At 47.7% G+C, this 57671-nt stretch carries 50 protein-coding genes, 1 pseudogene and 1 other annotated feature (2 of these 52 running past the window's edge); of the genes and pseudogenes, 2 read left to right on the top strand and 49 right to left on the bottom strand.

Translation table 11 applies throughout. The features are described from left to right. The 5 genes from carB to pyrR all read right to left on the bottom strand — a co-directional run. Positions 1-1757, bottom strand: partial view of a carbamoyl-phosphate synthase large subunit gene (gene carB, locus ABGV42_RS24475; RefSeq protein ID WP_347384073.1) — the 5' portion only. It extends 1462 nt beyond the left edge of the window; the window shows 1757 of its 3219 coding nt (coding positions 1-1757); it begins with the start codon at positions 1755-1757; the stop codon falls past the left edge of the window. 1 nt (position 1758) lies between these two features. After that, positions 1759-2901 (bottom strand): glutamine-hydrolyzing carbamoyl-phosphate synthase small subunit, encoded by a 1143-nt coding sequence (carA, locus tag ABGV42_RS24470; protein WP_347384072.1) that lies wholly within the window; start codon positions 2899-2901, stop codon positions 1759-1761. Between the two features lie 341 nt (positions 2902-3242). Further along, positions 3243-4547: a dihydroorotase gene (locus ABGV42_RS24465; protein WP_347384071.1), complete on the bottom strand. Its 1305-nt coding sequence runs from the start codon at positions 4545-4547 to the stop codon at positions 3243-3245. Positions 4548-4670: 123 nt separating this feature from the next. Then, on the bottom strand, positions 4671-5582 hold the full coding sequence (locus ABGV42_RS24460) for an aspartate carbamoyltransferase catalytic subunit (protein WP_431523691.1): 912 nt from the start codon (positions 5580-5582) through the stop codon (positions 4671-4673). Continuing rightward, on the bottom strand, positions 5582-6145 hold the full coding sequence (gene pyrR / locus ABGV42_RS24455; RefSeq protein ID WP_095290017.1) for a bifunctional pyr operon transcriptional regulator/uracil phosphoribosyltransferase PyrR: 564 nt from the start codon (positions 6143-6145) through the stop codon (positions 5582-5584). Before pyrR ends, ABGV42_RS24460 begins: the two co-directional genes overlap by 1 nt. A 654-nt stretch (positions 6146-6799) precedes the next feature. Between pyrR and ABGV42_RS24450 the strand changes: the two genes are divergently transcribed. Continuing rightward, positions 6800-9475: a YhgE/Pip domain-containing protein gene (locus tag ABGV42_RS24450; RefSeq protein ID WP_347384069.1), complete on the top strand. Its 2676-nt coding sequence runs from the start codon at positions 6800-6802 to the stop codon at positions 9473-9475. 140 nt (positions 9476-9615) lie between these two features. Here ABGV42_RS24450 and ABGV42_RS24445 read toward each other — a convergent pair whose 3' ends face one another. The 8 genes from ABGV42_RS24445 to lspA form a co-directional block, all read right to left on the bottom strand. Next, positions 9616-10917, bottom strand: a complete 1302-nt coding sequence (locus ABGV42_RS24445; protein WP_347384068.1) for a DUF6080 domain-containing protein — start codon at positions 10915-10917, stop codon at positions 9616-9618. Between the two features lie 54 nt (positions 10918-10971). After that, positions 10972-11292: an EamA family transporter gene (locus ABGV42_RS24440; protein WP_347384067.1), complete on the bottom strand. Its 321-nt coding sequence runs from the start codon at positions 11290-11292 to the stop codon at positions 10972-10974. Then, complete coding sequence (locus ABGV42_RS24435) at positions 11279-11569, bottom strand: EamA family transporter (RefSeq protein WP_347384487.1); 291 nt, start codon at positions 11567-11569, stop codon at positions 11279-11281. Before ABGV42_RS24435 ends, ABGV42_RS24440 begins: the two co-directional genes overlap by 14 nt. Before the next feature lie 26 nt (positions 11570-11595). Further along, positions 11596-12228, bottom strand: coding sequence for an HAD family hydrolase (locus ABGV42_RS24430; RefSeq protein WP_347384066.1), 633 nt, complete (start codon positions 12226-12228; stop codon positions 11596-11598). Between the two features lie 35 nt (positions 12229-12263). Next, positions 12264-13178 (bottom strand): decaprenyl-phosphate phosphoribosyltransferase, encoded by a 915-nt coding sequence (locus ABGV42_RS24425; RefSeq protein ID WP_431523676.1) that lies wholly within the window; start codon positions 13176-13178, stop codon positions 12264-12266. A gap of 181 nt (positions 13179-13359) precedes the next feature. After that, positions 13360-14613 (bottom strand): LL-diaminopimelate aminotransferase, encoded by a 1254-nt coding sequence (locus ABGV42_RS24420; protein ID WP_286456600.1) that lies wholly within the window; start codon positions 14611-14613, stop codon positions 13360-13362. 109 nt (positions 14614-14722) lie between these two features. Continuing rightward, positions 14723-15667: an RluA family pseudouridine synthase gene (locus ABGV42_RS24415; RefSeq protein ID WP_431523690.1), complete on the bottom strand. Its 945-nt coding sequence runs from the start codon at positions 15665-15667 to the stop codon at positions 14723-14725. 31 nt (positions 15668-15698) lie between these two features. Beyond that, entirely contained in the window at positions 15699-16193 is a 495-nt protein-coding gene (lspA, locus tag ABGV42_RS24410) for a signal peptidase II (protein WP_347384064.1), read from the bottom strand. 219 nt (positions 16194-16412) lie between these two features. On the opposite strand from lspA, the gene ABGV42_RS24405 reads away from it, so the two are divergent. Further along, positions 16413-17156: a TraR/DksA C4-type zinc finger protein gene (locus tag ABGV42_RS24405; RefSeq protein WP_347384063.1), complete on the top strand. Its 744-nt coding sequence runs from the start codon at positions 16413-16415 to the stop codon at positions 17154-17156. Positions 17157-17176: 20 nt separating this feature from the next. Here the strand turns inward: ABGV42_RS24405 and ABGV42_RS24400 are convergent, their stop codons facing one another. From ABGV42_RS24400 to ABGV42_RS24230, 36 genes and pseudogenes are all read right to left on the bottom strand, one after another. Next, positions 17177-17527 carry a DUF5665 domain-containing protein gene (locus tag ABGV42_RS24400; RefSeq protein ID WP_347384062.1) on the bottom strand — a complete coding sequence of 117 codons (351 nt, stop codon included), beginning with the start codon at positions 17525-17527 and terminating at the stop codon, positions 17177-17179. Between the two features lie 228 nt (positions 17528-17755). Beyond that, positions 17756-20854 (bottom strand): isoleucine--tRNA ligase, encoded by a 3099-nt coding sequence (ileS, locus tag ABGV42_RS24395; RefSeq protein WP_347384485.1) that lies wholly within the window; start codon positions 20852-20854, stop codon positions 17756-17758. An 86-nt stretch (positions 20855-20940) separates the two neighbouring features. Then, positions 20941-21230, bottom strand: a binding site (T-box leader). A 58-nt stretch (positions 21231-21288) separates the two neighbouring features. Beyond that, positions 21289-21798: a DivIVA domain-containing protein gene (locus tag ABGV42_RS24390; RefSeq protein ID WP_056696170.1), complete on the bottom strand. Its 510-nt coding sequence runs from the start codon at positions 21796-21798 to the stop codon at positions 21289-21291. A 245-nt stretch (positions 21799-22043) separates the two neighbouring features. Then, positions 22044-22826 (bottom strand): RNA-binding protein, encoded by a 783-nt coding sequence (locus tag ABGV42_RS24385; RefSeq protein ID WP_347384061.1) that lies wholly within the window; start codon positions 22824-22826, stop codon positions 22044-22046. Between the two features lie 19 nt (positions 22827-22845). After that, positions 22846-23109, bottom strand: coding sequence for a YggT family protein (locus tag ABGV42_RS24380; RefSeq protein ID WP_227779725.1), 264 nt, complete (start codon positions 23107-23109; stop codon positions 22846-22848). A 7-nt stretch (positions 23110-23116) separates the two neighbouring features. Further along, a complete protein-coding gene (locus ABGV42_RS24375) occupies positions 23117-23581 on the bottom strand; it encodes a cell division protein SepF (RefSeq protein WP_347384060.1) in 465 nt (154 codons plus the stop codon). Further along, complete coding sequence (locus tag ABGV42_RS24370) at positions 23572-24273, bottom strand: YggS family pyridoxal phosphate-dependent enzyme (RefSeq protein ID WP_347384059.1); 702 nt, start codon at positions 24271-24273, stop codon at positions 23572-23574. Before ABGV42_RS24370 ends, ABGV42_RS24375 begins: the two co-directional genes overlap by 10 nt. A 6-nt stretch (positions 24274-24279) precedes the next feature. After that, positions 24280-25179, bottom strand: coding sequence for a peptidoglycan editing factor PgeF (pgeF, locus tag ABGV42_RS24365; protein ID WP_347384058.1), 900 nt, complete (start codon positions 25177-25179; stop codon positions 24280-24282). 51 nt (positions 25180-25230) lie between these two features. Then, positions 25231-25623 (bottom strand): YlmC/YmxH family sporulation protein, encoded by a 393-nt coding sequence (locus ABGV42_RS24360; protein ID WP_347384057.1) that lies wholly within the window; start codon positions 25621-25623, stop codon positions 25231-25233. 263 nt (positions 25624-25886) lie between these two features. Next, a complete protein-coding gene (sigG, locus tag ABGV42_RS24355) occupies positions 25887-26669 on the bottom strand; it encodes an RNA polymerase sporulation sigma factor SigG (protein WP_095289985.1) in 783 nt (260 codons plus the stop codon). A 111-nt stretch (positions 26670-26780) separates the two neighbouring features. Then, positions 26781-27503, bottom strand: coding sequence for an RNA polymerase sporulation sigma factor SigE (sigE, locus tag ABGV42_RS24350; RefSeq protein WP_095289983.1), 723 nt, complete (start codon positions 27501-27503; stop codon positions 26781-26783). Positions 27504-27514: 11 nt separating this feature from the next. Beyond that, positions 27515-28495, bottom strand: coding sequence for a sigma-E processing peptidase SpoIIGA (gene spoIIGA / locus ABGV42_RS24345; RefSeq protein WP_347384484.1), 981 nt, complete (start codon positions 28493-28495; stop codon positions 27515-27517). Positions 28496-28750: 255 nt separating this feature from the next. Then, the gene (ftsZ, locus tag ABGV42_RS24340; protein WP_347384056.1) at positions 28751-29863 is read right to left on the bottom strand and encodes a cell division protein FtsZ; all 1113 of its coding nucleotides are present in this window, start codon (positions 29861-29863) and stop codon (positions 28751-28753) included. Positions 29864-30011: 148 nt separating this feature from the next. Beyond that, positions 30012-31292, bottom strand: coding sequence for a cell division protein FtsA (ftsA, locus tag ABGV42_RS24335; protein ID WP_127537786.1), 1281 nt, complete (start codon positions 31290-31292; stop codon positions 30012-30014). Positions 31293-31588: 296 nt separating this feature from the next. Continuing rightward, positions 31589-32356, bottom strand: coding sequence for a cell division protein FtsQ/DivIB (locus tag ABGV42_RS24330; RefSeq protein ID WP_347384055.1), 768 nt, complete (start codon positions 32354-32356; stop codon positions 31589-31591). 67 nt (positions 32357-32423) lie between these two features. Beyond that, on the bottom strand, positions 32424-33707 hold the full coding sequence (gene murA / locus ABGV42_RS24325; protein WP_347384054.1) for a UDP-N-acetylglucosamine 1-carboxyvinyltransferase: 1284 nt from the start codon (positions 33705-33707) through the stop codon (positions 32424-32426). Between the two features lie 17 nt (positions 33708-33724). Beyond that, positions 33725-33877: pseudogene (locus ABGV42_RS31920) on the bottom strand (UDP-N-acetylmuramate dehydrogenase); the annotation flags it as partial. A gap of 18 nt (positions 33878-33895) precedes the next feature. Beyond that, positions 33896-34192: a hypothetical protein gene (locus tag ABGV42_RS24320; protein ID WP_347384053.1), complete on the bottom strand. Its 297-nt coding sequence runs from the start codon at positions 34190-34192 to the stop codon at positions 33896-33898. A 292-nt stretch (positions 34193-34484) separates the two neighbouring features. Continuing rightward, complete coding sequence (gene murG, locus ABGV42_RS24315) at positions 34485-35594, bottom strand: undecaprenyldiphospho-muramoylpentapeptide beta-N-acetylglucosaminyltransferase (RefSeq protein WP_347384052.1); 1110 nt, start codon at positions 35592-35594, stop codon at positions 34485-34487. 7 nt (positions 35595-35601) lie between these two features. After that, positions 35602-36699: a stage V sporulation protein E gene (spoVE, locus tag ABGV42_RS24310; protein ID WP_347384051.1), complete on the bottom strand. Its 1098-nt coding sequence runs from the start codon at positions 36697-36699 to the stop codon at positions 35602-35604. Positions 36700-36747: 48 nt separating this feature from the next. Next, positions 36748-38169: a UDP-N-acetylmuramoyl-L-alanine--D-glutamate ligase gene (gene murD, locus ABGV42_RS24305; protein WP_347384050.1), complete on the bottom strand. Its 1422-nt coding sequence runs from the start codon at positions 38167-38169 to the stop codon at positions 36748-36750. 3 nt (positions 38170-38172) lie between these two features. Then, complete coding sequence (gene mraY, locus ABGV42_RS24300) at positions 38173-39141, bottom strand: phospho-N-acetylmuramoyl-pentapeptide-transferase (RefSeq protein ID WP_095289967.1); 969 nt, start codon at positions 39139-39141, stop codon at positions 38173-38175. Between the two features lie 21 nt (positions 39142-39162). Next, positions 39163-40569, bottom strand: a complete 1407-nt coding sequence (locus ABGV42_RS24295; protein WP_347384483.1) for a UDP-N-acetylmuramoyl-tripeptide--D-alanyl-D-alanine ligase — start codon at positions 40567-40569, stop codon at positions 39163-39165. Next, a complete protein-coding gene (locus tag ABGV42_RS24290; protein WP_347384049.1) occupies positions 40569-42056 on the bottom strand; it encodes a UDP-N-acetylmuramoyl-L-alanyl-D-glutamate--2,6-diaminopimelate ligase in 1488 nt (495 codons plus the stop codon). The genes ABGV42_RS24295 and ABGV42_RS24290 overlap by 1 nt, the downstream gene beginning before the upstream one ends. A 126-nt stretch (positions 42057-42182) precedes the next feature. Then, positions 42183-44147: a stage V sporulation protein D gene (locus ABGV42_RS24285; protein ID WP_347384048.1), complete on the bottom strand. Its 1965-nt coding sequence runs from the start codon at positions 44145-44147 to the stop codon at positions 42183-42185. Positions 44148-44239: 92 nt separating this feature from the next. Beyond that, positions 44240-46558 (bottom strand): penicillin-binding transpeptidase domain-containing protein, encoded by a 2319-nt coding sequence (locus ABGV42_RS24280; protein ID WP_347384047.1) that lies wholly within the window; start codon positions 46556-46558, stop codon positions 44240-44242. A 12-nt stretch (positions 46559-46570) separates the two neighbouring features. Next, positions 46571-46999 (bottom strand): hypothetical protein, encoded by a 429-nt coding sequence (locus ABGV42_RS24275; protein ID WP_347384046.1) that lies wholly within the window; start codon positions 46997-46999, stop codon positions 46571-46573. Positions 47000-47026: 27 nt separating this feature from the next. Further along, complete coding sequence (gene rsmH, locus ABGV42_RS24270) at positions 47027-47977, bottom strand: 16S rRNA (cytosine(1402)-N(4))-methyltransferase RsmH (RefSeq protein ID WP_347384045.1); 951 nt, start codon at positions 47975-47977, stop codon at positions 47027-47029. Positions 47978-47995: 18 nt separating this feature from the next. Next, positions 47996-48433 (bottom strand): division/cell wall cluster transcriptional repressor MraZ, encoded by a 438-nt coding sequence (gene mraZ / locus ABGV42_RS24265; RefSeq protein WP_347384482.1) that lies wholly within the window; start codon positions 48431-48433, stop codon positions 47996-47998. Positions 48434-48706: 273 nt separating this feature from the next. Continuing rightward, positions 48707-49972, bottom strand: a complete 1266-nt coding sequence (locus tag ABGV42_RS24260) for an adenosylhomocysteinase (protein WP_347384044.1) — start codon at positions 49970-49972, stop codon at positions 48707-48709. 59 nt (positions 49973-50031) lie between these two features. Then, positions 50032-51663, bottom strand: coding sequence for a bacillithiol biosynthesis cysteine-adding enzyme BshC (bshC, locus tag ABGV42_RS24255; RefSeq protein WP_347384043.1), 1632 nt, complete (start codon positions 51661-51663; stop codon positions 50032-50034). A 152-nt stretch (positions 51664-51815) separates the two neighbouring features. Then, positions 51816-53585, bottom strand: coding sequence for an ABC transporter ATP-binding protein (locus tag ABGV42_RS24250; protein WP_175397528.1), 1770 nt, complete (start codon positions 53583-53585; stop codon positions 51816-51818). Positions 53586-53602: 17 nt separating this feature from the next. Further along, the gene (locus ABGV42_RS24245) at positions 53603-54484 is read right to left on the bottom strand and encodes an ABC transporter permease (protein WP_371859956.1); all 882 of its coding nucleotides are present in this window, start codon (positions 54482-54484) and stop codon (positions 53603-53605) included. A gap of 47 nt (positions 54485-54531) precedes the next feature. Then, entirely contained in the window at positions 54532-55464 is a 933-nt protein-coding gene (locus ABGV42_RS24240) for an ABC transporter permease (RefSeq protein ID WP_095289949.1), read from the bottom strand. Between the two features lie 189 nt (positions 55465-55653). Beyond that, positions 55654-57354: a peptide ABC transporter substrate-binding protein gene (locus tag ABGV42_RS24235; RefSeq protein WP_347384042.1), complete on the bottom strand. Its 1701-nt coding sequence runs from the start codon at positions 57352-57354 to the stop codon at positions 55654-55656. 151 nt (positions 57355-57505) lie between these two features. Beyond that, on the bottom strand, positions 57506-57671 hold the final stretch of the coding sequence (locus ABGV42_RS24230) for a DUF3397 domain-containing protein (RefSeq protein WP_347384041.1). The gene runs 209 nt beyond the window's last position; the window shows 166 of its 375 coding nt (coding positions 210-375); its start codon lies beyond the right edge, outside the window — the gene reads right to left on this strand; it ends in the stop codon at positions 57506-57508.

Below are 57671 nucleotides of genomic sequence, written 5' to 3'. Positions count from 1 at the left end.
GCGTGTACGGTTGAGTAGTCGAACTCGATCCCTTGACCGATCCGGATCGGTCCCGAACCCAGCACTACGACCTTTTTCTTATCCGAAGGAATAACTTCATTCTCCGTTTCGTACGTCGAGTAGTAGTATGGCGTTGTTGCTTCGAACTCGGCTGCACATGTATCAACCATTTTGTATACCGGGCGAAGGTTTTCCTGTTCGCGGCGAGCTCTAACCTCTGCTTCCGTTGTCAAAGTGCTTCCAGGTTGACCTTGAGCGCGCAGCTCAGCAATGGCACGGTCCGTGAATCCAAGGCGTTTCGCTTGATACAGCGTTTCGGATGACAGCTCGGATTCCTCGCGGATGCGGTCTTCGAAGCCAATCAGACCTTCAATTTTGTCCAGGAACCACCAGTCAATCTTCGTCAGATCCTGAAGCTGCTGCAATGTATATCCTCTGCGGAATGCCTCGGCAATCAGGAACATCCGCTCATCATCCGCTTTCACCAGACGTTCGTTCAGCGTAGCTTCATCCAGCGTTTCGGCATCCTTCAAGTAGAGACGATGCACACCGATCTCCAGGGAGCGAACTGCTTTATGAATCGACTCCTCAAATGTACGGCCGATGGCCATAACCTCGCCTGTTGCTTTCATCTGTGTACCCAGCTTGCGGTTCGCCGAAGTGAACTTGTCGAACGGCCAGCGAGGAATTTTGCTCACGATATAATCCAGTGTCGGCTCAAAGCAGGCATAGGTTTGGCCAGTTACCGGGTTAACGATCTCATCCAGCGTGTAACCCATGGCGATTTTGGCAGCCATCTTCGCAATCGGATAACCGGTTGCTTTGGAAGCCAGTGCCGATGAACGGCTTACCCGCGGATTCACTTCGATAACATAATACTGGAAGCTGTGTGGATCTAGGGCGAACTGTACGTTACATCCACCTTCAATGTTAAGGGCACGAATGATTTTAAGGGATGCTGAACGCAGCATTTGATATTCACGATCAGACAGCGTCTGGCTTGGTGCCACAACGATACTATCACCTGTGTGAACGCCTACCGGGTCAAAGTTTTCCATGTTGCAGACTACGATACAGTTATCGTTCTTGTCACGCATGACTTCGTACTCGACTTCTTTCATGCCTGCAATGCTCTTCTCGACCAAACATTGCCCAATCGGGCTGTAACGAATTCCTGCGGCCACAGTCTCGCGCAGCTCCTCTTCATTCGCACAGATCCCGCCACCTGTTCCGCCAAGCGTATAAGCTGGACGGACGATAATCGGATAGCCAATCTCAGCCGCAAAATCAAGGGATTCTTCAAGTGTCGTTACAATAACACTCTCAGGTACAGGCTGCTCCAGTTCACGCATCAGGTCACGGAACAGGTCACGGTCTTCCGCCTTTTCGATGGACGTCAGCTGTGTTCCGAGCAGTTTCACATTTTCACGTTCCAGGACACCGGCACGAGCCAGTTCCACGGCCATGTTCAATCCGGTTTGACCGCCAAGCGTAGGCAGCAATCCGTCTGGGCGTTCCTGACGAATGATCTGAGTGACGAAGTCGAGTGTAATCGGCTCGATGTACACTTTGTCAGCCATGTTGGTATCGGTCATGATGGTTGCCGGGTTGCTGTTAATGAGCACAACTTCCACGCCTTCTTCTTTCAGTGCCTGGCAAGCCTGTGTGCCGGCATAGTCGAACTCGGCCGCTTGACCGATGACGATTGGACCGGAACCAATCACCAGGATTTTTTTGAGATCTTTGTTAATCGGCATGTTATTGTGCTCCTTTCACTGCGGCTGCCAATACGGCTTGACGCGGCTTTTGCGGGTTAGTGATTTTATGCTCACGGATCATTTCGATGAAACGGTCGAACAGATAGCTGTTATCATAAGGACCTGGCGCTGCTTCCGGGTGATACTGTACCGAAAACGCCGGGAATGTTTTATGTTTCAGACCTTCAATGGTCTTGTCATTGTTATTAATGTGTGTAACTTCCAAATCAGTGTTCTTCACTGAGTCTTCGTTAACTGTATAACCGTGGTTCTGGGATGTGATGAAGCAGCGTCCGCTCTCGAGTTCTTTGACCGGGTGATTACCGCCGCGGTGTCCAAACTTCAGCTTCTCGGTATCCGCGCCTGCTGCGAGTGCAAAGAGTTGATGACCGAGGCAGATACCGAAGATTGGATACTCGCCAAGCAGCTCACTGATCATTTTTACGGCATGTGGCACGTCCTTTGGATCCCCAGGACCGTTGGACAGCTGGATGCCATCCGGGTTCAGACGGCGAATCTCGTCTGCTGTTACATCATGCGGGACCACGACAACGTCGCAGTTGCGCTTGCTCAGTTCACGCAGAATTCCTGTTTTTGCACCATAGTCTACGAGAACGATACGTTCAGCTGTTCCCGGGCTGTTGTACACATGCTGCGTGGACGTCAGAGGTACCTGGTTGCGCAGCTCAGCGATGCTGGTGTCTCCCATCATCTCCAGCAGCTCTTCCACAGGCTTCGATCCTGTTGTGAGAATTCCCTTCATTGTGCCGTGATGACGGATCCGGCGAGTCAACATGCGTGTATCAATTTCGCTGATGCCTACGATGCCGTACTCTTTCAGCAGATCATCCAGGCTGTATTCAGCGCGCCAGTTGCTTGGTACCGTTTCATGACGGCGCACTACGAAACCATGCACGAATGGACGAATGGACTCGAAATCGTCACGCGTAATGCCGTAGTTACCGATCAGCGGATACGTCATGGTTACGATTTGACCGCAATAAGAAGGATCCGAAAGCACCTCTTGATAGCCTGTAATTCCCGTATTAAAAACGACCTCACCCGTTGTTTCACCTTCAGCACCGAATGCTTTTCCGGTGAACAGTGTGCCGTCTTCCAACAATAATCTTGCCTGTGCCTGCATCCCATTTCACTCCTCTGTGTTTATCAACTTGAATGCATTTCGTTGAACATGGGATGCGTGTCACGGTAGCGGTGACTTCGTGGACAGAAAGCCCTTCGATCGCTGTTATCCCCAGATTACTCTTTATCCATTTTCTAAATGGATGTAATCCGGGGATAAAGGCGAACGCTTCGCTTCTTCGGGTCTTTTCTGTCCACTTCGTAAGCTACTGTAGCGCCCAAGTTCAAAAGCATGACATCAACGTTGCTTGTTTCGTATGTTTACACTCTCGGCATGATCGGCCTCGAGTTAGTTGTAAGATTTATTGAAGTAAAGAGTTAATGATTCATTTATATACCGATTTACTGTTGTACCGTATTATTCCACACGCTTTTGCCATCCACCCAAGTCTGTACCGGCCAGCCTTTCAGCTTCCAGCCCGTAAATGGTGTGTTTCTTCCTTTGGTAGCAAACGCTGCAGGGTCGACCGCCTGTTCCTGATTCAAATCAATCATGGTCAGATCCGCTGGTGCTCCCTCTTCCATCTTGCCTGTATCCAGTCGGAATACCCGTGCCGGATCAGCAGTCATGCGTTTAACCAGGAAGTCCAAGCTCCAAAGTCCTGTTTCTACAAATTTGGTGTACAGCAGTGGGAAGGCTGTCTCGAATCCAACGATTCCGAATGGAGCCAGTTCCATGCCTTTGGCTTTCTCCTCTTCACTGTGCGGTGCATGATCGGTAACGATCATGTCCAGCGTTCCGTCCAGCAAGCCTTCGATGCAAGCCTGCACATCACGCGGTGAGCGAAGTGGCGGATTCATTTTCCAGTTGGCATCCATGCCCGGAATGTCCTCATCGGACAGAACCAGATGATGCGGACACACCTCAGCCGTAACCTTAATGCCAATCGATTTTGCCAATCGAATCAGGCGAACCGATTGTTCCGTACTTACGTGGCAGACATGATAGTGGACTCCTGTTGCTTCGGCAAGCAGGATATCACGGCCAACGTGAATCGCTTCGGATTCATTTGGAATGCCTTTGATCCCATGGCGCTTGGAGAATTCTCCTTCAGTGACATATCCACCTACAACCAGTGAGTCGTCTTCACAGTGAGCGATGACTGGCATATCCATGCTTGCCGCGAGGCTCATGGCGTCTTTCATCATCTGTGCGTTCTGCACGCCTACGCCGTCATCCGTAAAACCGATGGCGCCTGCTTCTTTCAAAGCGGCAAAATCGGTAAGTTCACGACCAAGCTCATTTTTCGTAATGGCTGCATACGGCAGAACTTTTACCAAATCAGCTTCTCTCGCTTTATCCAGAACCAGCTTTACTACACCCGGACTATCTGTTACCGGTCTTGTGTTCGGCATGCAGGCGATTGTTGTAAAACCGCCTTGGGCCGCTGACCTGGCACCTGTCTCGATCGTCTCTTTATGTTCGAATCCAGGTTCACGCAGATGGACGTGCATGTCGATCAAGCCGGGAATCACCAATTTGCCTGAAGCATCCGTAACGCTATGCGCAGATGGTTCTGCTTTTAGGACGGCTTCATCTTCCACACTGACGATCTTCTGTATCTTGCCTTCATTTATAATGATCGTTTTCCGTTCGAGTTCCCCTTGTGCATTCAACACATTTGCGTTCTTAATCATCTGTAGCATAATTGCCCTCCGCTTCGGTTCTAACCCGGATTCCCAGAGAATCCGAATGATTTGGATTTATCGTGTACTTTACCGTTCTATAGAAGTCCGCCCTGTCAGCCTATGAACCATAGCCAGACCCTGTTACAGCTTTAAAGCGCGTTCCATAACCGCCATGCGAATCGGAACACCGTTCGCCATCTGCGGGAAAATCCGCGATGCTGTACTCTCTACAACCGCGTCGTCAATTTCAACGTTCCGGTTAACCGGAGCAGGATGCATGATAATGGTGTTTGGATTCAGCCGTGCCGCCCGTTCTTCCGTCAATCCGTAGTGTTCGCGATAATCCTCAGCCGAGGTAATGAGACCATGCTTGTGGCGTTCAAGTTGAACCCGCAGCATCATGACTACATCTGCATCCAGTGCTTCATCCAGACCTACATAAGGAGCGTGCTCTGCCAGTTCCGGTGCTTGCATCGTTTGCGGAGCACAGAAGCGTACATCTGCTCCGAACTTTTGCAGTGCCCACAAGTTCGAGCGTGCAACCCGGCTGTGCATGATGTCTCCAATGATCGATACACGCAAACCTTTCAGTTCACCGAAAGCTTTTCGCATGGTGTACAAATCCAACAGTGCCTGGGTTGGGTGTTCGTTATTCCCGTCTCCCGCATTTACCAGTGGAACATTCACCTTCTGAGCCAGCTGCTGCAGAACACCTGCCGGTTTCAGCCGGATGACTCCGGCATCAATTCCCATGGATTCAAGTGTTCGTACCGTATCATAGATGGACTCGCCCTTCTCTACACTTGAAGCAGCTGCCGTGAAGTTCAGCACTTGTGCACCCAGTCGTTTTTCAGCCATTTCGAAAGAGAAGCGAGTACGGGTGCTGTTCTCGAAGAACATGTTGGCAACAAAGCGTGATTCAAGTACAGGTACCAACTTATCCGTCTGAGCATCCCAGTGGGCTGCTCTGTTAAGAATCGCTTCAATCTCACTGCGACTAAGTTCCTTCAGTCCGAGCAAGCTCCGGTCCTTCAATGCTGTCTGTGTAATCATCATGCCTGCTCCCCCCGGTTCTGAATGATTTTGACTTCGTCCTGTCCGTCCGTTTCCATCAGTGCTACTTCAATCTCCTCCGATTTGGAAGTCGGCACATTTTTGCCGATAAAATCAGGTCGGATTGGAAGTTCCCGGTGCCCGCGGTCCGCGAGTACTGCCAGCTGAATGTTTTGCGGTCTTCCACAGTCCATCAGGGCATCCATCGCTGCACGGATGGTTCGTCCGGTATAGAGCACATCATCGAACAAAATCACTTTTTTGTCATGAATCGAAAGTGATTCAGGTGTCATCGTCAACAGTTCCTTGCGATTTGCTTTGTTCTCATCCAAGCGATCATCGCGATAAGGAGTTACATCCAGTTCTCCCCAGGGGACTTTGGCGCCTTCGATTTCTTCAATCTTGGCGGCGATCCGTTCTGCAAGATAAACGCCCCGCGTACGGATACCGACCAGCACACAACCGTCGATCCCTTTGTTTTTTTCCAAAATCTCATGGGCAATCCGTGTTAATGCGCGGCGGATCGCCGTTTCATCCATAATGACATGTGTTTCTGTGCTCATGCGTTCAGCCTCCTCAGGATTTCCCTCCAGATCATGGCCCCGTGACAGGAGAACAAAAAAGACTCCTTGCCGTGTTTATTGGCAAGGAGTCTCCGAACTTCAGACCGCTCTGAAGAAAGTTTACTCTCGGGATGCACCGTTATATTGCCGCAGCAAAAAACGATGTATCGTTCACGTTACCTTGCCAGTCTCACGGGACTGATTTAAAGGTGCTATTCATGTCGAACACATTGCAGTGCCTCACAGGGCGCTGTTGATCAATATGTCCGTTCGTCTTCATGAATTATGACAGAAAGACAACCCCCTGTCAACACCTCACCTTAGCAGGCGAAACTCCCTGCTGTATTCCACTTAGAATCAACAGGTCGGCTGAAAAACATCCATGCACATCACATTTCATTCATTACTCATAATTATACAATATTTCTGTATATTTATCCATAGGTATTTGAAACTTGAATGGATCCAATATAACCCTTCTATTTATAGCCCCCTACAGAAAGATCGATTATTCACACATGAAAAGGGTAAACACTTATAACGCGAACCCGTTCACATTCCGTTGATAGGAACCGATATACATAAAGATTTGTATCTTCCTGAGATGGGAATGATATAAAATCTGTAATTTCGATCTTGGATTAGGAGGACATCATGCGTAACATATGGCAGATTTACAAAACAGACTGGCTTCACATCTTAAAAGTACCTACAGGCATATTCTTAATTGCAGCCATTATTTTACTGCCTGGGGTGTATGACTGGGTCAACGTCAAATCGGTGTGGGATCCATACAGCAACACACAAGGAATTAAAATCGCGGTAACAACGGAAGATCAGGGTGCAACGGTTGCCGGAACAACGGTTAATATAGGAGACGAATTAGTGTCCAGCCTGAAGCAAAATAATAAGCTGGGTTGGACATTTGTAGATCAGGCTGAGGCAAGCCGAGGGGTACAGACAGGCGAGTATTATGCAAGCCTGCTTATCCCAAGTGACTTTTCATCCAAAATTACGGGTATTGTCGATGGAAAACTGGAACGTCCTGAAGTTGTGTACACGGTCAATGAGAAGGTTAATGCCATTGCTCCCAAAATCACGGGCTCAGGCGTCTCTTCCATTACAACGCAAATTAACGAAAGTTTTACCGAAGCGGTCAGCGAGGCGGTATTAACCAAATTAAAAGAAGCTGGTGTGGAGATTGATGCTCAGCTACCTACCCTGCGCAAGATGGAGAATGGAATCTTTACACTGGAAAAGAATCTTCCTGCCATACAGTCTGCGGGACATAAAGTGCTGGAAGTGGAAAAAGCCATGCCAGAAATCGTAAAAGAAGCTCAAAAAATTGTAGAAATCGAGAAACGACTGCCCGAAATTAACGAAGCAGCACAGTATATACTTAAGGTCCAGGAATATTGGCCGCAAATTATGGATGCCTCATCCGAGGTACTGGCCATACAGGAGCGAATTCCGGATATTCGAAAAGCAGTCGAACGTATTCAAGAAGTGGATGAACATTTTGGTGAAGTGTCGGGTGTCATCGATACAGCTTTAACCAAAACGGACAAGGCTCTTACTATCGTAACCGCTGCTCAAGATGAACTTGACACGGTCTCAGGCATTACGCAAAACGGAGTCGAACTGGCAGAAGGCATGAATCGTTTCGTGGATGCGAGTGAAGAAGCATTTCAGACCATTGGACCGGTAATCCGGCAAAATGCATTGCTGGTACAGCAGATCGCGAATGCTGGCTCAGATCTGTTTGGACGGCTGCAGAATACAGACCTTAGCGTACTCCCAACAGCAGACGAACTGGACAGCATAGCTGCTAGACTTTCAGTTGCCGTAAAATTAGTTGACAGTATGGCTGATCTATTGGGCAAAATGGACCAATTGCTTCCAGGCCATCCGTTAGCCGATAAAATCACGCGATTGAACACCCTCTCGGACAAGCTTCAACTCCAGATGAAGCTTGCAGGTATCATCAGCGATGCATTACGGCGCAATACCACTCCACCAGCCGATATTATTGCTCAGCTTAATTCATTATCGGAGGAAATCAACAGCGGAGTGAACCGGATCCTCGAATCATATGATACGGAAATAGCACCCGCCCTTACTACCGGAGCAGACAAACTAAGATCTATTCTCTCTGCATCAGCAGATACTATACAAGGTGCCCGGGATCGGATACCGGATATTGCGGACATCCTGTCAGCTACTAAGGAAGGAATTACTTTTGGACAGACAGAATTGAGGAAAATTCAAAGCGATCTGCCCCAAATGCAGAACAAGATTCATGAAATCTCACAGACACTCCAGAACAAAAGTGAGGCTTTTATTCAGGCACTGAACACGGTAGCACCCCTCATTCAGAATGACCTGCCCAAAGTAGGAGCCAAGCTGAATGAGGCAGCGGATTTTGTTCGCAACGATCTGCCCCAGGCAGAGAAGCAGATTGGCAAGGCGTCCGACTTTGTACAACATCAATTGCCTGAGGTTGAACAAGGCGTGCACCGCGTTGCAACACTTGTGCGTGAGGACCTGCCTGCTCTGGAAAATGCAATCCGCAAGGCGGCAGATAAACTTAGAGAGGTGGAAGGCAATAATCAGTTTGCCGAACTTGCCAAGCTGCTGCGCGGGGATATCGAGGAAGAGAGTGCCTTTCTTGCCAGTCCGGTTCAGATCAAGGAAAATCAATTGTATCCGATCCCCAATTACGGATCAGCCATGTCACCATTTTATGGCGTATTGTCCCTGTGGGTCGGCTCCACACTCCTCATTTCCCTGCTTCGGGCTGAGGCAGAAAATCCGGACGGCAAGTTTCGCAGGTACCAATTGTACCTTGGACGCTTGGGTACGTTTCTGACTATAGGGTTGCTCCAGGCTGTGTGCGTGACTGTGGGAGATATGCTGTTTCTCGGGACATATGTCGCAGATAAACTATGGTTTGTCCTGTTTGCCATGTTGGTAAGTGCTGTGTTTGTCACCATCACTTACACCCTGTTATCTGTATTCGGAAACATCGGAAAGGGAATTGCGATTATCTTCATGGTGTTTCAGTTCTCAAGTTCGGGCGGAACGTTTCCGATCAGCATGACTTCTCCCTTCTTCCAGGCCTTGAACCCGTTCATGCCCTTCACGTATGCGATAAGCCTTCTTCGTGAATCGGTCGGTGGCATTTTGTGGTCGACAGCACTCAAGGATATTTTATGGCTCTGTATATTCATTGCCCTTAGCCTAATCCTGGCTTTGGTGCTGAAACGTCCTCTTAGCAGCCTCACGAAACGTTCAGCCGAGAATGCGAAGAAGACCAAAATCATAGCCTGATTCCTATGAAAGAACCCTCTGCAAAAAGCTGCAGAGGGTTCTTGCTTACTCCCAAACATGGATCAGGAAAAGAGACAAGCCGAATGGATATCGTTTCTCCACATGGCTTGTCTCTCTTTTATGATAACGATTATTTCACATCAATTCACAGGATGCGTCTGCTCCAATTGCTCGTATGACTGTTTGATCGTGGTCAGTGTCTCTACATGACGGTAGATATTGTTCGCTGCCATCACTAGTACACTTATGAAGACTAGGCCGAGAATTATTTTTTTGCCGATCCCCTGACGAAGTCCAATCACCCATCCTCCACCCAGCAGGAAAAAGGCAAACAGATAGTGACCAGCATACAGGTACATATCGTATTGGAACACAGCCAGTCCGAAACCAACTACGATATGCAGCAGAAATGCAAACAAAATATAAGGTGCAAGAGTCCACACTTCCCGTTCACGGATCCCCTTGATGAACCCGATCAGCGCCAGCAGCAATATAAAGATACCGACAAGCTGAACATGAATCGGGTTGGAGCGTGACAGATCCGTTACAAAAGCAACCAGCCCCGGATCCAGCAAATGAACTCTGGGAGAGAGCATCGGATTAATCGTCAGCAGAGTCAGTGCCTTCCAATGAGCCGCAAACTGGAAAGGTGTAGCATAGCTCGTCCCTCCGTTCTGGATTCCGAGCAACCAATTGCTAACCCAACTTCTTCCCCCGAAAGCGACATACTGAATGCCTGTTAATACGATTATGAAGGCAACCGCCAGTGCCATGATTCCAATATACTTTTTCCATGTGGAAGCCTTGCGCCAGGTACGCCAATTGAAAAACATAGCAGCAGCCAAAGGTACAATGTTCGTTGACGTCAGCCCAAAATTGACAGTCGCAAGCAGGGCATTCGGCACATAGCGCACGTCATCCCGTTCACGTGTATATTGCATATAAAGAACAGACCATAGGATAAAAAACTGCACATACGGATAGGAATCCGGAATCAGTGCCGTGAACATCAGGTATGAACTACATCCAAATAGCGCCGCGAAGAGCAGTGGTGTTATGATTTGTCTATCCTTTTGATTGAGAAAAATAAAAACCAGCACTACGGATCCGGCATTGATCAGGGATTGCAGAATGAGAAAGAACCAGTTCCCTCCCAGCAATTGTGATACTGCTCCGAGTGTAACGACAAGAAAGGATATTAACGGATGAATTACCGAAGAGCTGTTTGCACCATAGTACATGGACGGATCGAAATTAAATAAATTCAGTGGAAATTGTTGCGTATTAAATGGTGTATATGCACCAAGAACCTGCGCCTGATCCGCAATGTACACAACATAAGGGGCATTCATCAGAGCATAAAAAAGAGTAAAGCCCGCGAACAGGCATAGTGCAGTCCAATTCGTTTTGCGATCATAAAATATGTAGTCCAGAAATTTCATGCATTCACATCCAATATGTCATTTTCAAAATTCTCTGTGCACTTCTTATCCGTCTTACCAAACCAAGAAACATAAACCTCCCATAATGCAAATGACACCCAGCCAGCGGAGTGGACCCACCTTCTCCCTGAATGCAAATTTTGCAATGAACAGTGTCCAGACATACGTCAGCGCATTGGCAGGCAGGACCACTGTTAAGGGAAGGAATTTGAGCAGCACAATGTTCAGAAGCGCACCGATACCATAAAAAGCAAGACCCATGAGGACATGCAGCTTTTTGCGACTTGTCGCGTAGGCTTTCAAGCCAGCACCACCCATTGCCCCGCACAATGTCATTACAATCAGTACAAACCACATCCAGCTATCGGTCAACACTGGTTAATGTCACCCCGATTCCGAGCAGCACAACGGCTGCAAGCTTCTGTATCGTCAGCTCTTCTCCCAGCAGAAAGTGACCGTAAATGAGCGCAAAAACATAGCTTGCACACATCAACGGATAAGCAACGGATAACTTTTCCAGAGCAAAAGCCTTAATCATCAAGACGGCTCCCAGCCCATAGCACACAAATCCGATGCCCAGATAAATCCACTCCGTCAGCCCCCATTTCCAGAACAACTGTCCGGTGGCCGTGAGGAAAGCGGAGACAAGCATTAACCCCTTGCCCGTATGACGTCCCTTTATTTCCCCCACGATAATGCCTCCATATCCGGAACCCTTCTGTTAATAAAATAGCGCTGTGCCACAAGCTCCATCACCGGCAGATCGGACAGAGAATCAGAGTAAGAGCAGGACTGTTCGTAATCAATGACCATGTTTCTCTCCTGCAGATAAGCCTGTATCCGGCGCACCTTCTCTTCACCTTTGCAGTTAACGCCCTCGATCGTACAGGTGTATCCATTCTGATGGCGCACGAGTTCGGTTCCAATGACATGGTCTACCCAAGGAAAGTTTTTAAAATATTTCATATAAGCATGCGGAGACGCAGTCACCAGCAACACATGATAACCGGCTTCCTTGCGGTGCTGCATTTCCACACTGGCTTCAGCAAAAATGGCGGTACGCAATCGAGTATCAAAAAAATGCTCCAGATCTTCCTCGGTCATGCGCTCAATACTCTTAAAGTACGAACGCTTGACTTGTTCCACACTCATTAGGCCTGCCTTGAACATCGCGGTATGAAAGGCAATAAGCGGAAGTCTCCATACCTGCCCAGGGTAACGGCGAACACCATAATGCACGAACTGAAACATGGAATCTCTGCGTATAATCGTTTTATCAATATCAAAAATAGCAATTTTACTGCTTCTCACCCTGATCCCCCTCAAACCTTTAATCGAAATGTTTTTCATTCAAAAATCGCAAATATCGCGACAACACTAACTACGTACAGAATTACGGTAACCAATATAGGCTTGTCCTCAAACAAAACACGATCCGGTGAACCTCCCTGGTTTTTCATATGAATGAGATACAAATATCGGAACATGCCGTAGATCACCAGCGGAATGGTCCACATCAGGTGAATGGTCCGGTCAGAGGTGAAGGTGAACAAAGAGTAGCTAATAATCGTTGCTGTCGTCACGATGGTATTAAATTGATCCAGCAATGTGACGGAGTAGTTATCCAGCACCTTACGATGCGAACCGGTATTACCCTCGAGCAGGGTAAGCTCGTTTCTCCGCTTGCCAATCGCCAGAAATAGGGACAGCAGCATGGTGCAGATCAGGAACCAGGGTGTAAAGGGGACATGAATCAATACGCCGCCCGCTATGGCACGAAGGACGAATCCTGCTGCGATAGTCATCATGTCCACAATAACGAGATGTTTAAGCACAAAAGAGTAAGATACGTTCAACAGGAAATATACAATGCATAGTCCACCAAAAAGCGGGTTCATCATAAAAGCAATTCCCACGGACAGAATCAACAGGATAACGCCAAACAGCAGAGCATGGGCAGGTTGGACCTGTCCAGAGGCAATCGGTCGGAACTGCTTCACCGGATGCTGCCGGTCCCTGTCCCGATCCACATAATCATTTAAAATATAAACGCAGCCAGCAACGAGGCTAAATAAAATAAAACCAAGCAAAGTCGATAGAATGGTTTCGGTCCGTATTTCCTCAAAGGAAAATAATAACGCAGCGAATAACAGCAAGTTTTTGGTCCACTGTTTCGGTCTCAGCAGCTTGAACAGCCCTGAAATGGCATTGCCCGTTCCTGCTGCATGTGAGGACACCGTATTCGTTCTTGAAGACAACAATTTCCATAACCCCCTTCCAAACCTACTTCTGTCTATAAAAATAACGTAAAGATCTAATCATAAGTTGTTTGGTTAATTTTGTAAAGGGAGAAAACGGAATTTTTTTAAATTTATGAACATAAAAAAAGAGACCGTCTCCGGTCTCTAGCTTTATTTCATTCACTTGTGTTGGTGAATTCCATTAGAATTCGAATTGTACGTCGCTCAGACGACGTTTAATTTCAGCAATAACGCGTTTCTCTTCCTCTTCCCCTTTGGCTTCAAAGGTAACGGAGAAACGAACGAAGTTGCCCGCATCATCCCAAGGTACAGAAGAGATCAATTTTTCACGAATCAGGAATTGGGAGAAGTCTTCCCCGGACTCGAAGCGACGTCCGCCCACTACACCTTTTGGAGCTTCAACGTACAGGAAGAAGGAACCTTTCGGTTTTTCAGCCTGGAAACCAAGCTCGTTCAGAGCAGCAACCAGCAGGTCATGACGACGGGAATATTTCTCTGCAATTTTCTCTGTAATTTCCGGATGGTTCAGACCGTAAGCAGCTGCCTTTTGAATCGCAATAAATTGACCGGAATCGTTGTTGTCCTTCACATCACTGAAAGCTTTAACAACGAGCGGATTCCCTGCAACAAATCCAATTCTCCATCCTGTCATGTTGTAAGACTTAGACAAGGAGTGCAGCTCTACGCCAACATCCTTCGCTCCAGGTACGGACAGGAAGCTGAATGGTTTATTGCCGTCATAAGTCAGCGCAGCATATGGAGCGTCATGTACAACAACAACGCTGTACTTTTTCGCCCACTCAATCACTTTTGTGAAGAATTCAACCGTTGCACCAGCACCAGTCGGGTTGTTTGGATAGTTCAGATACAGCAACTTTGCACGTTTTGCGATATCTTCAGGGATTGTTGTCAGATCAGGCAGGAAATTGTTTTCCTTCGTCAGCTGAATATTGTACACTTCGCCGCCCAGATATTTGGTGTGTGTACCCATAACCGGATAGCCAGGAACCGTCATAATCGTTACATCACCTGGATTAATGAAGCACGAAGGCATCATTGCCAATGCTGGCTTGGATCCGATGGAGTGCACAATTTCCGTTGCCGGATCAATGCCTTCAACGTTAAATACATTTTTCAGGTAAGCGGCTGCTGCTTCCTTGAATTCAGGAATCCCGTTATCGGCATAACCGCGGTTCTCCGGTTTGGAAGCTTCTTGTGAGAGAGCAGCTACGATGCCTGCATCAGCCATCTCATCCGGCTCACCTACGCCAAGGTCGATCAGTTCAACATTGGGAAAATCTTTCTTTGCCGAGGCTTTAGCGCGTTTGATTTTCTCGAATTTATAGATGTTGGTGTCTTTACCATAGTTGGAGCCGCCAATACGGTCGGCAAAATTGGTTTGAATGTATGTTTCTTGATATTTATCGATACTCATACTCATGTTCATCTCCTCATTTGACGCAAATTTCTACAATCTAATATGAAGCATTTGCCCATGTTTAGCCATGGACAAAGTATCTGAACATTTGTACTTTCCCGAGTGGTCAGCGGCTGCGCAGTGAAGCAAGAACCTCTTCCATGTCTTGAGGCAGCGGAGCAGTGAATTCCAGGTACTCCCCTGTTGTTGGATGAACAAAACCTAGAATCGCAGCGTGCAGCGCCTGCCCATTCATTTTGATGCCCTTGTTGCGTCCATAGATCGGATCTCCTACAAGCGGATGACCAATAAACTTCAGATGAACACGTATCTGATGCGTTCGGCCTGTCTCAAGTTTGAGTTCCAGCAACGTATAATCGTTGATTCTTTCCGTAACATTAAAATGCGTGACAGCATGTTTGCTGTTACGTTCAGTCACGGTATACATTTTACGATCATTGGTATCGCGTCCAATAGGTGCATCGATTGTTCCCTGATCATGACTCAAATGACCATGAACAAGTGCGATATACCGCCGGTTTACACTGTGATCCTTCAGCTGGGCAGCCAGCGAGGCGTGAGCACGATCGTTTTTGGCAGCCATCAGCAGGCCTGAAGTATCCTTATCGATCCGATGCACGATTCCAGGCCGCAGCTCTCCATTAATGCCCGAAAGATCTTTGCAGTGATACATGAGCGCATTAACAAGTGTACCTGATGTATGTCCCGGTGCCGGATGCACCACAAGACCACGCGGTTTGTTAATGACGATGACATCGCTGTCCTCATATACCACTTCCAGCGGAATATCTTCGGCAATAATTTCGACAGCGGTCGGTTCAGGAATCTGAAGTTCAATCAGATCACCCTCGGCCAATTTGGCATTAGCCTTCACGACAGCTCCGTTTACGGTAACCAGACCGTCACCGATCCATAGTTGGACCTGGGAGCGGGAGACATCATCCATTGCTTCAGTAATATATTTGTCAATGCGTTCCTTTTTATGTTCAGCAGAAACGGTCCATTCCAATCGTTCGTTGTCATTCATCAGGTCATCGTCTTGTGCAGACATATCCCCAGTAGTTTGTTCTTCATTGTGCATTTTACTCATGATGTTCATTCCCTTCAATCTTCGCGGCGGCCTTCTCGCGCCGTCCCTCAAGAAACGTTTCCACAATAATTAGTGCAACCCCGATACAGATGGCTGAATCGGCAACATTGAAGATCGGAAACGTGTAACTGCCAAAATTAAGCTGGACAAAGTCCACAACTTCACCCGTCAAAGCGCGATCGAGGAAATTCCCGATGGCCCCGCCAAGCACCAGACTAAGTGCTACAGGCAGCAATTTGTGCGGGGAATTTTTTACTTTTTGCAAGTACCAGATCAAGGCAATCACCACAATTACCGTAACGACGATAAAGAACCAGCGTTGGTCCTGCAAAATACCGAAAGCTGCGCCCGAGTTGCGGTGTGAAGTGATAACAAAGAAATTGCCTATAACCGGAATTTCTTCCCGAAGCTCCATTTGGGTCGCAATTAAATACTTTGTTCCCTGATCCACCAAAAATACGATAAAAGCGAGGATATAATACACCACGTTTGTTCGTCACTCCGTTCTTGTCTTTTCCAAACCATACCAGGCTTTACGCCAGACTTGTTCATTGTAGCACAGCTGTTTGGAAGTCGTCCACGACAGGCATTTTCCCTTTCTTAATGGCAAAATCGATAACAATTCCCTTCTGTAATCAAGGCCTGATTGGCACATGCTAGATCAGAGACCAAATTCGGATTCCAGACGGACAGAAAGGGGAAAACGATGGCACATCTTACTTCAGAACAAATCCAATCCTTACGTTCCCAATTGCTGGCTGAAAAACGTGGTATTGAACATCGGCTTGAGCAAAATGACCATTACGGCCTCAGTGGTTCAATGAGATTTCAGACGGGTGAATTATCTCCTATTGATAATCATCCCGGTGATGTAGCTACCGAAATGTATGATCGGGAGAAAGATATTTCCCTTTTGGAGCATGATGAATTCCAATTGGAGCGCATCGACTCTGCCCTGCATTCCATCGAAGAAGGTCATTATGGAACTTGCGCAGTTTGTCAGCAGCCCATTCCTTATGAGCGGATGCAAGCCGTTCCCTACACCAAGTATTGCAAAAAGCATCAGCCTGAAACCGTCGTTTCCGATAATCGTCCGGTTGAAGAAGAGTTTCTTGCTCCGGCCTTTGGACGCACGAGCCTCGATGAGCGCGATGATCAGAATGGCTTCGATGGTGAAGATGCGTGGCAGATCGTTGAAAGTTGGGGCACATCAAATACACCAGCCATGGCTGAAGGCCGCGATATTGACAGTTACGATGTGATGGCCATTGAAGCTACAGATGAGGTTGAAGGCTGCGTTGAAGCCTATGAGAGCTTTGTAGCAACCGATATTTACGGTCAAGATGTATCCATCGTTCGTAACAGACAATACCGGCAGTATTTGGAGAATCGTGAAGGTGAAGGCTTGCTCGAACTTGACAACGATTCGGATCCATATGACATGTACTAGACATTAGACATGCTCCGCCTCTAATATGTGTTCAATTCAAGCTGACGCTGTACGATACGGACGATGTCTGCAATGTAATCTCCTACGATCGGCAGATTGAGAGCTCCCAGCACCTGTAACACATAAATGATGGTGGCCGCAAAAAATGTAAAACCGATGGCGATCCCCACACCTCGCGCTGCACCTGATAACAGGTTAAGCCCAATCAGTTTCCACGGCCGATTCAGCAATTCCGTATACTGTGCGATACGTGAACGCTCAAGCTCGTTAGCCAGTCGGTTAGTCAGGGTATGGAGTTCCTCAATTTTGTCTTTATCGCCCTGTGGAGATATCGCTTGTGATGCGGACGATGGCTGCTTGTCTTCATTCATGAGTTCGCTCAGTTCCTTTGGTATCCATAGAGTGACTGCACAATAGAAATCATTGCCCATTTGCCTAAAAACCAAACGAGCCAAGATACAGGGATTGTTCCCTGAGTCTAAGGCTCGTTTGTCTATACTCTATATCCTTTCCGAAATGGAATAGAGATACTCTATTTTATTCAAGATCCAATTGTAACTTGAGTTCATCGATTCCATCTTCAATGAAAGAAAATGGAGCTACACCTCGATATAAACGCCCATTACCTTACCGCCAGCTTCAATGCGTTCCATGCCTTCATGGGTACCAAATGTGACTTCGGTAACGAGTACATTCTCACGGAGTACGTCATCAAAAGCCTCGATTGCAGCCTGAAGCTCAGGATCGACATCCAGTGTCAGACGTACTCTCTTCTCGATCGGCAGGTCCAATTTCTTCCGTGTGTCTTGTACGGAACGTACAACTTCACGTACCCAACCTTCCTGTTCCAATGCAGTTGTGATTTCGGTGTTGAGTGCAACCGTTAGACCATATCCGGATGCCGAAGCAAAACCGGATTTGGCTTGTTTCTCCACCAGCAGCTCTTCACTTGTCACTTGCAGTTCTTCTCCGTCCGGAGAAACCACGTTAAGCACACCCTCCGTCACCACTTTGCGAGTCTCATCCGCTGACATGCCCTTGAAGAAATTCTGCAGGAAGCCTACGTTCTTGCCGTATTTTTTACCCGCTACCTTCAAATTGAGTTTCAATGTGAAATCAACGAATTCGGCATCGTTATGCTCGGTACGAATACCTTTGACATTGATCTCATCCTTGATGATCTCTTCATAGCTCGCCAGATCAAATCCTTTATCAAGCGATACGATTAACTCGGACAGCGGCTGACGATTCTTGATACCTGTTTCGTTACGCACGTTACGAGCGAGTTCGACCACTCGGCGAGCTGTCTCCATGTCTTGTTCCAGATCCAGATCGATCAACGCTTCGTTCGCTGCCGGGTAATCTTCCATATGAACACTTTCACCTGTTGTCAGGTTCAGATAGATATCCTCCGCAAGCATCGGTGTGAACGGCGCAACCAGCTTGGCTGTAGTCACGAGCACCTCTGTAAGCGTGCGATACGCATCCAGTTTATCTTCGGTCAATCCACTGCCCCAGAAACGGTCACGGGAACGACGGATGTACCAGTTACTCAACTCATCGACAAAGGCTTCGATCGCTTTGGAAGAATTCAAGTAGTCATTGACGGACAACGCCTTTTCCACAACAAGGATCAGACTGTTCAGTCTTGACAGGATCCAGCGATCCAGCTTATGCGCTGATGGTTTAAACGGATGTTCCTGTGGATCAAATCCATCAATGGTCGCATACAACGTCAGGAATGCATGTGTGTTAACCAATGTATCCACCATTTTGGATTTGGCTTCGCCTACAATGCCTTTGGAGAAACGTTTGCTGTTCCACGGTGCACTGTCAGACAACAATGCCCAACGGAACGCATCTGTACCGTATTCTTCAATGACTTCCCAGGGATCAATAACATTGCCTTTGGATTTCGACATCTTTTGTCCATTCTCATCAAGTACGTGGCCTGTAGCCATAACCGCTTTGTAAGGTGCTTTGCCTGTCAACAGGGTAGATACCGCCAGCAAGCTGTAGAACCAGCCGCGTGTCTGGTCAATCCCTTCACAGATCATGTCAGCCGGGTATTGCTGTTCGAACGTTTCTTTATTCTCAAACGGATAGTGCTGCTGGGCAAATGGCATGGAACCACTGTCAAACCAGACATCGATCACTTCCGGAGTACGTTTCATTTCATATTTGCCACAGGAACTGAGTACTTTGACTTCGTCTACATATGGTTTGTGCAGTTCCAGGTTCTCTGGTACATCTCCTACGGCACGCGCACGAAGCTCAGCGATGCTATGCGGAGCGAACTGTTCTCCGGTCTCCTCACACACCCAGATATTCAGCGGTGTACCCCAGTAGCGGTCACGGCTGATGTTCCAATCCACCAGATCCTCCAGGAATTTACCAAAGCGTCCCTCACGAACGTGGCCTGGGTACCATTCCACTTCACTGTTATTGGCAATCAGCTGATCCTTGATCGCCGTAGTTTGGATAAACCAGCTGTCCATTGCATAGTAAAGAAGTGGAGTATCACAACGCCAGCAGAACGGGTAACTGTGCTCATATTTTTCTTTGCTGAACAAGCGCCCTTTCTCGGACAGGTATCTCACGATATCAATATCGCAATCCTTCACGAAACGTCCCGCAAAATCAGTAACCTGAGCCACAAACTTACCTTCAAGGTCCACCATGTTAACAAAGCTGATGCCATTTTCACGACATACGCGGTAGTCATCCTCACCATGTGCCGGAGCCATGTGTACAATCCCTGTACCACTTGCATCTGTTACAAAGCTTGCACCCAGAATTACATTGGATTTTTCAGCCTGTACGTAGTTAAATGGAGGATCATATGTTTTACCAACCAAATCAGAGCCTTTCAGTGCCCCGATGACTTCATACTCGCCTTTGGAGTCCTTCATGACTTTCTCCACGAGATTAGTTGCCATGATGTATACTTCATCGCCCTGACGTACACGGGAGTAATCCATGTCGGGATTAACTGCAAGTGCAACGTGAGAAGGCAGTGTCCAAGGCGTAGTCGTCCATGCAAGTACAAATTCGCCGCTGTCATCCAGCTTAAATTTGGCTGTGGCGCTAAGGTCTTTGACATCCTTGTACCCTTGTGCAACTTCATGGGAACTTAGGGTAGTCTGGCAAGATGGACAGTACGGACTCACACGATGCCCGCGGTAAAGAAGGCCTTTTTCGTGAATCGTGGCCAGAATGTTCCATACACTCTCGATGTAATTGTTGTCCAGTGTGATGTACGGGTTATCCATATCCGTCCAGTACGCAATGCCTTCTGTCAGATCACGCCATTGCTGTTCGTATTCAAATACGCTCGCTTTACATTCGTTGATGAATTTCTCCACGCCGTAGTCTTCGATCTCCCACTTATGGGAAATGCCAAGCTTCTTCTGTACACCAAGCTCAACAGGCAAACCATGCGTATCCCAGCCAGCTTTACGAACCACCCGGTAACCTTTCATCGTGTTGTAACGTCCTACAAAATCCTTGATTACCCGTCCCAGAACATGACCGATATGCGGCTTGCCGTTTGCAGTCGGCGGTCCTTCATAAAATACGAAGTTGGGTTTGCCTTCACGGTTTTCAATCGATTTTTTAAACGTATTTTCCGTTTTCCACTTGTTTAACATGCGTAATTCTCTAGCACGTGCTTTTTCCTTGACATCCACTCTTTGCATCATGATCTTCCTTTCAATAATTGGATTGTGGATCGTCCACAATTCTCATCGCTACTTTTTTTGGACACAAAAAAACCCCATCCCTGGAAAGGGACGAGGTTGTGCTCGCGTTACCACCCTAATTCTGTTCATCACAAACCATATCCAATCACATGGGTATGCTTTGTCATCAACAGCACTTATGCCCCGCTTCACTACAGCAGGGTGCCGATATAACGTTCGGCTTACGGTTTCGCTTACGCACGGCCATTCATTGCCGCTTCAGCGTCACTTCTCCGGGGAGATATTCGGCTATAACTCATCCATTGGCTTGCACCAAAACGCCAACTCTCTGAGGGATGAGATCATAACGTACTGAACCCGTCATGGAATCATTATTCATTATGAATATAGTTATAGCCTCTTTAGAAGCAAAAGTCAACCGGGCAGGCAGACTAATAAATTTCCTTCATTTCCCGTTCACGGTCACGGACTTCCTGTTCGCGGCTCTCCAGTGCTTCCCATCCATCCTGAGACAACAGTTCGAGCTGAGCTTCAACAAGCGTACGGAAACGGGCGCGGTAGATGGAAGCCTGCTTTTTCAGTTCTTCCACTTCCAAAGCAATCTTGCGGGACTTCGCCAAAGACTCATTCACGATCCGGTCAGCATTTTTCTCTGCTTCCTTCACAATGAGCTGTGCTTCCTTCTTCGCATTGTTCTTCACATCGTCGGCTGCTTCCTGCGCTATGATAATCGTTTTGCTGAGCGTCTCTTCAATTGTGGCAAAATGATCAAGTTTCTCCTGAACGGACAGCAACTGATTGCTCAGCTCTTTGTTCTCGCGAATGACGCCTTCGTAATCTTTGATGACTTGATCCAGGAACTCATTGACTTCATCCTCGTCATACCCGCGCAAGCGTCGGGAAAATTCCTTGTTATGTATGTCCAGCGGCGTTAATGGCATGCTGTCCACCTCCTGTTAAAGTTCCTTCCCGTACCGAGAAGGTTTGCAGCACATGGGTACCACCCAAAGGGCCGTGAACAAGTTGCCGCCTGGCAACTTGTACGATTTGCAATTGCAGAATCAACGTTCTGATTCCAATACGGTCACATCAACCTTGTACTTCAATGTATATCGGAAACAGCGAATGTTTTTTACACCTTTATCTTAAACATTTCGACAAGAAAACGGGTTTTCCTGCAACGTCGCTAAGCAAATTTGCCGATTTTTAGACGACAACGTCCCTTTTTGGTCAACCCATCCTGTTCCAGCACCTTGAAACGGCCAAAACCTTGAATGGAAACCACATCCCCGGCTTTCAACGGTTTGGACGGATCTTCCTCCACTTTCCAATTCACACGGCATCGACCGGCCTTAATAGGAATCAGAACCTTACTGCGACTCAGCCGGTACACATCCGCACAAACTCCGTCCAGACGCAGGGATGCAACCGTGATATCCATCGTCTCCAGTTTGCTCTCCGACCATTTCATCTGATGCAGAGGAAGCAGCTCTGTAAACACATGAACCCGATGAACCTGATTCAATTGAAGCGATAAAAAAGCGCCGGTTTCCGCTGCCACCACAGTGTGGCACCCGTCATCCAGCACTTGGATATCTCCGATCTTGCCGCGTTTCAGTCCAAGCCCGAGCAAGGCACCCATATAGTCCCCATGCTCCAGCTCCGTGATCTTCTGATCATCTGACGTGATGCTAAGCACCTGCATACCCATATCCTCGTCATCAAGATACCGATAATCCGGTGCAATCAGCGCACGTTTGCGTTCAGCTGTCTCGTAGCCTCCGTCCAGACGAATCTGGACGTCATTGCGACGATTGACAAGCGTTTGCAATATGAAAGCCTGTCTCGGGTCAAGAAAGTCAGTTAGCTTCATATCATGAAGCTTGCCTGCGCGTTCCACCCAATCCGAGGCTTTATCCACAAAGTCACGCTCATCATGGCTAAAATGTTCGTAAATTTCACCACTCATCTATGTTCACCCTACCCTATCAGAAGTAGCTGATGATCGAGAGCAAACCTGATCTCGCCAGTTGAAGAGTAATTAACGCAACAATTGGTGAGATGTCCAGCATGCCGAACAAAGGCGGGATGAAACGTCTGAAAGGACTCAGATAGGGTTCCACCAATTTGGCAAGCCACTCACCAATGACGCTCTCCCGTGCGTTTGGAAGCCACGACATCAATACATATCCAATAATCATGTAGAAGTAAATCTCAAACAGGTAAAACACCACGACTTGAAGTTGATACAAAAGCGGCTCACCTCATTCTGTTGTAATCTTGCTCGCTGTCAGCCAGTATTTCCGTAATTGCTCCCTGAATTTCAACGGTATCCGGCGTACAGAGAAAAATGTTGCCGCCAATTTTAGAAATGCCCCCGCCCAGTGCGTAGACTGTACCACTCAAAAAATCAATGACACGCAGTGCCTGATCTTGGCGCACCCGCTGCAAGTTCACTACGACCGTACGATGTGAACGAAGGTGGTCGGCGATTTCCTGAGCTTCGTCATAGGAACGCGGTTCATAAAGGACAACTTTAACATTTTTCTGGGAATGAATGCTCACAACATTATTCCCCCTTTGGTTTCTACGTTTATCTAGACTGGAGGTTTCAGCTTCCTGTTCCGGTTCCGTATCCTCTTGTGCAGCCAGACGCTCGCGTTCCACAATCTCTTCCTCTTCTTGAAGACCAAGGAAATTCATGAATTTATTCATTACGCCCATCGTGAACCCTCCTCTTTTCCTACGAGAATTGATCCCAGCCGTACCCATGTCGCCCCTTCTTCAATTGCCACTTCAAAATCATTCGACATTCCCATCGATAGCTGAGTCAATGGTTCCGATGTCAGGGCTTGTCCATTCAAATGGTCTCTGAGCTCACGAAGTCCACGAAAAACGGGACGTGTAAGCTCCGGATCTTCTTCGTGGGGAGCCATAGTCATCAGGCCGATGACCTTCAGGTTGCTGAAGTTACTGATCTCCCGCAAAAATGAACTCGCTTGTTCAGGCTGCAATCCATATTTGCTCTCCTCACCCGAAATATTCACCTGCAAAAATGTTTCCACTTGTGTCCCCAGAGCAGCTGCCTTTTTGTCCAGCTCCTTGGCCAGAGACAAACGGTCCAGTGAATGTATGTAGCGGAATTTGCCGATGACGTCCTTCACTTTGTTGGTCTGCAAGTGACCGATAAAATGCCATGTTCCTTGCTGACCGAATGCTTCCCACTTGGCCTGTGCATCCTGCCAGCGATTCTCTCCAATATGCTCAAGGCCACTTTCCAGCACAGCACCTGTCGTTTCAAGGGAGACGTATTTCGTAACCGCAATCACATTCACGTCTTCGCGCCGACGGCCACTGCGCTGGCATGCAGCTTCGATCTTCTGATTTACCTGTTGAATTCGCTCCTCCAATGACACAGAGGGTCACCTCTCTTCCAGCCCAATCCAGCTCGCCATTCTTCCGGTTGTTCCATTCTCCTTGCGATACGAGAAAAACAGTTCCGGATGGCAGCTTGTACACCACGTTGTACATTCGATATGATCCGGCAATATTCCTGCTTTCATCATAATGTGTCGATTGCATTCTTTCAAGTTTAACATCGTCTTTCCGTTTCCAGATGAATGATAAACACGGCCCTGCGCAGAGTTATTGTATTCATCATTACCCGGAGAAGATTCAAACCAAACCCGTACATGCTCCATGACTGCCTCATCCACTTCATAACAGCAGTCCCCAATTGAAGGGCCTATGGCTGTCCGGATATCCTGCCGCCGGCTTCCATATTCCCGTTCCATTGTTTCAACCATCGACTGGGCAATGCCAGCAACGGTTCCTTTCCACCCCGCATGAGCAAGACCCACAGCTTGCTGCACCGGGTCGTAGAAATATAGCGGGACACAATCCGCATAAAAGGAAGTGAGCAGCACACCGGGTACATTAGTGACTAAGCCATCCGTATCCTGCAGCGCTGACTGTCGATCCAGCAACCCCCTACCTCGATCCTCAGCTTGTATAACAGCCACATGTTTACCGTGTACCTGTTCTCCACACGTCCAGGCTTCCACGGAGAAACCCAGCTTCTCGGCAACAAGACGGCGATTGGTCAATACGTCTGAGGGATCATCGCCAACATGATAAGCACAGTTTAGAGTGGCATAGGGATTACTGCCAACCCCACCCTGTCTGGTGGTAAATCCTGCTGTAATTTGGTTGAACTGCTCTCTCCACGGCTCAACATATAATAATAACGGATCTGGGCTTCCATTTCCCGCTTGATCCTCAGTCCGTTCGAAAAGTTGTTTTTTCAGAACAAAGGGTTCCATCCTATCACCTCACAGCTTCCAGTGTACCAAATGAGCCACGTTCTGTCTTGATTATATCGTTCGACGCTGGCTTCGGTCCAATCGTTCAAGGCGTTCAACCCGCTCCACACGGCTGCTTTGCTGCTCATCATACAATCTCGCTTCGCGATCTCGCTCATCGTAGCTCGTTTCCCTGACTTCATCCAGTTTGACCAAAATGACGTCCGAACCGATCTTAACAATGTTTCTCCAGGGAATAACCAGATCCGTTCCGCCCCCGAACAATCCCATGAATCGGCTGTAACCAGGCACCACAATAGCTTCGATTCGCCCCTGCTTTAAATCCAGCTCCAAATCACTTATCTGTCCCAACCGTTTGCCATCCGTGATGTTAATGACATCCTTTGTCTGAAAATCCGAGATCTTCATCCCTCTTACACCCGACTCACTTGCATTTACTTTCATCTGTCGCTCGCCCCCTGCCTAATCCGCTTATCCCGTTCACCGATTCTATACAATATATGTATTATGGGCGAAAAATGTCCTGTTTTTTCGCTGCAGTCCTGAAATAAGTACAGGCCTGGCCTCAGGGAGGGCGTTCCCCTCCTTTCCTGCCTAAAGCCGTTCGTTCAATAGCAGTCATCCCCGAATACATCTGTTTTAAATAAAAAAGACGACCAACGGATGGATTACACCCGTTTGATCGTCCTCGTGAATTAAGCCGTTGTTTACGTCTTCACGTGCTTCTGCATCTGCTGTATTGCTGATTTTTCCAGACGGGACACCTGAGCTTGGGAAATTCCGATTTCGTCGGCGACTTCCATCTGTGTTTTGCCTTCAAAAAACCGCATGGACAGAATCATTTTTTCCCGCTGACCGAGACGATGCATGGCCTCACGCAGCGCGATTTCCTCAATCCACGACACATCCTTGTTTTTGTCATCACTGATCTGATCCATCACATAGATCGGATCTCCGCCATCATGATAGATGGGTTCGAAGAGTGATACCGGATCTTGGATGGCATCCAGCGCGAAAACAACATCTTCCTTGGGCACGTTTAATGCTTCGGAGATTTCGAATATGGTCGGTTCACGAGAATTTTTATTGGTCAGGCTGTCACGAACCTGAAGCGCCTTATATGCGATGTCCCGTAATGACCGGGATACCCGGATCGGGTTATTGTCACGCAGATAACGACGGATTTCACCGATAATCATCGGTACTGCGTACGTTGAAAATTTGACATTCTGGGATAAATCAAAATTATCAATGGCTTTCATCAGGCCGATACATCCAACCTGGAACAGATCATCGACAAACTCCCCCCGATTGTTAAAGCGCTGAATGACACTGAGTACAAGCCGCAGGTTGCCATTCACTAATTTCTCTCTTGCTGAGCGATCATGGTGCTGCTGTAGGGAATGAAACAATTCCCGCATTTCTGTGTTGGTGAGGACAGGCAATTTTGCGGTGTCCACGCCACAAATCTCGACTTTGTTTCGGGTCATCGTGATTTACCTCCCAAGGAGAAACATTAATGTACATTATCTCCGGGGCAGGCTTTTTTATTCGTCCCTGGCATCCTTGCCATTAATACCCATTATATAAAAAGCACACGATCAGACCATCTTATTGAACTCCTTGCGGAGTCTTTTAATGATTCTTTTTTCCAGTCGAGAGATATAGGATTGGGAGATTCCCAGCAAATCTGCGACGTCTTTTTGCGTCTTTTCCTCCCCGTCCGTCAAGCCAAAGCGAAGCTCCATAATCATTCGCTCACGCTCGGTTAATTTTTCCAAAGCCTTGTGCAGGAGCTTCCGATCTACCTGTTCTTCAATATTCCGATAGATTGTATCGTTCTCGGTACCCAGAACATCCGATAATAATAGTTCGTTTCCATCCCAATCAATGTTGAGTGGTTCATCAAAAGAAACTTCTGTCCGAATTTTGCTGTTACGCCGCAAGTACATTAATATTTCATTTTCAATGCACCGCGAGGCGTATGTGGCCAGCTTAATTTTCTTTTCCGGATCAAACGTATTGACAGCTTTGATGAGCCCGATGGCTCCAATGGAAACCAGGTCCTCAATGTTAATGCCTGTGTTTTCGAACTTGCGAGCGATGTACACCACCAGGCGAAGGTTTCGTTCAATCAGCATGGCTCGAATCGCAGCATCCCCTGAAGAGAGCTTTTGCAGCAAAAATTCCTCTTCTTCGCGTGTCAGTGGAGGCGGCAGGGCTTCACTGCCTCCAATATAATAAATCTCCTCACTCTTCAAACCAAGCAGAAATAACAGACGGTAATACTGCAGCTGCGCCACCAGTTTCCATTTCACAAGCATGTACGTTCCTCCTATACCACATTCAGCGGCTTTTCTGTTGCTCCCGCAGAGAGAGCCGTAGACTGCGCAGAGGCAGCGTCTTGCACAAGCTCAGGGTGAATGACCGCGCGGTACTTTCCTTCTGACGACAACACTCCGCCATCCAGCCCGATTAGTACTTTGGTTGTCTCGTAACTCATTTGATCCAATGTCACTCTCACCAGATCAGGCTTGATTGCCAGCATAAATGCCGTTCCTTTGTTGATACCACGATAGGGTACCAGTCTTAGTCGGCCCTGCCAGCGAAAATCCTCTTGATCCAGCTCCATAATGAGGTTGTCCGGTGCTTCTTCTTTCAACCTGCCTTTCCAGGAAGCTGGCAGCATGTCTTGCCACAGGGAAACCTCCATCACCATAACCGGAAGTCGGGAAAGAGGGTCCGTGAGTTGATTACCGGTATCGACAAGGCCTGTACAAGAAATATTTACATCATCGATAAAAACCTGCACTTGTCCCAGATAGGTTGTCATAAGGTCTGTTTTTCGCTTGGAACTTTGCACGGCTTTGAATAAAAACAGCACGGCAAAGAATACGATAAAAGTAAACCAGAAGGCGATCTTCAGATCAAAAGACATTCCGCCCGAAGCTGTAAACCAAATCCCGTTAAACAGCTCGCCTGAACTCTGAAGCATGTAGTGTATACCTAAAATGCCTCCGGCAGCGACGAAGTTAATGACATAGAAGGTACCCAAATTCCTCATGAAAACCTGGAGGCCCTTAAAACCAAATGCGATAAACAACATCACGAGTGACAAACCAAACTTGATCAAAAAGGTAAACATAAAATCAAACTCTGGCACAAACATCATGACGACATAGAGGGCGCCTACAATGGAAGACAGCAACCATCTCCACCAGACCAGCTTCGTTTTGCGCATCCAGGCTGTAAGTCCGATGAGTGCACCGTCAATACACAGGTTTGTCAAAAAAATAAGATCAACATAAACGACCAACTCTTCACCTGCCTCGTACCAAATATCGGTATAGCGCTGTTCCGATATTCTATGAGCATACACACAAGTATAAGGAGCTCCCTGTTCAAAGTCTGTCTAATCATGGGGGTGTCGTCTCATCTTTTTTTGTCGTAATTCCGCGCGCCGTTTGTTCAGAATTTGTTCATTCTTGTTTGATATGCTGTAGATAGAAAAATAGAAAAACCCGGTATCTCCATAAGGAGAACCGGGTTTGGAATTAAAAATAAGTGCCGTTTAGTCGTTATTGGTATTGCGTGAGCGATTGCGCAAAAATGTCGGAATATCCAGCTGATCACTGCTCGGCTGGTTCCCGAATGGGCGCAGATTTGGTGAGCGATTCTCAGCAGGTTCACTTGTTGGTGTCGGTTTGCGTCCTGGTGGTGGTGAGACAGGCTTATCTTCAAAGCCAGTAGCAATAACCGTTACCTTGATTTCTTCCTTCAGGTTTTCATCAATGATGGCACCGAAGATCATGTTCACTTCCGGATCGGATGCCGACGTAACGATCTCGGCTGCTTCATTCACTTCATAAAGGGACAGGTTGATGCCACCCGTGATGTTCATGATAACCCCGCGTGCACCTTCAATGGACGTTTCCAGCAATGGGCTCATAATCGCTTTGCGAGCTGCCTCAGCCGCACGATTTTCACCTGTTGCTTCCCCGATCCCCATCAAGGCAGATCCGCGCTCAGTCATAATGGTTTTTACGTCTGCAAAGTCAAGGTTGATCAGACCCGGTACGGCGATCAGATCCGAGATACCTTGTACCGCTTGACGCAATACGTTATCCGCTTGACGGAACGCTTCAAGCATTGGTGTCTTTTTATCTACGATTTCAAGCAAGCGGTCATTCGGAATGACAATCAGCGTATCCACTTTTTCCTTGAGAGCTTCAATACCTTGCTCTGCATGGCTGGAACGTTTGCGTCCTTCGAATGTGAATGGACGTGTAACCACACCTACGGTAAGAGCGCCGCATTCTTTGGCAATCTCAGCGATGACTGGAGCTGCACCTGTACCTGTACCACCGCCCATACCGGCAGTTACAAATACCATGTCCGCACCTTTCAATGTGTTCATGATCAGATCGCGGGACTCTTCCGCTGCTTTTTTACCTACATCCGGGTTGGCACCTGCGCCAAGACCACGGGTCAGTTTATCACCGATTTGCAATTTATGTTCGGATTTCGCCAGATGCAATGCTTGAGCATCCGTGTTCACCGTTATAAATTCCACACCTTGTACACCATTTTCAATCATACGGTTGACTGCATTGCTTCCGCCGCCGCCTACACCGATGACTTTTATTTGAGCCAAGCTCTCCATCTCGAAATCAAATTCCAACATATTATTCCATCTCCCCCTCAATGTGCATGGATGGCCCGTCCAATTTTTGATTGAACCGAATCAATTTCATATATCGACGAACGAAAGCGTATATTGTAATACCAGCGCATTCAGACGGCTACTAGAAGTATGAAATAGATTCAACCTGTTATATAAATTCGCTGAACATATTTTTCAGCCGTTCGAACAAACCCGGTTTTTGCTCCGATTCCGGAGACGCACTCGGCTTAACACGGTTGGTCGGTTTCTTGTTGTTGTTATTATTGTTGCTGCCACCGCCGCTGCTGACCGATGGACGAATGCGCAAACTGCGAATTACGCTGTGCAAAATGCCGACTCCGCTTGTGTAGCCCGGGTCGCGCACACCGATGTAATCCGGAACTGCAATTCGTACCGATGCAGCAAGCTCATGCTGAGCTACTTGCAGAACACCTGGCATCGAGACGGTCCCTCCCGTTAGTATATAACCTCCGGGAAGCTCTGTGTAACCCAGGCGCTTCACTTCTTGGGAAATCATCTGGAATATTTCCTGAACACGCGGTTCGATGATTGCAGCAAGGTCCTCCTGTGAGAATTCCTTGTCCACATTGCTGCCGATTCGCGTGACTTTGAACATGACGTCGGCCGCAGCATCATCAAGCCATGCGCAGCCATATTTCAGCTTCACCTTTTCGGCTTGATCTGTTAACGTACGCAATCCATACGCAATATCGTTGGTGACAAACTCTCCACCGATCGGCAGGGTTGACGTTGCAACAAGACTGTCTTCTTCAAAGACAGCGATGGTAGTTGCACCTGCTCCAATATCAACGAGAACAGATCCCATCGTTTTTTCGTCCTTAGATAAAGCAAGCTGACCTGCTCCAAGTGACATGAGCACCAGATCGCTTACCTTCAGACCCGCTTTCTCCACGCAGCGCAAAAGATTATGTATCGCGGTTTTTGCACCCGTTATGATTGTTGCCTCAACTTCCAGTCTAACTCCAATCATACCACGGGGGTCCTGTATGCCCTCCAAGCCGTCTACAACGTACTGCTTGGCGACAACATCAATAATTTCCCGTTCCGGCGGAACCGCAATCACCTCGGCTGCTTTCAACACCCGTTCCATGTCTTCTTCTCCGATTTCACGATCCTCGTTAGACACTGCCACGACGCCGTGACTGCTCATCAGTCCGATATGATTTCCTGAGATTCCAACATATACTTCGGATATTTGAATACCTACCATACGTTCTGCATGATCCACTGCATTGCGGATTGACTGCACCGTCTGATCGATATCTACGATTACACCTTTGCGAATTCCCTCCGAGTCGGCAGATCCAACTCCAATAATATTAAAGGTTCCATTATTAATTTCCCCAATAATAGCGCGAATTTTGGATGTACCGATGTCCAAACTAACAATGATGTCATTGTTGCTCAAGTCTGTGGCACCTCCTGACTCCAAATAGTAAAATACGTTCGGGTTTAAACACTCTTAAAACATATTCAACACACGTTAGGCTTTCCCTCTTTTTTCTACAATTTTTTTGGGTGCCAAGATCTGGTTGCGAGACATAAAACCTTGAAGAAAAAAGAAGGAGGCAACTTATGTGCCATAAGTTCAAGTGTATCATTTTTTCTCCGTCTCAGAAAGAACAACTTTCACAGATGAAACAGGGTCAAACCCCGACCCTGCTTGGACTTTTGATTAACTGCCATACCTGATTAGCAAGAAGATTAGGAGGTTCCACCTGGTTCTTCACCATCTTCAGGGTCATCTGCGATAAAAGGCACATATGTGTCTGCCTCCAGCATCGTGATTTTCCCTGGCCGCTCCGTCTCAATAACCTGGTTCAAATACTCTACCTTATCCGGCAGCTTGGAGATCGTGGTAATCACTTCAAACTGTGATTTGGTATACAATCGGATCTGATCCGGGAATGAAGGCGTAGGGTTAGGAATAATCTCCGATATATCCGTCGTCAATTCATTTGGAATCTTGGCAAGCGTCTCACTCAATTGTTCTTTGAGCGGATCATCTGCTTTCCACTGTGTCAAAATGGGCTTCTCCACAGCAATTCCGATATTGGCCGGAACGTTCAAGCTTGTCCCGCTGGCCAGGATTGCCTGGAGTGTGCCATCCGAACCAAGTTCGTAAGCAACAGTCGGATACTCCTGAACCTTAATATGAACGATGCCAGGAAATTGTTTATCCACTGTCACATTTGCTACCGCTTTGAACGTCTTCAAACGCTCAATGACCTCAGCCGAGCTTGTCCCAAAAAACTGATCGCCTTCCTTCAAGCCACTTTTCTCCAGCAGTTCGGATGTTGTCGTGTATACATTACCCGTAATCTCTATGCTCGAAATCCGGCTCATGGAAGAGCGGAAGAACAGCACGGCAAGCAATACAATAAAAAGAAGTAACAGAATAAGAACAATTTTACGACTTGTGTTTCTTTTGGGCCGATTCTTCTTCAGAACCGGAATTTGACTTTTAGGCATAGGTCGCGCTCCACAAAGCCTTCGGTCCCCTCCCACACCACTTACAAAGAAGGGGACTCAAAGGACGTTAATTGGCAAAATCCAGCTGTTTCGAAACGGGGGACTGTCGCTCAACCGAAGCTCCAAGGCTCTGGAACAACTTCTCGATGCGGTCGTACCCTCTGTCAATATGATGCACTTGCTCGACAACCGTTTTACCCTGGGCAGCAAGGCCAGCAATAACCAGAGCTGCACCTGCACGCAGGTCGGTTGCTTCAACTGTAGCTCCGTACAAACGGGGAACTCCTCGGATAAAGGCTGCATTCAGATCGACCGAAATATCTGCACCCATGACGTTAAGTTCATCCACGTGCTTGAAGCGTCCCTCGAATACCGTCTCCTTCATCACACTGAACCCATCAGCCAGACTGAGCAAGACCATAATTTGAGACTGCAGGTCAGTCGGAAACGAAGGGTACGGCGATGTTACAATGCGGTCCACGGATTTGGGACGGCTCATACAGCTCACCGTCATTATATCATTGCAGACCGTGATTTGAACACCAGTGCGCTTCAACACATGTATAAGGGAAGTAAGATGTGCCGGGTTACAGTGTGTCAGGGTAACATTGCCTCTTGTCGCAGCGGCTGCAATCATTACGGTTCCGGCCACGATCCGATCAGGGATGATTTCATAGGAACACGGCTGCAGTTTCTCTACACCGTTAATCGTAATTGTATCGGTTCCGGCTCCAATTATACTTGCACCCATCGCATTGAGAAAATGCTGCAAATCCTGAATTTCAGGTTCTCTCGCTGCATTGAATATCGTTGTTGTACCCTCAGCCGTAACGGCTGCCATCATGATATTCTCCGTGGCACCCACACTTGGAAAATCCAGATGAATATCCGTACCCACCAGCTTAGGCCCACGGCACACGATCTGTTGATCAAGCTCTTCAATTGATGCTCCGAGCGCTTCCAGGCCCCGGAGGTGAAGATCAATCTTACGTTCTCCGATGGCACAACCACCTGGCTGGTATACGGATACTTGCCCAAACTTAGCCAGCAATGGCCCCATCAAAAAAATGGAAGAACGCATCTGTTTCATAAGATCCTCAGGCACATCATATGACCGGATAGACGATGTATCAATCGTCACTGTTCCCTGTTCATGCCGACACGTGCATCCAAGCCGTTCCAGGATATACAGCATTACTTCGATGTCCAGCAAGTGTGGGACGTTGTGCAGCGTGACTTCTCCGTCTGCCAACAAACTTGCAGCCATGATTGGTAAAGCGGCATTTTTTGCTCCATGGATGCGTATGGATCCTGAGAGGGGTTTCCCGCCTTCAATCACCAATTTGTCCAATGTATCACCTCCGGGGTTTACCGCTCACCCACTGGGAAGACTTCCGGTACCAGGTTATACCGTTTTTGAGATGATATAGTGCTCCGAATTTGCTGCATAAGGGTGATAACGTCCTCTGCTGTAGCTAGGCTGGCAATGACAATCAAATCGGCATGCAAGGTGGGTACCTGTAGCCTCCCGTGTTCCCTTCAGGCTCTGCTGCTTGAAACAGCTGGGCCGCGCGGTCTCTGGGCGGATTCCGGAATACGCTGCCTGCGCACGCATCTGCAGTGGCTGGGCAAAACGTCCGCGATTTTTGCAAGCCTCATCACTTCCGAAACGAATTTGCGCACGTTATGCCGAATTGCATATGCAGCTTCTGGCACAATGCCTCTCTGTTCATGCAGCACAGAAGGGCGATACGCAAATTCCATGTCCTCCTTGCTGTAACGTACCCATTTGCCTGTCTCCAGCACAATCTCAGCGGATTGAAATATGTGTGACACATCCGATCCATGAGCACCAGCGTTAAGTGTACACAGCTCCATCAAACGCTTTTGGGAATTTCCATGCCGAACTTCGATCCGGCCGGGCCTCTCCTTTTGGCACCAACCACAATCACCTATAAAGACATGTGATGCTCCTGCCGTTACGCCTGCCTCTTAGGTTCAGCATCCATTGAAGCCATCCCTGCTAAACGACAAAAACTGTGATGCGGCGCCATGGAACGATTGTCACAATTTATACGGTATCTTATGTCAGTCCTGCCTTGTGTGTGACAATCGCCCAGAACGCACTTTACCTGCGTACAGCAAGCCTTTGAATCTCATTCACCAGCACCTCGGCTGCATCCGGCTTGCCAAGCTCCCGAGACGCAGCGGCCATGCGTTTGCGGGCCGACTCATCATTCATGATCCGGGCAATGGCTTCATAGAGCCCTTTTCCCGACAGGTCCTTCTCCAGCATGGTTACGGACGCACCGCCGCCTTCTAGAGTACGTGCATTCGCTTCCTGATGGTTGTTCGTCACGTTGGGTGACGGAATCAAAATGGACGGGATGCCGAGTGATGTAATTTCGGCCAGGAATGAAGCGCCTGCACGATTTACAATCAATGAAGTACAAGCCAGAACTTCCGGCATGTTGTGAACATAAGGGAGCACATGCAAATGGTTTGGCATCGTTCCAAGTGAACTGCGTATCGCTTCTCTTGTTTCGTCAAAGTAGGATTCACCCGTAACATAAACCACGTGTACATTGTCCAGCTTCTCAAGCATGGGAGCCATGTCCACCATCGCTTTATTGATTGCTTTTGCCCCGCGGCTGCCACCAACCACCAGCACAACCCGGCTGTCCATTGGCACGCCCAGTGTGGCGAAGCCGCGATCACGGCTGGCCTTGGCAACCGTGGTTGCCCTCGGATTGCCCGTGTACACTACTCTTTTGGCTCCCGCAAAAGCCTTCTCGGAACCTTCGAAGCTAACTGCCACTGTATCCACATAACGTGTGAGGAACTTGTTGGTTAAACCCGGAATTGCATTTTGTTCATGAATGACACTCGGAATACCTAGTTTGGCAGCTGCATAAACCACCGGTCCACATACATAACCGCCTGTTCCGATAACCACATCAGGTTTAAATTCCTTGAGCAACTTCTTCGATTTACGGACGCCCTGAATGAATCTCATTACTGTCTTCAGATTCTCCACGGACAACTTCCGGCGAAAACCTGTAATATCAATGGATTGGAAAGGAATGTTCTCCTGTGGCACCAACTTGCTCTCCAGGCCACGGGTCCCTCCAATATATAAAAATGTCGAGTCGGGATTCTCCGCCTCACATTGCCTTGCTATGGCAACGGCCGGATAGATATGTCCACCGGTACCGCCGCCGCTTAGTACGACTCGCATCGCATAGTCACCTCGCATAACGTGATAAATTTAACAGTATTCCTAATGCTGTCAGCATCAAGGTCAGGGATGATCCACCATAACTGATCAGCGGAAGAGTTATTCCGGTGACTGGCATGAGTCCGATGACTACGCCGATATTGATAATGACTTGCACAGCCACCATACCGATAATGCCTACACCCAGCAAACTGCCAAAAGCATCTGGTACTGTCATCGCCACTCGCATGCCTCTCCAGACCAGCACCAGGAACAATAGAAGTACAATGAGTCCACCAATAAACCCGAGCTCTTCAGCCAATATGGAAAATATGAAATCCGTTTGTGGTTCGGGCACATAGCTGTATTTTTGCCGGCTCATCCCCAGGCCCAGGCCTGCCAGTCCACCCGGTCCGATTGCATATAACGATTGTATAATTTGATAGCCGGCACCCAGCGGATCAGACCATGGATCCAGAAAAGCCGTTATTCGCTTCAATCGGTACGGAGCAGCCGCAATCAACGCGGCAAACCCTGCGACTCCCCCAAGAGCAAGCAGCAGCAAATGTTTCATTCTCGCGCCTGCCGTAAAAATAATCAGCATGGATGCACCCATCATGACGGTGCCTGTCCCCAAATCGGGCTGCAGCATAATAATGCCGAAGGCGAGACCTATCAATCCAAGCGGGGGCAATAATCCGGTTGTGAACGTTTTGATTTTCCCCGGTTCCTTGCTGAGCCAATGCGCTAAAAACAAAATCATGCCCAGCTTCATGAACTCAGAAGGCTGGATACCAAATGATCCAATGCCGAGCCAGCTTCGTGCTCCGCCGCGGACCACGCCAATCCCTGGGATTAATACGGCGATCAGCATAATAAAACAGGCAATCAATATCGGTTTCGCATATTTCCGCCAGACCCGGTAATCCACATTAGCCGTTATAAACATGGCAGCCAGTCCGAGTCCTGCGAATAACAACTGTCTTTTGACAAAATAAAATGAATCGCCATAGTCATGAAAAGCAAGCACCGAGCCCGCACTATAGACCATAATAATGCCGATGGCAAGCAATGCCACAATACAAATCAGGAGCCAGATATCCGGCGCCGGTCGCGTCTGTTTCATCAGGAGGCCACCCCTTGCATGGAAGTAGGGGCTTTTCCACCCCCCTACTTACAAGTTATGCGCCGCCTCTTTAAAAATGCGTCCCCGCTCCTCATAAGAAGCAAACATGTCCCAACTTGCACACGCCGGTGACAGCAGTACTACATCACCAGGTGCCGCAAGCCGCGACGCTTCCTGTACTGCAGCGGTTAACGTCTGGGCAGCATCATCCTCATTATCGACGACCTTAATTTGCTTTAATCCCGCCAGTTCGGCGACCTTGGCGATTTTCTCCCGTGTTTCGCCGAGCGCAACGACCGCTTTTACCCGTTCTTGGAACAAGGGGAGCAGCTCCATCATGTCCGAACCCCGATCCAGTCCTCCGGCGATCAGCACAACCGGCTCCTTAAAGGAGTTCAGTGCCATCACGGTTGCCTTCGAATTGGTAGCCTTGGAATTGTTGTAGTACTTGGCGCCATTATGCTCCAGCACATACTCCAAACGGTGCTCAACTGCTTTGAACTCGGACAGGGGGACCTCAAGCACAGCTGGATCAGCTCCTGCTGCTACTGCAATAGCTACCGCAGCCAGGGCATTCCCCACATTAAATTGTCCCGGAATGCCGATGTTTTCAACGTCTATAACGATGTGATGGTTCCCTTCACCGTCGGCATATACCACCTGGCGTTTCACATCATCCTCTTCTCCATCCACGTAAGGAGGATCGGCGTATACGCCAGCTTCCAGCTTCTCTGTCATGGAAAACGGAAGCAGCCTGCTTTTAATATAAGGAACCAATTCCCGGCATACGGGATCATCCCAGTTCAGCACAGCTACATCATCCGGAAGCTGATTGGCAAAGATTTTAGCCTTGGAAGCGACATAGTCATCCATATCCCCGTGATAATCCAAATGCGTTTCTGTGACGTTAAGCAGACTTGCAATCCGGGGACGGAAATGGACGGTTCCCTTAAGCTGGAAACTGCTGAGTTCAACGACCATCCAGTTATCGGCAGTCGCCTGTTCCGCTGCCTCACTGAGTGGAGTACCAATATTACCGGCAACAATCGGCTTCAAGCCTGCATGTTCCAGCATTTTGCCAACCCATGTGGTTGTCGTTGTTTTCCCGTTGGAACCCGTAATCCCAATCATCGGTGCAGCACAGAGATGGTAAGCCACTTCCACTTCCGTTACAACCTCAATTCCGAGTGAAAGGGCCTGCTGTACTGGAGGCGCCTGATAAGGAATGCCCGGGTTTTTGACCACGAGCTTCACGCCCGCATGAATCAGATCATCGGGATGTCCCCCGCATACAACAGAAATTCCCAAAGCCTCCAATTCGGATGCTTCGGGACATTGTTCCCTCTCTTTTTTATCATTAACTGTGACTTTCGCTCCCGCACGGTGCAGCACTTTGGCAACCTGCACGCCGCTTTTTGCCAGTCCGAGCACAACAACCTGTTGACCGCGATATGATTCAGGATGGTTCATGATTTACAACCCCTTGTTGAGATAAAGTCCGAGCGCAGCAAGAATAGCACCAACTGCCCAAAAAGTAATAACAACCCGCCATTCCGACCATCCGCTTAATTCAAAGTGGTGGTGAATAGGACTCATTTTGAACACACGCTTGCCCCGGGTCTTGAACGATACCACTTGAATAATAACGGATAAAATCTCGATGACGAATACACCACCAATGATTACAAAAAGAAGCTCTGTTTTTGTCACAATGGCAACGGCACCAATAGCACCACCAATGCCGAGCGAGCCCGTATCTCCCATAAACACTTTGGCCGGGTGCGCATTGTATACAAGAAAACCAAGCACGGCACCAATCATGGCTGCCGCACATACCGCTGCTGGCATAGACGTTGCCTGCATCGCTACGATTGCAAATGCACCAAACGCAATAGCGCTGATTCCGGATAGCAAACCATCCAATCCATCCGTAAAGTTAACGGCATTTGTGATGGCAAGCATCATGAACACCACAAACGGATAATAGAACCATCCCGTCCAGTCGAAGGAGACCGATGTTCCGGGAATAGAAATCGCTGTGCTGTGTCCGTTCTGGATGAGCAGGAAACACATCACTGCACTGAAAAACAGCTGCCCCAGCATTTTTTGTCTGGCGGTCAGTCCCAATGAACGTTTGAATACAATCTTGATGTAGTCATCCAGGAAGCCGATCAGTCCAAAACCGAGCGTAGCCACGAGTAGGACGTAAAAATCCGTATTCTTGACTGCTGAAAACTTCAAAAAGGCTAATGTAAACGCGAGCAGGATGACAACCCCGCCCATCGTTGGTGTCCCGCTCTTTTTCAGATGGCTCTGCGGCCCGTCTTCCCGAACTTGCTGTCCGAATTTCATTCGGCGAAGTAATGGAATCAGAAGCGGTGCGGCAATTACCGCCAAAATAAATGAAACGCCGATTGTTAACAGTAATACCTGAAAATCCATGGGTTCACCCCTCTAGTCTACTCAATTCTGTAATGATGCTATTTTTAGTGATTCGACCACGTCCTCCAGCTTCATCCCCCGGGAGGCCTTGAACAAGACAACGTCTCTGGGATGCAATTTTTCCAGCAGGTAACGGGTCATCTCTTCTTTGTTTTCAAATGCATGTACGGCTTCTGCCGGCATGTGCTGTTTTGCACCCTCAGCTATATTGGCTGACAAAGGTCCATAGGTTATCACCATGTCCATTTTCCCTGGCGTAATATACTCTCCGATGCCACGGTGAAGCTCCTGTTCCTGAGGTCCAAGTTCCAACATGTCTCCAAGTACGGCTACTCTGGAACGATATCCTTTGAGCCCTTCCAGTACATCAATAGCAGCTTTCATCGATGTTGGACTTGCATTATAGGCATCATTAAGCATCGTTAGTCCGCTGATTCCATGAAGAACTTCAATGCGCATGCCCGTCAGTTTCAATTGCGATAACCCTGAAGCAATCTGTTCGGCTTTCACACCAAAGTGGCGTGCAACCGCAAGTGCAGCCAGACAGTTGACTACATTATGTGTACCAAGCAGAGGAAGCGTAAGTGCATGTTCTCCTAATTGTTTGGTCGTGAAAACAACGCCATTCTGTGCATTCATGAGTCCTGTCGGATAATCATTATTGTCTGTCTGAAGTCCGAAGGTAAATCGTTTCATTCCCTCCGGCTGCTTCGTTTCTGCTTCAGCCAGAACTTGCTTAATCAACGGCTCGTCTCCGTTATAAATCAACAGTCCACCTGGTTTCAGGCCTGCAGCAATTTCGGCTTTTGCTCTGGCAATCTCCAGCCTGGAGCCAAGCTGCAGCAGATGGGATTCACCGATATTTGTAATGATGGCAACATCCGGCTGAGCAATCAGCGACAGTGTCTCGATTTCTCTCCGGCCGCTCATACCCATCTCCAGAATCACAATCTCGGTATCCTGCTCCATGCTTAACACGGTAAGTGGAAGTCCGATATGATTGTTGAAATTGCCCTGTGTCTTATGCACCTTGAAGGTGGTAGACAAAATGGCATCCACAATGTCCTTGGTTGTTGTTTTGCCATTGCTGCCGGTAATGCCGACAACGGAGGTTTTGCTCTCGGCTAGATAAGCAGATGCAAGCCCCTGCAGAGCTGCCAACGTGTCTTCAACTACAATGATAGCTCCGCCCTGCGGGGGAACACCATGGTCTTTCTGCCATAATGCCCCTGCCGCTCCCTTCTCTAAACAGGCTTGCACAAATTCGTGTCCGTCAAACCTTTCGCCGACAAGCGGGATGAACAAGCTGCCTTCTACTAGCTTACGTGAATCTGTAAATACACCTTCAACATGGATTTCTCCATAGGCAGCGAAGTCGCTTAGTGTTCCTCCGCACATTTCGGCCAATTGTGCCAATGTTCTTTTTATCAATTGGATTTTCCCCTTATCGCCTCTTTGGCTATGATCCGATCATCGAAATCCGTTTTGGTTGTTCCGATGATTTGATAGGTCTCATGACCCTTGCCCGCAATCAATACTACATCGGCTGGGCTTGCCATTTCAATAGCTTCGTGAATTGCCTGACGACGATCGACGACCATAAGATAACGATCAGATGGTACGCCTTCTTCTACCAGACCTGCTTCAATATCTTTGAGAATCAGATCCGGATCCTCCGTGCGTGGATTGTCGGAAGTAACAAAAACAATGTCACTATACTTTGCGGCAATTTTCCCCATTAACGGACGTTTGGTCCGATCCCGGTCTCCCCCACACCCGAACACACAGATGACGCGCTCTTCAGCAAACTCTTTTACCGTCCGTAACACATTTTCCAAGCCGTCCGGTGTATGAGCGTAGTCCACAATGACAGCAAATGACTGACCTTCGTCTACGGCTTCAACACGCCCATCTACACCAGGAACAGTTTCAAGACTGCGTTTAATCTCTTCCAATGGTACCCCTTCAACAAGTGCAGCAGAGATAGCTGCCATGGCGTTGTACACGTTGAATTTCCCTACCATGCGCAAGTTAATGTCTGTACTGCCTGCGAATGTATCCACATGGAAAGACGTGCCCTGCGATGTAATCGAGATTTTGGATGCCCGTACATCAGCGTTATCTTCCATGCCGTATGTAATGACTTCAGCAGCAGTCACGGATTTGAAATAATGGGCCGATGGATCGTCAGCGTTAATGATCGCAAATTTGCGACGGGAGGCATCCTCTGTATACTCGTTGCCCAATCTTGCAAAGAACAGGCCTTTCGCTGCACGGTACTCTTCCATGGAGTTATGATAGTCCAAATGATCTTGAGTCAAGTTGGTGAATACAGCTGTACGGAAGTCCGTTCCCTTCACACGTCCCTGTTCCAGAGCATGTGATGAGACCTCCATTACGCAGCAATTCGTGCCTGCTTGAACCATATCGTACAGACTGCGCTGCAGATCCAGCGCTTCTGGTGTCGTTCCCGACATCGGATAGGTCCGGCCGTCGTAACGCATTTGGATCGTACCAATCAAACCTGTCTTCTGTCCATGATCACTCATGATCTTTTCAATCAGATAGGTGGTGGTTGTCTTGCCGTTCGTTCCCGTTACACCAATCATATTCATCTTGTGGCTTGGTGAGTCAAAAAAAGAGTCTGCAAGTACTGCCATTGCAAAACGACTGTCTTTAACCAACAGCTGGGGTACAGGCAGTTCCAGTTGTCGTTCCACGACCAGTGCTACAGCTCCGGCATTCACAGCTTTTTCCGCATAATCGTGTCCGTCTACCGTATGTCCCGGAAGACAGATAAACAGATCTCCCGGTTGAACCTGGCGGGAATCTGTCTGTAAGTTTTGGCATTCTGTATTAGGCTCGCCAATCAGGCGGGCAGTTGTCAGCTTCGATGCAAGTTGTTTTAAAAGCACATGAATAACCTCACTTCTCCAAGTTTACTTCTGCACAAGGCATATCTTTTTTTATTAATATCGTCCATATAGCCATTTAATGAAACGCAACTTTTTGAATTTTGTTGCGCTGGAACCCGGAGCCGGTTAAGGCTCCTGTCCTTCTTCGCTCGTATGATCGTGTGCATCATTCAGCACATCACTCATATAGATTCGTATCGTTGAGCCCTGCTCCACCCTTGCTCCGGGCTTCGGAGCCTGGTTAATTACGTATTTTCCGCTGCCGGACTTCGCCAGCATAAAGTTCATGTTGAGATCTTCATACAGATCTTCTACCGTTGCACCTGTGAGATCGGGAACCGTAACAATTTTGGTTTCACCATACTTGTATTCTTTCGCAACCTGGTCTTTACGCACAGGAACATTCATGTAATGCAGCGAGTCCTCTAGAATATTCTGTACAATCGGAGCAGCAACCACGCCCCCGAACTGAATTCCTTTCGGATTGTCGACAGCAGTATACACCACAATCTGTGGATCATCTGCTGGAGCAAAACCAATAAAGGATACAATATGCTCGGTAGAGGAATAACGTCCGTTAATAACCTTCTGGGCTGTACCTGTTTTGCCGCCTACCCGGTATCCGTCGATGAAAGCCGGTCTTCCTGTGCCTTTTGCAACAACACTTTCCAAAGCCTCACGAACCTGCTTGGATGTGTCTTCGGAAATGACCTGCCGCACTAGCTCCGGCTTGACTTCTTCCATCACTTCTCCCGTTTCAGGATGAACCCATGCTTTTGTTACATAAGGTTTGTAAAGCTTGCCACCATTGATGGCAGCCGATACCGCCGCCACTTGCTGAATGGGGGTAACGGAAACGCCCTGCCCAAAGGCTGTTGTCGCAAGCTCCACAGGACCTACTCGGGAAAGTTTAAACAAAATCCCACTTGCCTCGCCGCTAAGATCAATACCTGTTTTGGTTCCGAATCCAAAGTCTTTGATGTAAGAAAACAAGGACTCTTTACCCAGCTTTTGACCTAGAGCCACAAACCCGGGATTGCAGGAGTTCTCTACGACCTGCAGAAAGGTTTGACTGCCATGGCCGCCCTTTTTCCAGCAACGCAGCCGGGCACCTCCAACTTCAACATATCCTGGGTCAAAGAATTGATCCTGCTGCAGATTCACCTTCTTCTCTTCCAGCGCTGCCGCCAAGGTAATGATTTTAAAGGTTGAACCCGGTTCGTACGTCATCCAAATCGGCAAATTCCGGTTATAAATTTCAGACGGGTACTGCTGGTAATCTGCTGGTTCATACCCTGGTCTGCTGGCCATGCCGAGGACTTCACCCGTCTTCGGGTTCATGGCGATCGCCAGAGCGGAATTGGCCTGGAATTTAACCATGGCCTGATCCAATTCCCTTTCCATAATGGATTGAATTGATTTGTCGATCGTTAGCTCCAGGTTAAGGCCATCTCTTGGTTCCACATACTTCTCAGATGAGCCCGGCATTAGCCTTCCGGCCGCATCGGACAAGTAGGACACACTGCCATTTAAACCGGTCAACTTCTCATCATATCTTTTCTCCACCCCGGTCAATCCCTGGTTATCAATACCCGTAAAACCAAGAATGTGAGCGGCTAGATCATCATAAGGATAGAAACGTTTATTATCCTCTGCAACGACGATACCCGGAAGCTTCAAATCACGAATGCGCTGAGCTTTCTCCATCGTAATTTTGCGGCCGCCGGGTTGTAGTCTTACAATCAGTTCTCTTTTCTTGATGGTTGCCAGCACTTTCTCTTCAGTCATCCCAAGCAAAGGGGCCAGTGCTTTCGCCGTAGTCTCCGCTTCCTTCACCTGAGCCGGAATCGCCATAATTGTCGGTGTAGTTACATTATAGGCAAGAGAGGTACCATTACGATCCAGAATCTCTCCCCGTTTGGCTGAATACGGAATGTTACGCCGCCAAGACTCCTCCGCTTTCGCAGACAATTCCGGGCCTTTACCGAGCTGTACATAAGCAAGCCTGATCACCAGGGCCGAAAATAACAATACCAAAATGAGCAAACTCCATAACAGCCTGCGCCGTAGATTTACGCTTGAACCCTTCACGAAAAGATCCCCCCACTCGTCCCAAAATCATGATCTCGTTCATTCATGAATATTCGGGACAACCGGGGGTTAGAACAAGCTATAATGGATTGCTACGGAAGGACCGGATCGATCGCGGCACCTGAAGACGATTCCGTCTCATTGGTTGAAGTCTCGGTTCCATCAGCGTTGCCAGTTTCTTCGGTCTTACTTGGCTCTTCTGTTGTCTCCTTGTTCTCTTCCTTCAATGCTGCATCGGAAGATTCCGGATCTTCATCCGCTATCCCTGTTACTGCGGCCTTGGCCGTCTGCAATGTGAGCTGTATGGTCCGCTGTTCCCCAGCGACCTGCTCCTTTTGACTCACGACATAACCCTCGCCCTTGACAATCACTCCCACTTTCATTAGTGAAAGAACTTCCATGGCATCCCGAAGGGATTCACCTGTGAGGTCAGGCACTTTCATCTTGCTGCTGTCTTCGGTAAGCAGATAGATTCTCTGACCCGGATTCATAACCTCTCCTGCTGCAGGATACTGGCGAATTACACTCTCGCCCTGTCCGAGGGTTTCATAGGCAATGCCTGCGTTCAGCAGTTGGCTTCTGGCCTGTTTTGCCGTTTTTCCAGCGAGGTCGGGAGCCTTCGTCCGAATCACTGTAGTTTCCTTTTTGTCAGCGGTCTTCGTCGTGTCTTTCGGAACACCCATGTATTGAAGTGTCTGACTTACAATTTTCTTAAATACAGGAGCTGCAGCAGCACCACCACCAATGTTGGTTCCACTCGGTTGGTCAATGACGACCAGCATCGCAATTTTGGGATTGTTGACAGGTGCAAATCCGATAAACGAAACGACGTCCTTGGTTTTACTATATTCCCCGTTTACCCATTTTCTTGCTGTTCCTGTTTTACCGGCAACTCGGTATCCTTCAATATAAGCGTTGCGACCGGTACCTATCTGCTGGTCTGCTACAACCTGTTCCAAATATCCACTTACGAGTTTCGCAGATTCCTTGGAGATGACCTGGCGGACCTCTTTTGGCTTGATGACTTCAGTAGTCCCGTCATTTGGATTGATAATTTCCTTCACCAGATGTGGAACCATCAGTTTCCCGCCGTTGGCAATGGCCGAGATTGCTGCCACCTGCTGAATCGGGGTTACTTGAACCAAACCGTGACCATAGGCTGCTGTTGCAATTTCGGACTTGTAGACCAATGGTTTGATCGGGGAAGCCGACTCGCTTGGCAGATCAATCCCCGTTTTTTGGCCAAATCCGAATTCGTCTATGTAATGACGCAGACGTTCGCCACCAAGCATGTTGTAACCTAGATTAACAAAGGCAACGTTACTTGAGCGTTTAACGCCTTCGAGATAGGAAATCTGGCCATAAGCGTGACCATTATCACTAATCGAAAATCCGCCAATATTAATCCGTTTCGATTCAAATGTGGCATTCGGATCAAACAGCTTCTCTTCTACAGCACCAGCCAATGTAACAATTTTAAATGTGGAACCTGGTTCGTAGATGGACTGTGTCGCATGGTTGATGAAATTTTTCTGATCCGTGGTTTCCCCGTAGGTATTAGGATTGAAGTCGGGCCAGTTGGCCATGCCCAATATTTCCATCGTGTTAGGATCTGCCGCTATGACGGTCATGCTCAGTGGATTGTACTGGGCAACCGCTTCTTTTATGGCATCCTGAATATAAAATTGAATAGTGTCATCAATCGTAAGCTTCAGATTGTTTCCGTTCTGCGGAGGCAGGTAGTTATCCTGAGAATCAGGAAGCTTGATGCCTTTTGCATCCTTTTGATAGTTCAGATAACCGTCGGTGCCTGTCAGCTCTTCATCATAAGAAAGCTCAAGCCCATTAACGGCTTTCCCGTCATAACTCATGTAGCCAAGCAAGTGCGAAGCAAGCCTTTCTTCCGGATAAAACCGCTTCGACTCCTGTGCCATCACGATGGCGTTCTGAGCCTTGTATTCTTCCTTCAGTTCCTCACGTAGTGCGGTTACTTTCGCTGCCAGTTCCGGGCTGATTTTGTATCCCTCACTACGCACTTCACGTTGCTTGTAATACTCCCCATCTTTATTTTTGGCAGTCACCAACGCACGCATTTCACTTTCATTCTTGCCAAGTATTGCAGACAGCTTGGATGTGACGACGTCTTCAATCCCAAGCTCATGGATCATCTCGGGGTTAACCGATACCGTGTACGCCGGTGCATCTGTTGCCAAGATGTTGCCATTCCGATCTGTAATGGACCCTCGGCTTGCCTTAATCGTCTGCTCACGTTCCACCAGCTCGGATGCATATCCTTGCCAGGTACTGCTGTTTACAACTTGAATGAAAAAGATTCGGGTTATCAGTACAAGAAAAAAGAGGGTAATACATCCCCCTATAAGCAGCGTGCGCATCTTTATTCTTTTTACCATCGGTACACCTCTTTACTTACTTGCTGTATCCGAAGACGACTCTGTATCCTGCGAGCTCGTTGCACTTGTTGTACGAGGTACATAGATTACATCCTTACCGGAGGCCTCCACGTAGCCTAGTTTGCGTGCATTTTCAATAACCAGATTGTTCAGCTTTTCTTTTTCAACTTCCAAGTCTGCAATGGTTTTCTCGGCTTCTCTCGTCTCGGACAGCGTTGATTGAGCCTGCTTGTTCAGATCATAGATGTGAGCATAACGCCACATCAGTGCACCACCGATAACGATACAGACAATCAATGTCATTAGGTACAAGAACTTCTCACGTCCAGGAAGACCGGTACGACGAGTCACCACTTTGGTGGTTTCCTTGTACCGCTGCTGAGTCACACGTTCTTGGGTTGCTTTTTCTTTCACTGCAAGGTTACCACGTGTATATGCCATACAAAGACTCTCTCCTTCGCTCTTGGTTTACAGTTTCTCGGCTACGCGCAGCTTCGCTGAACGTGCACGGGAGTTCTCGGCCAGTTCCGTTTCCGTCGGAATCAGCGGTTTTCTGTTGACTAAACGCAATGTCCCCTTGCCGCCGCACACGCATAACGGAAAATCAGGCGGGCACGTACATTTCTCCAGATAACTGCTGAATATTTGTTTGCAAATCCGATCCTCAAGCGAGTGAAAGGTAATAACAGATACACGTCCACCTGGTGCCAGGCACCGAACCGCCTGATGCAATGCTTCCTCAAACGCGCCCAGCTCATCATTCACTGCAATCCGCAACGCCTGGAAACTGCGCTTCGCAGGATGTCCGCCTGTACGGCGAGCAGCAGCCGGGATGCCTTCCTTGATCAATTCCACTAACTCTCCTGTGGTCTCAATAACAGACTGGCTTCGTTTTTCCACAATGACGCGGGCAATTCTTCTTGAAAACTTTTCTTCACCGTAACGATATAAAATTCGGGCAATTTCCTCTTCAGGCCATTCGTTGACAATCTCTTTGGCTGTCAGAAGTGCATCCTGATCCATCCTCATGTCCAGCGGAGCATCGTGATTGTAACTAAATCCACGTTCTCCTTCATCGAATTGAGGTGATGACACGCCCAAATCGTACAAAATTCCCTCCACTTGCGGCACGCCATCCTTCATTGGGACATCCAGTTCTTTCAGAACCTGTTCCAGATCACGGAAATTCGTTTTCACAAGCGTGATACGATCTCCATACGAAGCAAGCTTCTCGCGTGCATTATCCAAAGCCCAATCATCCTGATCCAGTGCGATAAGCCTTCCCCCTGGACCGAGCTTGGAAGCAATGACGGAACTATGTCCTCCTCCACCTAAAGTGCAGTCCACGTATATACCGTCCTGCTTGATGTTTAATCCCTCTGTTGCCTCTTCTTTGAGTACGGTTATGTGGTGAAACAACCTGCACCCCTCCTGACTTTATAGATCAAAATTAAAATCGACCAGCTTTTCGGCAATGTCGTTGAATGCTTCCTCGGATTGATTGAAATAACTCTCCCATATGCCTTTGCTCCAGATCTCCACCCGGTTCGACACGCCAAGAACAACACAATCCTTGTCCAATTTGGCATACTCCCGTAAATTGCCCGGTAAATTTACCCTGCCCTGTTTGTCCAATTCACATTCGGTAGCACCCGAGAAAAAAAAGCGGGTAAACGCCCGTACATCCGACTTCATCAAAGGCAGTGCTTTGAGCTTCTGTTCCATGACCCCCCACTCCTCCATAGGGTACACGAAAAGACACTGGTCCAAACCCCGTGTGACAACGAAAGACGGTCCCAGAGATTCGCGGAATTTGGCCGGAATAATAACCCGACCTTTGTCATCAATGCTATGTTGGAACTCCCCCATAAACATTGGCCCACTCACTCCTCACCCGTTTCTCCCACTTTGCCCCACTTTCCACCACCTAAGCATAATAGATTCGCACTAAAAAATCAAAACCCTTCTTGCTTGCTTGATTTTTTTCAATTTGCTTCATAAGAAAAACGTCTTTGATCCTGTCGCTCAGGATCAAAGACGTTTCCCCGGTACCGGTTATTCTACTTACAACCGCATATGAGCCATATCATCAATACACTATTTTAAACCCTTTGAATCCGTTCATCAGCTTGTAATTATTGGATTGCCCTAAAACTTCCAGCTATCCAAATATTTTTCCTGTTCAGCAGACAAGGAATCAATCGAAATATTTAAGCTTTCCAGTTTGTAGCTGGCAACTTGCTGATCAATTTCATAAGGTACATTAACAACGGTTTTGCCCAATGCCTCGTAGTTCTCGCTAACATAACGCAAGCCCAAAGCCTGCAATGCAAATGTCGTGTCCATAATTTCGGCAGGATGGCCATCAGCTGCACCCAGATTCACAAGACGCCCTTCTGCAAGAAGGTACATTTTACGTCCATCTTTGAATCGATATTCTTCAATGTTGCGACGCACAGTGCGAATGGACTCTGAACGTTTGGCAAGTTCAGGTTTATTCACTTCCACATCAAAATGCCCCGCATTACTCAGAATTGCTCCGTCTTTCATTACGTCATAGTGTTCACCTGTGATGACGTCCTTGTTGCCGGTAACCGCGATGAAGAAATCGCCCAGTTTGGCTGCTTCTACCATCGTCATCACACGGAAACCATCCATATGCGCTTCAACCGCTTTGATGGGATCAATTTCTGTTACGATTACATTGGCGCCCAGCCCTTTGGCACGCATCGCCACACCTTTACCACACCAGCCGTATCCCGCTACAACCACATTTTTACCAGCTACCACTAGGTTGGTTGTACGGATGATGCCATCAAAAGCAGACTGACCTGTGCCATAACGGTTGTCGAACAGGTATTTGCAATATGCGTCATTAACCGCAACCATCGGAAACTGCAATTGTCCTTCTTTCGCCAAAGCTTTCAGACGGATAATACCTGTTGTCGTTTCCTCTGCACCTCCACGAATGGTAGCCGCAAGGTCTGGACGTTCGGAAGCAATAATGGTAGCGAAGTCGCCGCCGTCATCAATAATCAGATCAGGTTTAACTTCCAGTGCACGAAGCTGAAGCTGCTTGAACTCTTCTGGACCCGGATTGTACTTGGCATACACTGTAACGCCATCTTCCACAAGAGCCGCACATACATCATCCTGAGTTGACAGCGGATTACTGTGCGTAATGGTCACTTCCGCGCCGCCAGCCTGTATGACTTTTGCCAGGTAAGCTGTTTTAGCTTCAAGATGAAGGCAAATGGCAACCTTTAATCCTTTGAATGGCTGATCCTGCTCAAATTGGCGGCGAATCCGGTTTAATACAGGCATATGCGCTTCTACCCAGTCAATTTTCAAATGTCCTTCAGAAGCGAGTCCCATATCCTTAACAATACTGTTTTGCAGTGCAGGTGTAGTCATGCCCCATCCTCCTCTTTATCTGTTTCTTCTATTATAAGGGTCTGCTGCGAAGCACACAGTTACAGTTCAATCACTTGATGTTGACCCCGGAATTCACGTCCGCTCTCGATGAGCTCCTGAATCCACTTGGTTCCGTAACGGTTCAAGTAGAAGAGCACATTGTGGACTCGCTCCTGTGGTTTGTTCATAGGAAAGAGGGAGTTCTGTATGCCGTTCCAATGTCTGAGTCCGACCTCATGTTTATCTGTGATCGCCTTCTGTGTTTGCTTCTGCAGATATTGAATCTGTTCGTTGATTTTTCTCAAATTCGTCTCTCCGATCCGATCAAGCCCAGCGTGAATTTGCGCAAGTTGATCAAGCAGTGGACGATAAAACTCAGCAACTTTGTGCTGGACTTGCTCAAATTCCTTCTCGACCTGGAATGTTTCCTGTCCTGCGAGCCACTTCTCTCTTTTTTCTTCCATGTGGTATTGCACATCTTGGAAAGAGAGCTCGTACTGATTCATGTGCTTGTGATGGACATCCTCCAGAATGGTGAAGGACAACCTAGGCAGCAAGATGGGCATCTGCAGACCAAATTGGCGGAATGCGGTTCTGGTTAATCCCCAGTACGCAATCTCACCTTGTCCTAGTATCACCGCAGCTACAGGCAGTACAGAATCCTGCATTAACGGTCGGGTGAGTACATTATTACTGAATCGCTCGGGATGTTCCCTCAGCTCCTGAAGCAATCGTTCTTCCGTAAAAGACACTAGCCCTTTTCGATCAGTGTACAAACCATCCTTCAGGAACAGAAGTAACCGTGAACCATCATGGATGTAAAACAAATTTGCTCCGTCTTCAGCAACTTCTGCCGGCATGGGATAGCCCGCTTCCTGCACCACGGAAGCACCCTGCAAATAAGCTTCTCGCAATGAAGCATTCTCGCGAATCAATCGCTCAAACACAGGTTGCTCCAGTTCTCTCAATCCGGAATCTGCAGCATCCATAAGGACAAGTCCAGTACTGCCAAACAATGCTGACACCATTCTCGCAAAAGCCTCACTAAGATTCGAGCTGGACTGATGGATCGAGGTGAGCATCTGCATTAATCCTGGTTTATGTACAGTATCCGGCAGAAGATGCTCCACCTGCTCGATTACGTTCATCCACTGTGCTGTTTCAACCGTGACCCCGCTCACCGAATTTCGGCCATCGAATCGACCATGCAGTTTGACCTTGGTCATTTCACCGTTATGACCAGGCAGATAGGTGTGGTTCACTTCATCCCAGTCATGGTCCTCTCCAGCAATCCAAAATACGGGAACTACCGGGCGCTGAAGCTTGGCTTCAGCTTCACGGGCAGCCGCAACGACACTCGCAGCTTTGTAGATGACAAATAACGGCCCTGTCAACAAGCCGCTCTGCTGCCCACCTGTAACCACAAACGTACCTTCCTCAGCCAATCGTGCGATTGAATGATGTACGGCTTCGTGATCATTGAAACGTTTATTATATATACGTAAATACTCTACCAGGTTCTGACGATCCACACGTGTGTTCTCCGATTGGTCCAGCCACTCGGCACGCGCATGAAGTCCGGATTCCCAGTGAATGTCATACTCGTAAAGGCCCCGCGCAGCATCACGTGAGCAGATATAATCTTCTGCAAGTTGTGTTCCGCTGCGGAGTGCCTCGGTAATACCTTTCATGAGGTCTGCCTCCTATTCTGCTTCAAAGAGCCTTTCTTGATTGTACCGAACTACAGGCCACTTCGTCAAAAGAAAGTCACCAAAAAACTAAAAAACCGCCGAACAAGCCGGCGGTTTGATAACATCAATAAGTCCAAACGGAATATAATTCCTTAAACGTATGGTTCGGAAACCCAGTGACCTTTGGAGATTTCAATCAATTGAGCATTCTCCAGGTTATACGGATCGTTTACAGGACCACTTCCTGCATTTTGGATTGGACCAGACTGTTCGTCCGGCAGCAAAATGCGGCGTTTGTTTGCTTCCACTTCCGGATCAGGTACAGGAATAGCAGACAGCAATGTTTTGGTGTAAGGGTGAACCGGGTTGGAGTACAATTCCTCACTCTCTGCCAGCTCAACCACTTTACCCATGTACATAACAGCAACACGGTCACTGATATGCTTAACCATGGACAAGTCATGCGCAATGAAGAGGTAAGTCAAACCAAGGCGCTGTTGAAGCTCTTCGAGCAGCTTAACCACTTGAGCTTGGATGGATACATCAAGTGCAGACAAAGGCTCATCACAGATGATGAATTTAGGGTCCACAGCAAGTGCACGGGCAATACCGATCCGTTGTCTTTGACCACCGGAGAATTCATGCGGATAACGAAGCGCATGGCTCGGGTTCAAGCCTACGAGATCCAGCAATTCCTCTACACGTCTCTTCCGCTCTTTACCGCTGGAAGCCAGTCCGTGGATATCAAGCGATTCGCCGATAATATCCATAACGTTAAAACGTGGATTCAGTGAAGCATAAGGATCCTGGAAGATCATTTGCATGTCTTTACGCATTTCTTTCATTTTGCGTGGAGACAGCTTATAGATATCCGTTCCGTTAAAGTTAACATTTCCGCCTGTTGGCTCATAAAGGCGAAGAATCGTGCGTCCTGTTGTGGATTTACCACATCCGGATTCACCTACAACCCCAAGGGTTTCGCCTTCAAAAATATCAAAGCTGACATCATTAACCGCTTTGAGAATGTTTCCTTTACCCAAATTGAAGTATTGTTTCAGGTTCTTCACTTCAACTAGCGGCTTGTTGGCACCTTTGATAATACCAACCGGAGTAGGTTTTTCTTTCTTAGGCTCGTCCAAACGAGGCAAGGCGTTCAACAATTTGATCGTATATGGATGCTTAGGATTGCTGAAAATTTCAGCTGTCGTTCCCGTTTCCACAACTTCGCCTTCCTTCATCACGACAACCCGATCACACATACCGGCTACAACACCAAGGTCATGGGTAATGAGCATAATGGATGTTCCAAGCTTTTGCTGCATATCTTTCATAACGTCCAAGATTTGTGCCTGAATCGTTACGTCGAGTGCTGTTGTCGGCTCATCCGCAATCAGAAGGGATGGACGGCATGCCAGGGCAATGGCGATCATTGCACGCTGACGCATACCACCGGAAAATTGGTGCGGGTAGTGATTCATGCGGATTGCCGCATTTTTGATACCCACGAGCTCCAACATTTCCAGAGCGCGTTTCTCAGCTTCTTTTTTGGACATGTTTTGGTGTTTGCGAAGCACTTCGGTAATTTGTTTACCGACTTTAATTGTAGGATTCAATGAAGTCATTGGATCCTGGAAGATCATCCCGATATCTTTACCACGGATAGCTTCCATTTGTTTATCGGTTTTCCCAAGCAGGCTCTGCCCGTGAAAAGTAATCTCTCCACTTTTGACCTTCGAAGGCGGGGAGGGAATCAACTTCATGATGGTTTGGGCGGTAACACTCTTACCACTACCGGATTCACCAACAATCCCCAGCGTCTCTCCTTTGCCAAGTTCAAAACTTACATTTTTAACGGCATCAAATTCTCCAGAACGTGTTGTAAATGACACACTCAGGTCCTTGACTGTTAAGATTGGCTCCATAATCCCACCTCCTATTTCTATTTACGCAATTTCGGATCAAGTGCATCACGCAGACCGTCTCCGAGCAAGTTAAATGCAAGCATTGTAAGTACCATCAGACCTGCAGGGAACCACATCCGCCAAGGATACAGCGTCCAGCCTGTCAATGCGTCATTGATCATGGAACCCAGGGATGATTTCGGTGCAGATACACCCAGTCCGAGGAAGCTCAAGAACGCTTCAGCAAAGATGGCATTTGGAATAGATAGCGTCAGCGTTACGAGAATTGGTCCTACTGCATTCGGCAGCAAGTGACGGAACAATTGACGTCCTGTGCTTGCGCCCATGGACCGCGCTGCAAGAATAAAGTCTCTGTTTTTCAATTGCATAATCTCACCACGTACAATCCAGGACATGCTGATCCAGCCTGTGATCGTAAGGGCAATAATGATTGTCGTAAGACTTGGTTCCAAAACAACGAGCAACAAGATTACAACGAGCATGTACGGCAGGGAATAGAGAATCTCGGAGAACTTGTTCATGATTCCATCAACACGTCCACCGTAGAAGCCCATAATCGCTCCGTAGATTACCCCGATGACAAGGTCAATCAAGGCAGCGGCCAAACCTACAGTAAGGGATACACGCGCACCTACCCAGGTTCTTACCCATACATCGCGACCGAGCTCGTCCGTTCCGAACCAGTGCTCCGCACTTGGCGCTGCATTGGCGTTAAGCAAATCATTAGAATAATAATTATAACTTGTGAATAACGAAGTTGGACCAATCAAAGAGAAGATGACAACAAGAACCAGAATGCCCAAACTGATCATCGCGGCCTTGTTGGTTGCAAGTCTGTACATGGCGTCTTTCCATAACGATACACTTTCTTGCGATTTCACCGCTGCCTGACTATCCAGGGCAGTGTTCGCCGTTTCTTTATTGTTATTGTTCGTGCCAGACAACGTTATGCCCCCTTCCGGCTTTCCAGCTTAATTCTAGGATCAATCAGCACATATGCGATATCTGTAAGGAAACGTGCCAACATCAGGAGGATACCATAGAAAATCGTAATCCCCATGATCATTGTATAATCCCGGTTCGTGATACTCTCTACGAATACTTTACCAATTCCCCCGATGTTAAAGATTTGCTCAATAACTACGGAACCCGTGATGATGTTAGCCGTCATCGGACCCACATAAGTTACAACGGGAAGAATACCGTTACGAATAACGTGTTTAAACATGATTGCAGGCCATTTCAGACCTTTGGCTTTAGCTGTCTTGATATAATCCGCGTGCAGCACTTCGAGCATGCTGGAACGCGTCAAACGTGCGATAAAGGCAATCGGGGATGCAGACAATGCCGCAACCGGAAGTACATAGTCAAGCGGTCCGTCGAATCCCATAACGTTAAACCAGCCCAGTTTGAAGGCGAAAACGTATTGAAGCAGAGATGCGAGCAAGAAGCTCGGTACCGCGATACCAATTACCGCCAGGATCATCGTGACATCATCTATCAGCTTACGATGGTAAACTGCAGCGATTAGTCCTAACAACACCCCAACGACTACAGAGATCACGATCGCAAAGATCCCCAGTTTCAGAGATGCTGTAAACGTTTGAGTGATCATGTCGGTTACTTCTTGATTCAGGTATTTCATCGAAACACCAAAATCACCTTTGAGAATTCCACCCATATACTTCAGGTATTGTTCATACATCGGTTTGTCCAGCCCATACTTTTCTTCCAGTAGTGCCCGAATTTCAGGCGATACTTTTTTCTCGGATGTAAAAGGGTCACCCGGAATGGCCTTCATCAGGAAGAAGGTTGCTGATGCGAGTATGAAAAGCGATAGCAGCATAAATAGCAGTTTTTTCAGCACGTACTTAACCAACCCTTGCACACCTCCAAAAACAATATTTTGTATACAAATCGATTGTAGAATTAGACATGAATAAAGTCCAATCCATTTATCGGAAATTTCAAGAATTATAAGGAAAATCGGTGCACATACAAAAAAATCGGGATATATATGGAATTCCACATATATATCCCGAAGTAATCATATAGACTTCAGAACAACTTATTTCTCTTCCAGATATGCGCGAGTGAAGTCAATTGCTCCACTGAAATCAAGTTGTACGCCTTTCAGGTAAGGCTTAGTCAAAGATACGTTAGTGTAGTAGTAGATTGGCATTACAGCCATTTCGTCTTGAATCAGGACTTTCTCAGCATCAGCAAATGCAGCCATACGTGCAGCTGGATCAGCAGATTTCACAGTTTCTTTAACATCTTTGTCATACTGTTCGTTGCTGAATTTGGAGTCATTGTTTGTGTTACCAGTAGTCCACATTTCCAAGAAGTTGTATGGATCGTTGTAATCTGCAGACCAGCCTGCACGAGCTACTTGGAAGTTTTGGTTTTGACGGTTCTCAAGGAATACGCCCCACTCTTGGTTTTCCGTTTTCACGTCAACACCAAGGTTTTTCTTCCACATGTCAGCAACAGCAAGCGCGATTTTCGCGTGTGCATCACTAGTGTTGTAGATCAATGTAACAGCTGGCAATGTTGTGTATCCTTCTTCTTTCATACCTTCAGCAAGCAATGCTTTTGCTTCTTCAACATTTTCAGTGAAGTAGTCGTCTTTGTGCTCATCACGGAACTCGCCGTTTTCACCGCGGATACCTGGAGGTACAAAGCCGTAAGCTGGAACTTGTCCACCTTGTGTAACTTTGTCAACGATCAGTTGACGCTCGATCGCCATTGCAAAAGCTTTACGGATTTTAGCATTGTTGAATGGAGCTTCATTAACGTTGAACTGGTAGTAGTAAGTACTTGCAATACCAGTTGCTTTAAATTCATCCGGCAATTCCGCTTTTACAGAAGGAATTTGGTCCGTTGGGATCTCACCGTTAGGTGCACCAGTGTAGTCCAGTTGTCCAGACTTATAAGCTTGCAGTTCAGAAGCACTGCTGCTTGTCAGGGACATGTTGATTTCAGACAATTTGATGTCAGAAGCTGCATGGTAGCCTTCGTTTTTCTTAACTACGATTTTTTGACCTTTAGCGTATTGATCCATAGTGAATGGTCCGTTAACGATCATGTTTTTGTAATCAGTGAAGAATTTATCGTTTGTGTCAGCAGATTGGTGTACTGGGTAGTACGTGTAGAATGCTGTCAGACCCAAGAAGTAAGGTGTTGGGTTTTCCAACGTCACTTCGAGTGTGTGCTCATCAGTAGCTTTTACACCCACTTGGGAGAAATCTGTGATTTTAGTACCTTTGTATGTTTCGTCTTTGCTCAGGTTGAAGCCCTCAGCACCTTTGATGTAGTACAATTGGTAAGCGTACGGGGAAGCCGTTTCCGGTTTCAATGCACGTTCCCAAGAGCGAACGAAGTCTTCAGCAGTGATTGCATCACCGTTGCTCCATTTCGCATCCGGGTTCAGGTTGAACACATATTTCAAACCATCTTCGGAAATTGTCCAGTCTTTCGCAACGCCTGGTGCTTCTTTACCATTCTCATCGATACGTACAAGACCTTCGTACAAGAATTTCAGAACAGTGTTGGTTTGGCTGTCTTTTGCCTGAGCCGGGTCCAACGTAGGAGGTTCAGCTGTCAGGTTAATTTTCAGTACTTGATCTTTTGCGAGACCGCTTTCCTCGCCTGCAGAGCCAGTTCCCGTGTTACTTGTTGTGCCTTCATTTTTCGATCCGCACGCTGCAAGTACGGTACCGAACGCCAGAATCAGCGTCAAAAGGACTAATAGACTTTTCCTTTTCATCTAACACTTTCCCCCTAAATTGATGTGGTTTATGTTTATAGATTATACAACCACCGGTCAAAAAAATCTACATTACTTTTTCAGAAAGTAATGTTTTTTTCAGTTTTCGACAAAATCGACACATTTTTTAGCTGTTTTACGTTATGTAACCTCACATCTGTTTCATTAAGTATCTAAATAAGCCAAATATAGTAAACAAGACATACCCAAAACTCATCAAAACAAAGGCCATGCGCCAAACGGCCCGGAACATTCGACCCCCATCGACCTTTCCTTTCAGTCTGTTTTGAGCTCCTCCAATCAATCCAAGTGCAATT

The organism is Paenibacillus pabuli, assembly GCF_039831995.1.
Taxonomy (GTDB): domain Bacteria; phylum Bacillota; class Bacilli; order Paenibacillales; family Paenibacillaceae; genus Paenibacillus; species Paenibacillus pabuli_C.
The sequence above is the reverse complement of the archived record's forward strand: the minus strand, read 5'-3'. Positions and strand labels throughout refer to the sequence as shown.

Bases quoted from the DNA above. Each gene is read 5' to 3' on its own strand.
- carA (WP_347384072.1), bottom strand. From the start codon at position 2,901: ATGCAGGCACAGGCAAGATTATTGTTGGAAGACGGCACACTGTTCACC.
- ABGV42_RS24465 (WP_347384071.1), bottom strand. From the start codon at position 4,547: ATGCTACAGATGATTAAGAACGCAAATGTGTTGAATGCACAAGGGGAA.
- ABGV42_RS24460 (WP_431523691.1), bottom strand. From the start codon at position 5,582: ATGATTACACAGACAGCATTGAAGGACCGGAGCTTGCTCGGACTGAAG.
- pyrR (WP_095290017.1), bottom strand. From the start codon at position 6,145: ATGAGCACAGAAACACATGTCATTATGGATGAAACGGCGATCCGCCGC.
- ABGV42_RS24450 (WP_347384069.1), top strand. From the start codon at position 6,800: ATGCGTAACATATGGCAGATTTACAAAACAGACTGGCTTCACATCTTA.
- ABGV42_RS24445 (WP_347384068.1), bottom strand. From the start codon at position 10,917: ATGAAATTTCTGGACTACATATTTTATGATCGCAAAACGAATTGGACT.
- ABGV42_RS24435 (WP_347384487.1), bottom strand. From the start codon at position 11,569: ATGCTTGTCTCCGCTTTCCTCACGGCCACCGGACAGTTGTTCTGGAAA.
- ABGV42_RS24420 (WP_286456600.1), bottom strand. From the start codon at position 14,613: ATGAGTATCGATAAATATCAAGAAACATACATTCAAACCAATTTTGCC.
- ABGV42_RS24415 (WP_431523690.1), bottom strand. From the start codon at position 15,667: ATGTCTGCACAAGACGATGACCTGATGAATGACAACGAACGATTGGAA.
- ABGV42_RS24405 (WP_347384063.1), top strand. From the start codon at position 16,413: ATGGCACATCTTACTTCAGAACAAATCCAATCCTTACGTTCCCAATTG.
- ABGV42_RS24400 (WP_347384062.1), bottom strand. From the start codon at position 17,527: ATGAATGAAGACAAGCAGCCATCGTCCGCATCACAAGCGATATCTCCA.
- ileS (WP_347384485.1), bottom strand. From the start codon at position 20,854: ATGCAAAGAGTGGATGTCAAGGAAAAAGCACGTGCTAGAGAATTACGC.
- ABGV42_RS24390 (WP_056696170.1), bottom strand. From the start codon at position 21,798: ATGCCATTAACGCCGCTGGACATACATAACAAGGAATTTTCCCGACGC.
- ABGV42_RS24385 (WP_347384061.1), bottom strand. From the start codon at position 22,826: ATGAGTGGTGAAATTTACGAACATTTTAGCCATGATGAGCGTGACTTT.
- ABGV42_RS24375 (WP_347384060.1), bottom strand. From the start codon at position 23,581: ATGGGCGTAATGAATAAATTCATGAATTTCCTTGGTCTTCAAGAAGAG.
- pgeF (WP_347384058.1), bottom strand. From the start codon at position 25,179: ATGGAACCCTTTGTTCTGAAAAAACAACTTTTCGAACGGACTGAGGAT.
- ABGV42_RS24360 (WP_347384057.1), bottom strand. From the start codon at position 25,623: ATGAAAGTAAATGCAAGTGAGTCGGGTGTAAGAGGGATGAAGATCTCG.
- sigG (WP_095289985.1), bottom strand. From the start codon at position 26,669: ATGACCCGAAACAAAGTCGAGATTTGTGGCGTGGACACCGCAAAATTG.
- sigE (WP_095289983.1), bottom strand. From the start codon at position 27,503: ATGCTTGTGAAATGGAAACTGGTGGCGCAGCTGCAGTATTACCGTCTG.
- ftsZ (WP_347384056.1), bottom strand. From the start codon at position 29,863: ATGTTGGAATTTGATTTCGAGATGGAGAGCTTGGCTCAAATAAAAGTC.
- ABGV42_RS24330 (WP_347384055.1), bottom strand. From the start codon at position 32,356: ATGCCTAAAAGTCAAATTCCGGTTCTGAAGAAGAATCGGCCCAAAAGA.
- murG (WP_347384052.1), bottom strand. From the start codon at position 35,594: ATGCGAGTCGTACTAAGCGGCGGCGGTACCGGTGGACATATCTATCCG.
- spoVE (WP_347384051.1), bottom strand. From the start codon at position 36,699: ATGAAACAGACGCGACCGGCGCCGGATATCTGGCTCCTGATTTGTATT.
- murD (WP_347384050.1), bottom strand. From the start codon at position 38,169: ATGAACCATCCTGAATCATATCGCGGTCAACAGGTTGTTGTGCTCGGA.
- mraY (WP_095289967.1), bottom strand. From the start codon at position 39,141: ATGGATTTTCAGGTATTACTGTTAACAATCGGCGTTTCATTTATTTTG.
- ABGV42_RS24280 (WP_347384047.1), bottom strand. From the start codon at position 46,558: ATGGTAAAAAGAATAAAGATGCGCACGCTGCTTATAGGGGGATGTATT.
- ABGV42_RS24275 (WP_347384046.1), bottom strand. From the start codon at position 46,999: ATGGCATATACACGTGGTAACCTTGCAGTGAAAGAAAAAGCAACCCAA.
- mraZ (WP_347384482.1), bottom strand. From the start codon at position 48,433: ATGTTTATGGGGGAGTTCCAACATAGCATTGATGACAAAGGTCGGGTT.
- ABGV42_RS24260 (WP_347384044.1), bottom strand. From the start codon at position 49,972: ATGACTACACCTGCACTGCAAAACAGTATTGTTAAGGATATGGGACTC.
- bshC (WP_347384043.1), bottom strand. From the start codon at position 51,663: ATGAAAGGTATTACCGAGGCACTCCGCAGCGGAACACAACTTGCAGAA.
- ABGV42_RS24250 (WP_175397528.1), bottom strand. From the start codon at position 53,585: ATGGAGCCAATCTTAACAGTCAAGGACCTGAGTGTGTCATTTACAACA.
- ABGV42_RS24235 (WP_347384042.1), bottom strand. From the start codon at position 57,354: ATGAAAAGGAAAAGTCTATTAGTCCTTTTGACGCTGATTCTGGCGTTC.